The organism is Chryseobacterium ureilyticum, from assembly GCF_900156735.1.
GTDB lineage: Bacteria > Bacteroidota > Bacteroidia > Flavobacteriales > Weeksellaceae > Chryseobacterium > Chryseobacterium ureilyticum.
In genome coordinates, this window is record NZ_FTOL01000004.1 from 346029 (window position 1) to 403699 (window position 57671).

50 protein-coding genes (1 of these 50 only partly in view) are annotated in these 57671 nt (G+C 34.9%); 18 read left to right on the plus strand and 32 right to left on the minus strand.

The genetic code is table 11. The features are described 5' to 3' along the window. Positions 1 to 57: 57 nt before the first annotated feature. Entirely contained in the window at positions 58 to 1071 is a 1014-nt protein-coding gene (locus BW983_RS14190; RefSeq protein ID WP_076552552.1) for a WD40/YVTN/BNR-like repeat-containing protein, read from the minus strand. 50 nt (positions 1072 to 1121) lie between these two features. Next, on the minus strand, positions 1122 to 2639 hold the full coding sequence (locus BW983_RS14195; RefSeq protein ID WP_076552553.1) for an amino acid permease: 1518 nt from the start codon (positions 2637 to 2639) through the stop codon (positions 1122 to 1124). 165 nt (positions 2640 to 2804) lie between these two features. Here BW983_RS14195 and pnuC point away from each other — a divergent pair, with 165 nt between their 5' ends. From pnuC to BW983_RS14220, 5 genes are all read left to right on the plus strand, one after another. Then, positions 2805 to 3476: a nicotinamide riboside transporter PnuC gene (gene pnuC, locus BW983_RS14200; RefSeq protein WP_076552554.1), complete on the plus strand. Its 672-nt coding sequence runs from the start codon at positions 2805 to 2807 to the stop codon at positions 3474 to 3476. Between the two features lie 4 nt (positions 3477 to 3480). Further along, positions 3481 to 4197: a hypothetical protein gene (locus tag BW983_RS14205; RefSeq protein WP_076552555.1), complete on the plus strand. Its 717-nt coding sequence runs from the start codon at positions 3481 to 3483 to the stop codon at positions 4195 to 4197. A gap of 92 nt (positions 4198 to 4289) precedes the next feature. Continuing rightward, the gene (gene dapF, locus BW983_RS14210; RefSeq protein ID WP_076552556.1) at positions 4290 to 5057 is read left to right on the plus strand and encodes a diaminopimelate epimerase; all 768 of its coding nucleotides are present in this window, start codon (positions 4290 to 4292) and stop codon (positions 5055 to 5057) included. 35 nt (positions 5058 to 5092) lie between these two features. Then, positions 5093 to 6118, plus strand: coding sequence for an endolytic transglycosylase MltG (mltG, locus tag BW983_RS14215; RefSeq protein WP_076552557.1), 1026 nt, complete (start codon positions 5093 to 5095; stop codon positions 6116 to 6118). A gap of 134 nt (positions 6119 to 6252) precedes the next feature. After that, entirely contained in the window at positions 6253 to 8838 is a 2586-nt protein-coding gene (locus BW983_RS14220; RefSeq protein ID WP_076552558.1) for a TonB-dependent receptor, read from the plus strand. Between the two features lie 45 nt (positions 8839 to 8883). Here BW983_RS14220 and BW983_RS14225 read toward each other — a convergent pair whose 3' ends face one another. The 5 genes from BW983_RS14225 to BW983_RS14245 are packed head-to-tail and all read right to left on the minus strand — an operon-like array spanning position 8884 to position 12730. Further along, a complete protein-coding gene (locus BW983_RS14225) occupies positions 8884 to 9336 on the minus strand; it encodes an adenylyltransferase/cytidyltransferase family protein (protein ID WP_076552559.1) in 453 nt (150 codons plus the stop codon). A 12-nt stretch (positions 9337 to 9348) separates the two neighbouring features. Further along, positions 9349 to 10113: a methyltransferase domain-containing protein gene (locus tag BW983_RS14230; protein WP_076552560.1), complete on the minus strand. Its 765-nt coding sequence runs from the start codon at positions 10111 to 10113 to the stop codon at positions 9349 to 9351. A 12-nt stretch (positions 10114 to 10125) separates the two neighbouring features. Next, positions 10126 to 11148, minus strand: a complete 1023-nt coding sequence (galE, locus tag BW983_RS14235; protein ID WP_076552561.1) for a UDP-glucose 4-epimerase GalE — start codon at positions 11146 to 11148, stop codon at positions 10126 to 10128. 8 nt (positions 11149 to 11156) lie between these two features. After that, positions 11157 to 11606 (minus strand): hypothetical protein, encoded by a 450-nt coding sequence (locus tag BW983_RS14240; protein ID WP_076552562.1) that lies wholly within the window; start codon positions 11604 to 11606, stop codon positions 11157 to 11159. Further along, the gene (locus BW983_RS14245; RefSeq protein ID WP_076552563.1) at positions 11606 to 12730 is read right to left on the minus strand and encodes a DegT/DnrJ/EryC1/StrS family aminotransferase; all 1125 of its coding nucleotides are present in this window, start codon (positions 12728 to 12730) and stop codon (positions 11606 to 11608) included. The genes BW983_RS14240 and BW983_RS14245 overlap by 1 nt, the downstream gene beginning before the upstream one ends. Positions 12731 to 12826: 96 nt before the next feature. Here BW983_RS14245 and BW983_RS14250 point away from each other — a divergent pair, with 96 nt between their 5' ends. Further along, positions 12827 to 14434, plus strand: a complete 1608-nt coding sequence (locus BW983_RS14250) for a S8/S53 family peptidase (protein ID WP_076552564.1) — start codon at positions 12827 to 12829, stop codon at positions 14432 to 14434. A gap of 64 nt (positions 14435 to 14498) precedes the next feature. On the opposite strand, the gene BW983_RS14255 is transcribed toward BW983_RS14250, so the two are convergent. Continuing rightward, positions 14499 to 17033, minus strand: coding sequence for a phosphoenolpyruvate carboxylase (locus tag BW983_RS14255; RefSeq protein WP_076552565.1), 2535 nt, complete (start codon positions 17031 to 17033; stop codon positions 14499 to 14501). A 189-nt stretch (positions 17034 to 17222) separates the two neighbouring features. Between BW983_RS14255 and BW983_RS14260 the strand changes: the two genes are divergently transcribed. From BW983_RS14260 to BW983_RS14270, 3 genes are all read left to right on the plus strand, one after another. Beyond that, positions 17223 to 17789: a Crp/Fnr family transcriptional regulator gene (locus BW983_RS14260; protein WP_076552566.1), complete on the plus strand. Its 567-nt coding sequence runs from the start codon at positions 17223 to 17225 to the stop codon at positions 17787 to 17789. Between the two features lie 55 nt (positions 17790 to 17844). Beyond that, the gene (gene def / locus BW983_RS14265) at positions 17845 to 18426 is read left to right on the plus strand and encodes a peptide deformylase (RefSeq protein ID WP_076552567.1); all 582 of its coding nucleotides are present in this window, start codon (positions 17845 to 17847) and stop codon (positions 18424 to 18426) included. A 62-nt stretch (positions 18427 to 18488) separates the two neighbouring features. Next, positions 18489 to 19094, plus strand: coding sequence for a hypothetical protein (locus tag BW983_RS14270; protein ID WP_076552568.1), 606 nt, complete (start codon positions 18489 to 18491; stop codon positions 19092 to 19094). A 160-nt stretch (positions 19095 to 19254) separates the two neighbouring features. On the opposite strand, the gene lpdA is transcribed toward BW983_RS14270, so the two are convergent. Continuing rightward, positions 19255 to 20655 carry a dihydrolipoyl dehydrogenase gene (gene lpdA / locus BW983_RS14275; RefSeq protein WP_076552569.1) on the minus strand — a complete coding sequence of 467 codons (1401 nt, stop codon included), beginning with the start codon at positions 20653 to 20655 and terminating at the stop codon, positions 19255 to 19257. 99 nt (positions 20656 to 20754) lie between these two features. Between lpdA and BW983_RS14280 the strand changes: the two genes are divergently transcribed. The 4 genes from BW983_RS14280 to BW983_RS14295 all read left to right on the plus strand — a co-directional run bounded on the left by BW983_RS14280 (position 20755) and on the right by BW983_RS14295 (position 24035). After that, entirely contained in the window at positions 20755 to 21162 is a 408-nt protein-coding gene (locus BW983_RS14280) for a winged helix-turn-helix transcriptional regulator (protein ID WP_076552570.1), read from the plus strand. 165 nt (positions 21163 to 21327) lie between these two features. Then, positions 21328 to 22491 carry an iron-containing alcohol dehydrogenase gene (locus BW983_RS14285; RefSeq protein WP_076552571.1) on the plus strand — a complete coding sequence of 388 codons (1164 nt, stop codon included), beginning with the start codon at positions 21328 to 21330 and terminating at the stop codon, positions 22489 to 22491. Positions 22492 to 22852: 361 nt separating this feature from the next. Beyond that, a complete protein-coding gene (locus tag BW983_RS14290; protein ID WP_076552572.1) occupies positions 22853 to 23314 on the plus strand; it encodes a lipocalin-like domain-containing protein in 462 nt (153 codons plus the stop codon). Between the two features lie 64 nt (positions 23315 to 23378). Beyond that, the gene (locus tag BW983_RS14295) at positions 23379 to 24035 is read left to right on the plus strand and encodes a GDSL-type esterase/lipase family protein (protein ID WP_076552665.1); all 657 of its coding nucleotides are present in this window, start codon (positions 23379 to 23381) and stop codon (positions 24033 to 24035) included. A gap of 58 nt (positions 24036 to 24093) precedes the next feature. On the opposite strand, the gene BW983_RS14300 is transcribed toward BW983_RS14295, so the two are convergent. The 4 genes from BW983_RS14300 to BW983_RS23880 all read right to left on the minus strand — a co-directional run bounded on the left by BW983_RS14300 (position 24094) and on the right by BW983_RS23880 (position 28066). Beyond that, positions 24094 to 25446, minus strand: a complete 1353-nt coding sequence (locus tag BW983_RS14300) for a DEAD/DEAH box helicase (RefSeq protein WP_076552573.1) — start codon at positions 25444 to 25446, stop codon at positions 24094 to 24096. Positions 25447 to 25611: 165 nt separating this feature from the next. Beyond that, positions 25612 to 26121, minus strand: coding sequence for a hypothetical protein (locus BW983_RS14305; protein WP_076552574.1), 510 nt, complete (start codon positions 26119 to 26121; stop codon positions 25612 to 25614). Between the two features lie 73 nt (positions 26122 to 26194). Further along, on the minus strand, positions 26195 to 27844 hold the full coding sequence (locus BW983_RS14310; RefSeq protein ID WP_076552575.1) for an ABC1 kinase family protein: 1650 nt from the start codon (positions 27842 to 27844) through the stop codon (positions 26195 to 26197). A 6-nt stretch (positions 27845 to 27850) separates the two neighbouring features. Then, complete coding sequence (locus BW983_RS23880) at positions 27851 to 28066, minus strand: hypothetical protein (RefSeq protein ID WP_139329281.1); 216 nt, start codon at positions 28064 to 28066, stop codon at positions 27851 to 27853. Between the two features lie 226 nt (positions 28067 to 28292). On the opposite strand from BW983_RS23880, the gene BW983_RS24065 reads away from it, so the two are divergent. Further along, entirely contained in the window at positions 28293 to 28463 is a 171-nt protein-coding gene (locus BW983_RS24065) for a hypothetical protein (protein ID WP_167369991.1), read from the plus strand. Positions 28464 to 28519: 56 nt separating this feature from the next. Here the strand turns inward: BW983_RS24065 and BW983_RS14315 are convergent, their stop codons facing one another. Continuing rightward, on the minus strand, positions 28520 to 30028 hold the full coding sequence (locus BW983_RS14315; protein ID WP_076552576.1) for a bifunctional GNAT family N-acetyltransferase/carbon-nitrogen hydrolase family protein: 1509 nt from the start codon (positions 30026 to 30028) through the stop codon (positions 28520 to 28522). A gap of 75 nt (positions 30029 to 30103) precedes the next feature. Here BW983_RS14315 and BW983_RS14320 point away from each other — a divergent pair, with 75 nt between their 5' ends. Beyond that, a complete protein-coding gene (locus BW983_RS14320) occupies positions 30104 to 30409 on the plus strand; it encodes a hypothetical protein (RefSeq protein WP_065393932.1) in 306 nt (101 codons plus the stop codon). A gap of 51 nt (positions 30410 to 30460) precedes the next feature. Here the strand turns inward: BW983_RS14320 and guaA are convergent, their stop codons facing one another. The 11 genes from guaA to BW983_RS14375 all read right to left on the minus strand — a co-directional run bounded on the left by guaA (position 30461) and on the right by BW983_RS14375 (position 42971). Beyond that, the gene (gene guaA, locus BW983_RS14325; protein WP_076552577.1) at positions 30461 to 31990 is read right to left on the minus strand and encodes a glutamine-hydrolyzing GMP synthase; all 1530 of its coding nucleotides are present in this window, start codon (positions 31988 to 31990) and stop codon (positions 30461 to 30463) included. A gap of 159 nt (positions 31991 to 32149) precedes the next feature. After that, positions 32150 to 33388 carry a phosphoribosylamine--glycine ligase gene (gene purD / locus BW983_RS14330; protein ID WP_076552578.1) on the minus strand — a complete coding sequence of 413 codons (1239 nt, stop codon included), beginning with the start codon at positions 33386 to 33388 and terminating at the stop codon, positions 32150 to 32152. An 89-nt stretch (positions 33389 to 33477) separates the two neighbouring features. Continuing rightward, positions 33478 to 34995 (minus strand): bifunctional phosphoribosylaminoimidazolecarboxamide formyltransferase/IMP cyclohydrolase, encoded by a 1518-nt coding sequence (purH, locus tag BW983_RS14335; protein WP_076552579.1) that lies wholly within the window; start codon positions 34993 to 34995, stop codon positions 33478 to 33480. A gap of 166 nt (positions 34996 to 35161) precedes the next feature. After that, the gene (purN, locus tag BW983_RS14340; protein WP_076552580.1) at positions 35162 to 35728 is read right to left on the minus strand and encodes a phosphoribosylglycinamide formyltransferase; all 567 of its coding nucleotides are present in this window, start codon (positions 35726 to 35728) and stop codon (positions 35162 to 35164) included. 17 nt (positions 35729 to 35745) lie between these two features. Further along, entirely contained in the window at positions 35746 to 36189 is a 444-nt protein-coding gene (locus tag BW983_RS14345; RefSeq protein ID WP_076552581.1) for a hypothetical protein, read from the minus strand. Positions 36190 to 36248: 59 nt separating this feature from the next. Then, positions 36249 to 37241: a phosphoribosylformylglycinamidine cyclo-ligase gene (gene purM / locus BW983_RS14350; protein WP_076552582.1), complete on the minus strand. Its 993-nt coding sequence runs from the start codon at positions 37239 to 37241 to the stop codon at positions 36249 to 36251. 270 nt (positions 37242 to 37511) lie between these two features. Beyond that, positions 37512 to 38063 (minus strand): NADPH-dependent FMN reductase, encoded by a 552-nt coding sequence (locus BW983_RS14355; protein ID WP_076552583.1) that lies wholly within the window; start codon positions 38061 to 38063, stop codon positions 37512 to 37514. Positions 38064 to 38150: 87 nt separating this feature from the next. Beyond that, positions 38151 to 38879, minus strand: a complete 729-nt coding sequence (locus BW983_RS14360) for a pirin family protein (RefSeq protein ID WP_076552584.1) — start codon at positions 38877 to 38879, stop codon at positions 38151 to 38153. Between the two features lie 300 nt (positions 38880 to 39179). Next, entirely contained in the window at positions 39180 to 40562 is a 1383-nt protein-coding gene (locus tag BW983_RS14365) for an MFS transporter (RefSeq protein ID WP_076552585.1), read from the minus strand. A gap of 16 nt (positions 40563 to 40578) precedes the next feature. Next, the gene (locus tag BW983_RS14370; RefSeq protein ID WP_076552586.1) at positions 40579 to 41100 is read right to left on the minus strand and encodes a nuclear transport factor 2 family protein; all 522 of its coding nucleotides are present in this window, start codon (positions 41098 to 41100) and stop codon (positions 40579 to 40581) included. A gap of 8 nt (positions 41101 to 41108) precedes the next feature. Further along, complete coding sequence (locus BW983_RS14375; protein WP_076552587.1) at positions 41109 to 42971, minus strand: glycoside hydrolase family 13 protein; 1863 nt, start codon at positions 42969 to 42971, stop codon at positions 41109 to 41111. Between the two features lie 384 nt (positions 42972 to 43355). Here BW983_RS14375 and BW983_RS14380 point away from each other — a divergent pair, with 384 nt between their 5' ends. Next, entirely contained in the window at positions 43356 to 44330 is a 975-nt protein-coding gene (locus BW983_RS14380) for a sterol desaturase family protein (protein WP_076552588.1), read from the plus strand. A 61-nt stretch (positions 44331 to 44391) separates the two neighbouring features. On the opposite strand, the gene BW983_RS14385 is transcribed toward BW983_RS14380, so the two are convergent. The 5 genes from BW983_RS14385 to BW983_RS14405 form a co-directional block, all read right to left on the minus strand. Further along, a complete protein-coding gene (locus BW983_RS14385; RefSeq protein WP_076552589.1) occupies positions 44392 to 45378 on the minus strand; it encodes a bile acid:sodium symporter in 987 nt (328 codons plus the stop codon). Between the two features lie 81 nt (positions 45379 to 45459). Then, entirely contained in the window at positions 45460 to 47616 is a 2157-nt protein-coding gene (locus BW983_RS14390; protein ID WP_076552590.1) for a glycoside hydrolase family 97 protein, read from the minus strand. An 86-nt stretch (positions 47617 to 47702) separates the two neighbouring features. Further along, a complete protein-coding gene (locus tag BW983_RS14395) occupies positions 47703 to 48776 on the minus strand; it encodes a SusE domain-containing protein (protein WP_167369992.1) in 1074 nt (357 codons plus the stop codon). A 15-nt stretch (positions 48777 to 48791) separates the two neighbouring features. Continuing rightward, the gene (locus tag BW983_RS14400; RefSeq protein ID WP_076552592.1) at positions 48792 to 50384 is read right to left on the minus strand and encodes a RagB/SusD family nutrient uptake outer membrane protein; all 1593 of its coding nucleotides are present in this window, start codon (positions 50382 to 50384) and stop codon (positions 48792 to 48794) included. A gap of 10 nt (positions 50385 to 50394) precedes the next feature. Continuing rightward, positions 50395 to 53118: a SusC/RagA family TonB-linked outer membrane protein gene (locus BW983_RS14405; RefSeq protein ID WP_076552666.1), complete on the minus strand. Its 2724-nt coding sequence runs from the start codon at positions 53116 to 53118 to the stop codon at positions 50395 to 50397. A 331-nt stretch (positions 53119 to 53449) separates the two neighbouring features. Between BW983_RS14405 and metG the strand changes: the two genes are divergently transcribed. Together metG and BW983_RS14415 are read left to right on the plus strand one after the other, a co-directional pair. Beyond that, on the plus strand, positions 53450 to 55486 hold the full coding sequence (gene metG / locus BW983_RS14410) for a methionine--tRNA ligase (protein ID WP_076552593.1): 2037 nt from the start codon (positions 53450 to 53452) through the stop codon (positions 55484 to 55486). Positions 55487 to 55658: 172 nt separating this feature from the next. Beyond that, positions 55659 to 56324 carry a hypothetical protein gene (locus BW983_RS14415; RefSeq protein ID WP_076552594.1) on the plus strand — a complete coding sequence of 222 codons (666 nt, stop codon included), beginning with the start codon at positions 55659 to 55661 and terminating at the stop codon, positions 56322 to 56324. Here the strand turns inward: BW983_RS14415 and BW983_RS14420 are convergent. Together BW983_RS14420 and BW983_RS14425 are read right to left on the minus strand one after the other, a co-directional pair. Further along, positions 56297 to 57001, minus strand: coding sequence for a class I SAM-dependent methyltransferase (locus tag BW983_RS14420; RefSeq protein ID WP_076552595.1), 705 nt, complete (start codon positions 56999 to 57001; stop codon positions 56297 to 56299). The two genes, BW983_RS14415 and BW983_RS14420, sit on opposite strands and share 28 nt — an antisense overlap. A 168-nt stretch (positions 57002 to 57169) precedes the next feature. Next, positions 57170 to 57671 carry the final stretch of a TonB-dependent receptor gene (locus BW983_RS14425; protein WP_076552596.1) on the minus strand. 1709 nt of this gene lie beyond the right edge of the window, so the window shows 502 of its 2211 coding nt (coding positions 1710–2211); its start codon lies off the right edge, out of view; its stop codon occupies positions 57170 to 57172.

Below are 57671 nucleotides of genomic sequence, written 5' to 3' on the forward strand. Positions count from 1 at the left end.
TCTAAATACACTATTTAAACCTGTTACGATTATAATGATAAATTCTATTCCTTTTATTTAAAATTTTAATTTCATCACTGCAATTTTACTATTTCCAGCAAGAACAATGCGATTACCATCGATCCATTCACAAACGAAAAACCCTTTTTCATCGGAAATTTTCGTCCATGATTTCCCAAAATCTGAAGAATAGCTAATATGCTTATCCCCTACACTGATCATTTCTTTTCCTTTTGATCCTGGCTTAATTTTCACACAGGTAGTATATCCTGCATTCTGTCCTGAAGCCTGAATCTGCCAGGTTTCCCCACCATCAGTGGTTGTTGCAAGATTATTAATATTCGCATCCTGCTTGGTATAATCGCCACCTACAGCAACCCCGAATTGATCGTCATAGAAATCAATAGAATACATTCCTTGCGAAGACTCTCCCTGAATGAATGGTGTTTTAAAAACTTCCAGTTTCTCTGTTTTAAGATCCATCCTTATAATCCTTGAAGCCTTACCACCTGTTGCAATCCATAGATATTTTTTGGAAGAAGCGATATTTGTATTACTTGCTGCGAAAGCTGCCTCTCCTTCATTCAACTCCACATTATTTTTAAACATTCCCCAATGACCGTTTTTATAGACAGCCAATTTTAATAAATGATCTTTGTCTGCATCGCTGAATGTATAAGCCAACTTATCATTTACAAAATGTAAGGCATCATAAAACGCAGTCTTCGCAGTATCTGAAAAAACAGTCTGGAATTTCAGATCTTTTTTATTAATTTTAAAGAAGTAAGCCGGGCTTTCAATATTAATAGCATAAAAAGAATTTTTATCCTGAGCCAATGTTCTGAACTGCAACTTTTTTTCAGAAAGTAAAACCTGCTTTTGATTTTTATAATTCTTTAAATCTACAAAGCCAAACTTAGAGTCTGTTCCGCTATACCAGACTTTGTTATCATACAATTCAAGAGCTCTGATACTGATTTTATCATTAAGAATAGTTTCAAGGTTTTCCACTTGTTGGGAAAATGCGGTAAGTCCTACGGATAGGAATACAATGGAAAAAATCTTTTTCATAGTAATAGTATTGGGACAAAAAAAACCGCCGAAGCGGTTTAATATGATTATTAATCTTGATTCTGGTATTTTTCAGGATTGTTAAGTTTACTGTTTGATTTTCCGTACAGGAAGTATACCAAACCTCCTAAGAACAACCATACAGCTGAAAGTTCTAATGCATGAGCACTTAAGTTAAAAATCAAATAAATATTGATAAATACTCCCAACGCCACAACTATTTTGTAAGCCGGAACTTTGAAAGGTCTGATTAAATTTGGTTCTTTTTTTCTCATTACCCAAACAGCAATACAAACCAGTGTAAATGCAAACAGGGTTCCGAAACTTGTCATATCAGCCAATGTTGAAATTGGAGTAAACGCTGCGATTAATGCTACAACAATTCCTAACAAAATGATTCCTTTGTAAGGTGTTTTTGTTTTTGGATGAAGATCACCAAAGAATTTAGGAATCAATCCGTCTTTTGCCATTCCGATAAAGATTCTGGACTGTCCCATCATCATTACCATTACTACGGAAATTAATCCTACAGTAGCAGCAATGGTTACGATATTACTTGCCCAGTGTTTTCCGGCAATCTCAAATGCATACGCAACAGGAGCTTTAATAGCATCAGGATATTTTCCTTCAGGATTAAAGTCTGTATAATGCATCATACCTGTTAATACAAGAGATACACAAATATATAAAGCTGTACAAACCAATAATGAAGCAATAATTGCGAAAGGCACATCTTTCTTAGGATTAATAGCTTCCCCAGCCTGCGTAGAAACCGCATCAAAACCAATATAAGCAAAGAAGATTGCCGCGGCTCCTGAAATAATTCCCTTAATACCGTAGGCAGAAACCAGATCTCCTTCAGAATTTTTAATCTGAACCTGATCAGGAATAAAAGGCTTCCAGTTTTTAACACCGTCTACAGCGTTATAAAGATCAGTATTAGAGAAAATAATATATACACCAGCGATAATTACAAAGATAACCGCTGAAGTTTTCATTAAAACAATCAGGTTATTCGCTCCTGCAGCTTCTTTAGTTCCCTTTACCAATAATGCAGTAATCAAAAGAACAAGAATAAACGCAGGCAGGTTCATAGAAAAACCATCTCCTGTATAACTTGCCGGATCTGATGTCAGATAAGCAGGCAAATGAATATTAAAAATCTTCAAAAATTTGTTAAAATATCCCGACCAACTCACGGAGACCGCCATACTTGCCATGGCATACTCCAGGATGAGACACCACCCCATTGCCCATGCAAAAATTTCTCCTACTGTTCCGTATGCATAAGCATATGCTGAACCTTCAACAGGTATAATTGATGCGAACTCTGCATAACACAATGCAGCAAAAACGCAGGCAATTCCTGCTATAATAAAGGAAATTGCAAGTGCAGGACCTGCATGATAATAGGCTCCTGTTCCCGTAAGAACAAAGATTCCACCTCCAATGATAGCACCTACTCCTATTGCTGTTAAACTCCATTTTCCAAGGACTTTCTTCAGCTCACTTTTCTTCATATCTGCCTCATAGGCACTTAGTGGCTTTTTAACCCAAATTTTCGACATGTTTTTTTATTTATTTAAGGATTCACGAAAATATAAAAAATTTAGGAACTCTCACATTTATCGTCAAACTTTCATCATTTATTTTACATTAATGTCTTAAAAAATCAAACATGACATTATTTAATTCATTTTAAAAAGTCCATATTTTTGTTTATTTTTGATCGCATGAATTTATATGATCTTTTTGTAAAGCCCTATGAAAGCTACGATTCCTTACAAATCATACTGGAAACGTCAGGTGCTATTTTCGGAACTTTGAGCGTATATTTTTCCATTAAGAAAAATATCTGGGTATATCCCACCGGAATTATTTCAACCCTGATCTATGTATATATTCTTTTCAACTTCGGGTTACTGGGAGATTGTCTCATTAATGTATACTATACGATAATGAGTGTCTATGGCTGGGTTTTATGGGCTAAAAACTCTGAAGATCATATACACGTGGATGTTACCTGGGCAACAAGGAAAGAATGGTTTTATGCAAGTATTCTTTTTGTTCTTAGTCTGGCATTGGTTACAATTATTTACTATTATAAACCTTATATAGATAATAAATTTTCGATGGAAGGCACTAATCTTGGATTATATCATTTAGATTGGGCAAATTGGATGGATGTTTTTACAACTTCAATTTTTTTAGTGGGAATGTGGTTTATGGCGAAACAGCGCATAGAGAACTGGATTTTCTGGATTATCGGAGATTTTATTTGCATACCAATGATGATTTTTAAGGGTCTTGGAATCACTTCGGTTCAATATTTGGTATTTACTATAATGGCTATCTTAGGATACCTAAATTGGAAAAAAAGTTTTAAAGAAAAAAAAGTACAATAAAGTCATGAAAAATTTATTAAAAATAGCAGTTAGTATCTTTGCTATTAGCACATTAACCTCTTGTATGGCATATACGGACGGATATGGTAGTAATGGAGGTTATGGATATGGAGACCCATATTATAACAACGGATATTACTATGCTCCTTCCGGATATTACGGAAATGGCGGATATTGGGGTAATGACGGCTATTATTATAGAAACAATATTAATTACTACTATGATAATGGTATGCCTTACTATTATGACAGTTATAATAACTCCAGAAGAAAAGTATACGTAGAAAGAAGAAATACAACGACTACGCAAAGACCAAATAATGGTTTCAGAAACGGAGGTTCATACAATAATGGTAATGGTTATAATAACAGAAATACCAATAACGGAAATAACGGGTTCAGAAACTCTAATGGAAACCAAAATAATCAGGGTAACCAGAACAACAATGGATTCAGAAACTCAAACAGTAATGGATACCAGAATAACCAAGGTAATCAGAACAACAGCGGATTCAGAAACCAAAGTTCAGGAAACAGCTCCAATAACAACAGTTTTGAAAACAGAACATTGAATATGGGCGGAGGCTTCAGAAGCTCAGGAAGTACAAACAGCAGTACACCTGCAAGATCAGAATCTTCGAGTGGCGGCTTCAGGAACAGCTCAAGCAGCCAAAGCAGCTCTGACACCTCAAACAAGCAAGGCGGAAGAGGCTTTAGATAAAACGATTATAAATAAGGAAACGAACAGCTAACACTGTTCGTTTTTCATTTTAAATATATTAATTTTGCTTCTTCATTTTAGACAAAAAATATATGGAATTTTATAAATATCAGGGAACCGGAAATGATTTTGTAATGGTAGACAACCGTGATCTTCAGTTTCCAAAAGACAAAAGTATCATTGAAAAACTATGCGACAGACGTTTCGGAATAGGTGCAGACGGACTTATTCTTCTGGAGAACGATCCTGATTATGATTTTAAAATGGTGTATTATAATTCTGATGGCGGTGAAAGTACTATGTGCGGAAACGGAGGAAGATGTCTTGTTGCTTTTGCTTTTTTTCTTGATGTTTTTGAAGATAAGTGTAAGTTCATAGCAACAGATGGAGAACATGAGGCAGAAATCCATAATGGTATCATTAAATTAAAAATGATAGATGTAGACACTATTTCCCAAGACGGAAATGATACAGTTATGAATACCGGCTCTCCTCACTATGTAAAATATGTGGAAAATATTGCTGATTACGACGTTTATACTCAAGGATACGGAATCAGAAATTCTGAAAATTATAAAGAAAAAGGAATCAATGTAAACTTTGTAGAAAAAATTTCTGACAATGAGATATTTGTAAGAACCTATGAACGAGGCGTTGAGGACGAAACTTACAGTTGTGGAACCGGAGTTACAGCTTCTGCTTTAACTTTTCTTCAAAAACACAATCTAACTTCTGTAAAAGTTAAAACCTTGGGAGGTAATCTTAAGGTGTATGCTAAAAAAAACGGTGAATCTTTCTGCAACATATGGTTGGAAGGTCCTGCAAAGCAAGTTTTTAAAGGTAAAGTAGATATTCTTTAAGATCAAAAAAAACTTTTAATCAACATTATTTAAGAATGAAAAAAGCTATTCTCATTATCATTCTGCTGGTTTTTGTAGTCGCAGGATTTTTTGGTTTGAGATTTTATAATAAATATTTTGGAAACAACGTAGAAAAGGACGGTTACATTCTGATCCCTCATAAGGCAAATTTTAATCAAATCCTTGACTCTATTACTCCTTATATTAAAGACCGTGAATCTTTTGAAGCTGTTGCTAAAGATAAAGGTCTGAATGCAAATTTTAAAGCGGGGCGTTATCATATTCAAAGTGGTAAAGGAAATACTGATCTTGTTAATATGATTAAAGCTGGTAATCAAACGGCAAATTCTTTCAGAATTGGAGATTTTGGTGATATGTACCAGATGATTGGTAAAGTTACCAAGAAAACAGAACTGGATTCTCTGCATTTTGTGAATGATCTGGATATTGTAGCCCAAGAGAAAGGATATCGAAATATTGAGGATTTAAAGAAATATTTTTTCATTGATACTTATAATTTTTTCTGGACCGTAAGTCCTAGAGAATTTTTTGCAAAGTTTGAAGATCAGTATAATGATTTCTGGACTAGTGAAAGGAAAAATAAAGAACAACAGTCTGGGCTTACAAGAGAACAGATTTACGCTCTTGCATCTATTGTTTATAAAGAGTCAGGAGGCAAAAAAGATGAAATGAAAACAATTGCCGGATTATATCTGAACCGTTACAGAAAAGGTATGAAACTTCAGTCTGATCCTACGGTAATTTATGCTATCAATAAAGAGACAAATTTTAAAGAACCCATCAAAAGAGTATTATATAAACACCTGTCTACTCCATCTCCATACAATACGTATGCAAATGCAGGTATTCCTCCGGGACCCATCTGTGTGGTAGATAAAAATTCTGTGGATGCTGTTTTGAATGCGGAAAACAACAATTATATATTTATGTGTGCTGATCCTGCAAGATTCGGATATCATAAGTTTACAGCAAGTGCTGAGGAACATGCTGTAAATGCAAAAGCTTATCAGGATTGGCTTAATTCAAAAAATATAAAATAAGCGTAGCAGACACCTAAAATTTTATACAGTTAGAAAAACAATAAATTGATCATAATATTTTGATAATCAAATTGATATGGATATTCAAAATATTACGGGTTATACTTTCACGATTTTATACAAAAAAATAACCTATGAAGAATAAGACAGAAATTGTCAATATTTTCACACGAAAAGCACTAGGACTTACTTTTGTACTCTCTGCAGCAGCATTAGCTTTTGCACAGGATAAGACAGGGGTTTCAGGGATTATTGTCAATAAGAAAAATCAGCCTGTTCCGTATGCCTCAGTAACCTTTAGTAATAAAGCCAACAAATCATTAAGTGATGCTGTATTGACCGATGAAAAAGGATTATATCAATTACAGCTTGCTCCCGGTGAATATGATGTGACGGTAGAAGCTATTGATTACAAAAAAAGTGTAATCAGTAAAAATATTACAGGTCCTGGAAATATCGGAGCCTTATCTATAGAAGCTGAAGGCACTACAACATTAAACGGAAAGACAACGGAACTACAAGGCGTTGTAATTACCGCATCTGCTGCCAAACCTTATAAAGTAGAACTGGATAAGAAAACTTATGATCCATCACAGGATATTGTAAGTAAAGGAGGAAGTTTACAGGATGTTTTGACCAATGTACCATCGGTTTCTGTGGATACAGATGGAACAGTTTCTATGAGAGGAAGTACTAATGTAAAATTCCTTATCAATGGTAAACCATCTTCCCTACTAGGAATAGATGATGGAGCTAATGCTTTGCAAAGTATTCCGGCTGATCAAATCGAAAGAATTGAAGTGATTACCAACCCTTCTTCAAAATTTGAAGCAAGCGGAACTTCCGGGATCTTAAATATTATTCTGAAAAAGAGTAAAAAAGTTGGTTTTAATGGTAGTGTTGTAGGTACTTTAGGATATTTCCCGAGAACATCATTGAATGCGAATCTGAGCTGGAGAAAAAATAACTGGACCTGGTTTGTAAACGGTGGTGGTGGTTACACTGAAAATAAAACGAAAAATAATGCTGAAACGACTTATCACACTTTAGATTTCCCCAAGATTGATTCAATTAAAGGAACTCCAAACGTCCCTGTTCATCAGTATCAAAATTCTATTAATAAAACTTATAACAAAAACTATAATCTAAGTGCAGGTTTTGTATATGATCTTTCTGAAAAGACTTCCATCAATTTAACAGGATTGGTGAGAACATTTGAAGGGGACGGAAATGAACTTGTGAATACTTACGACAGTTTTTATAAATATACAGGCAATTCTTCTAATCCATGGAGTCTTTTGAATCCATATACATTAAGAGATTCTAAAACAACTTTCAATAATCTTGCATTTCAGGGAGATGTAGGTTTGGATCATAAATTTGATGATAACGGACAAAACCTTTCCTTATCATTAAGCTTACAAAGAAACAGAAGCAACAATAATGCGGATATTCTTGAAAGTGTAGATGGCATTGCTTCTGTACAGGATATTACGAGAAGACATTCGGTAAGTAAAACCATAATCGGAAAAGCTGACTATGAATTACCATTAGGAGAAAAATCTAAGTTAGAAGCAGGTTATCGATTAGATGTTAATGATAATACTTATGATAATTTAGTAAACAGTACATCTAATAATCCTTTGATTTCGAATTATAACAACAACACTGATTATAGAGAAATGTTTAACGCTTTCTATGTTCAGTTCAGAAGTAAAATCGGAAATTTTGGGTACCAATTAGGATTGAGAGATGAGGTTTCAAATGTTAAAATCAATTACATCAATCAAAATCCGGATACTCCTCCGATTAATAAAACAAAGAATTACAACAATTTATTCCCAAGTGTATTCTTAAGTTATGATGTTTCGAAAAACAATCAGATTTTGGTTAACTACTCTCGTAGAATAGACAGACCGAGATCATTCTTTATGGTTCCGTTCCCGAACTACACCAATAACCAGAATATTTTTGAGGGGAATATCGATTTGAATCCATCCTATGTAGATTCTTATGAAGTAGGTTATAACATCACAAGAAAGAAGTTTACCATTAACCCTACTTTATATTACAGACGCGCAACGGATGACACTAAAATGCTTGTCTACAGACCTGACGAACGTGAGAGAGTATTTTATACAAAGCCTGAAAATTTGGGTAATGACGACCGTTATGGTTTAGATTTAAACTTCACTTATGATCCTTTCGCATGGTTCAAAATTATGGGAAGTGTAGACCTTTTCGGATATAAAACTACTGGTATTGCAAGTTATGCAACAAAAGATGTTGATGGAATTAACCAAACCCGTTCTCTGGATTTTACAGGAAGTGGTTTCTCTACGAGATTACGTCTTAATACAACTTTCAGACTTGATAAAACATTAAGTGTACAGCTTCAAGGTTTCTACAGAGGAGGACAGAAGACAGCAAGCCAGGACAGAAAAGACATGTATGCTTTAAACTTTGGAGCATCAAAGACAATCTGGAAAGGAGACGGAACAATTTCATTCAATATCCAGGATATCTTTAATACAAGAGGTATGGAAGTATACAACTACAGTAATGATTATACACGTAGCAGCTTCATGCAGTGGCAGCCAAGACAGTTTTCTATTTCTTTAACCTACAGATTTAAACAGGGTGAGAAAATAGAACAACCTAAGAGAAAAAAGGATATCAATTCCAATGAAAATAAAGACGACCAACAAGGTCCGATGTAATACAAACAAAAACCCGAAATTAAAATTCCGGGTTTTTTATTTTTTTTATTTTACAGTTTCAACTCTTTCTACTTTTTCTTTTTCAGCCTCATAGATTCGTTTTCTCAAATCGCTGGTAGAAAATCTATGATCTCTTTTGTTGTAAAAGATTTCAATTCCTTTTTCTTCACAGTATTGCTTACCCGTAAAGTCTCTATCCAGATAGTCATCTCCAATGATTCTTACATCAATTACAAAAGATTTTAAGATATCTAATAAATCTTCTTCCGTGTAATAAGGAACGATTTCGTCTACAGCATTTACTGCCTTCAACTGAATATATCGTTCAACGATAGTCTGACTTGGTTTGTTTTTGCCTGGACGATCGTGAGAGGGATCGATCTGAAGTCCTACGATTAAATAATCACATACAGTTTTAGCTTCTTCAAGCATTTTAATATGCCCTGCGTGTAATAAATCAAATGAGGAAAATGTAATACCTATTCTCTGTGTCTTCATATTAATTTTAAATTAAAACTTCGCTGAAATAAATGTTCTTTTAAACGGATAAAAGACAGGTGATTCAAGGAAGATATTTTGTAATTCGTGTTTATAATCGTTTTTAAATTGTTCTTTTAAATCCTCAGGAAGCTTCTCTATGTAAGGAAGCATTGCTGTTCCGGACGCCCAAGTAAATACAGCTTCTGCATCTTCAAGAACATGAGGAAATACTTTCTCATAAACGGTAATTTCCCTTCCTTTATTGTCAAATAATATTCTGGCGTACTCTTCTATCGTTAAAACAGTATATTCTCTTTCCCAAGAATTATAAGCTGTCTTATAAGGTTCAGTTCCTGCAATCTTTCTAAGAAGCTGATGCACTACATACTCATGATTAGATGGAATTTGCACTGCAAGCTGTCCATCTTCTTTGATCTTACTGATGATTCTTGGAAAAAGTTCTTTATGATTACGGCACCATTGAATTGCCGCATTAGAAATAATCAGATCATAAGTATCACCAAGATGAAGTTGTTCTTCAATACTTCTTTTTTCAAAGGTAAGTCTGCTTGTCCCAAACTGAGCTGCTTTTTCAAGCATTTCTTCCGAAGAATCTATTCCCAGCACCTTGGAATCTTCCAGATAGTCTAAAAGTTTAGAGGTTAGTTCTCCTGTTCCGCACCCAAGATCTATAACGGATATTCCCGTTCTTGATTCAACAAGTTTTAATAAATCAAAGAAAGGAGCAGAACGTTCTTCTTTAAACTGATCATATACTTCCGGATTCCAAGCCATACTATGTTATTTTTATGAGTTTCTGGATTCTAAATATTTTTGCCATTCCCAAACAGTTCTCAAGGATTCTTCAAGAGAAGTTTCAGATTTCCAATTGAGTTCTTTTTCTGCTTTAGAAGGATCTGCATAAGCAATTGTAATATCCCCCTCTCTTCTGTCACAAATCTGATAAGAAACTTCTACTCCATTTGCTTTTTCAAATGCTTTCACAACTTCCAAAACAGAAGATCCTCTGCCTGTTCCCAAATTATAGGTATCAATCAAAGCTTCGTTAGATTCGTTATTTATCAATTTTTTCAAAGCTGCAACGTGAGCTTTTGCAAGATCAACAACATAAATATAATCACGAACCGCTGTTCCATCTTCTGTCGGATAATCATTCCCCCAAATACTTAGTTTTTCACGAATTCCGGCAGCTGTCTGCATAACATAAGGAACTAAGTTATTAGGAATACCAATTGGTAACTCTCCAAGCTTAGCAGATGGATGAGCTCCGATCGGGTTGAAATATCTTAACAGGGAAATTTTTCTGTTATAAGCCTTCGCAAAATCAATAAGAATTTCTTCACCCATTTGTTTTGTCTTACCATAAACACTTTCAGGCATTTTCAGTGGTGTATTTTCATCAATAGGCATTACATCCGCCTGACCATATACTGTACATGATGAGCTGAAAATAAAATTAGAAATTCCTCTTTCTTTAAACTCCTGAAGGATGTTGATCAAAGAAAACAAATTATTTTCATAATATTCTATAGGTTTCACCTGGCTTTCCCCCACTGCTTTGAATGCTGCAAAATTAATACAGCCATCAATCTGATGAGCATCAAAAACCTGATTAAGTAATTCCTTACGCTTTAAATCAAAAGGATAAAAAACAGGCTTTTTGCCTGTAATTTCCTCAATATTTTTTAAAATAAACCTCTCCGAATTGGATAAATCATCTACAATAACAACTTCAAAGTCATTATTAAGAAGTTCTACAACAGTGTGAGAACCAATATATCCAAGTCCTCCGGTAACAAGTATTGCCATTTTATTTTTTAATCTTCGTGTTTTCCAATATTTTCTATTTCAAGGTCAGCTATTCCTCTTTTATATCTATATCTCCTAATAATGATAAACCATAGTCCAAAAATAAACAAGTATATCCCTAATGATAAAAGATAATCTGAATGAGGTGTACCATTTTTAGTTTTTTCGTTATAAACAGCAGCCTCAAATATACATACTAAAATATTTATATTAATTAAAACTAATAGTATTGAATAGGTTAAAATCGCAAGTCTGTGTTTAGTTAATAAAAAGTATAACGAAACAACAGAAAATATTCCTACCAAAACAATAAATGTTAAAAAAAATATATCTTTAGAATCAATATAAGGGCTTATCAATATGGAATAGGAATAAGCAATATGATAGTATGATATTATGATATTGATCAGAACAGCTAGCCAATACACTAATCCATATTGAAAAACTTTCCTTTTCATTATTTCATAAACTCAAGCACAGCATCTGTAATATACTTCAGCTGCTCTTCGTCTAATTCTGTATGCATCGGTAAAGAGATTACCTGATCCAAAAGCTTATCTGTATTCACAAAATCTGCATCATTGCTTTCCTGAAAGTAAGCTTTTTGTTTTCTTAATGCTACCGGATAGTAGATCATAGCAGGAATTTCTTTTTCAGTAAGGAATTTCTGAAGTTCATTACGTTTTCCGTTCAGAATTCTTAAAGTATACTGGTGGAATACGTGAGTAGAGCTCTCTGATCTTTTTGGTGTTAAGATATTTTCATTTCCTGCAAAAGCCTCATCATAATAATCTGCGGCTTTTCTTCTCGCTTCGTTATAAGTATCAAGGTGAGGTAGTTTTTTTCTTAGTACCGCTGCCTGAATACTATCCAAACGTGAATTTACTCCTACTTCATCATGATAATATCTTTCATACATCCCGTGATTTACAATTCCTCTTAAACGGTGAGCTAGTTCATCATTGTTAGTAAAAATAGCACCACCATCTCCGTAGCAACCAAGGTTTTTTGATGGGAAGAAAGATGTCGTCCCTACAGTTGCCATTGTTCCGGCATATTTTGTAGTTCCGTCAGAGAATGTATATTCTGCACCTATTGCCTGTGCATTATCTTCAATCACATATAAATTATGCTCTTCAGCAATTTTCAGAATCTCTTCCATATTCGCACATTGTCCGAATAAGTGTACAGGAATGATCGCTTTTGTTCTTGGTGTAATTGCTTTTCTCAAATCTTCCGTTGAAATAGTAAATGTGTCATAATCCACATCTACCAATACAGATTTTAATTTAAGTAAATGAATCACTTCTACCGTTGCAGCAAAAGTAAAATCTGCAGTAATTACCTCATCACCTTCTTTCAGATCCAACGCCATAAGGGCAATCTGTAATGCATCGGTTCCATTAGCACATGGAATCACGTGTTTTACATCTAAATAAGACTCCAATTCATTCTGGAAAGACTTCACTTCAGGACCGTTGATGAAAGCCGCGGAATCCATTACATTTAAAACTGCATTGTCTACATCATTCTTTATTTTGTAATACTGACTTTGCAAGTCAACCATCTGAATTTTTTTCATAAATAAATATTTTAAATATTTCTGTAAAAATAAGGATTTTAAAATCCTATCAAAAATTTTATTGATTTAGTTTTTATCTTTATACAAAATAATTTTATGAAAAAAACTTTATTCTTTTGTTTCCTAGCAGGTTATTTTTATTGTTCTGCACAGAATCAGCTTTTTTTTGTTCATTTTAAAGACAAACCCAATAAGGCTGCCTTTTTTGCTAATCCACTCTCAGAGCTTTCTCAAAAGTCACTCAACAGACGTACGGCATTAGGAATATCCCTTAATGATCAGGATGCTCCCATAGAACAATCTTACATTCAGAATCTTCAGAATCTTGGCTTTACTGTCACTGATTATTCCAAATGGCTGAATGGAGCTGCAGTAAATGCTACCCCTTCTCAAATAGCTGTTTTACAAGCACAGCCGTTTGTACTCTCTGTAGAGAATTTTGCCAAAAACAATTCACCCGGAACAAAAATAAAACCTGTTGATAAATGGAAGACAAATACAGGCTCCAACAATAAAATTCTTACGAATTTTGACTATGGTGTAGGCACACCACAAATTGATCAGGTTAATATAAAGCCTCTTCACCTCGCAGGATATACAGGAACCGGAATTTCAATCGCTGTTATTGATAATGGATTTCCAACAGTAGATACAGGGAATGCTTTTTTAAGATTAAGAACGAACAATAAAATAAAAGCCGGTTATGATTTTGTCACCAAAACTACAGATATTTACAACCCTTCTCTACATGCTCATGGTACCGTAGTTTTAGGAGCAATCGGCGGTTATCTTGAAAATACTTTTGTAGGATCTGCACCGGATGCTGATTTTTATTTGTACCGCAGTGAAAACTTTGACTCAGAAATTCCTGAGGAGGAAATATACTGGATTGAAGCCGCTGAAGAAGCAGACAGAAAAGGTGTAGACATCATCACAACTTCCCTCGGATACAATGTTTTCGATAATCCACAGTATAATTATACCTATGCTGATATGAACGGAAGCACCTCCTTCATTACCAGAGGAGCAGGAATAGCTGCTGAAAAAGGAATTTTCGTTCTTGCCGCTGCCGGAAATTCCGGTGATAAAACATGGCATTACCTTTTGACACCCGCGGACAATGATAAAGTTTTTTCTATCGGAGGTGTGGATTCTGCAGGAAACTCTTCTGTATTTTCTTCTTTCGGACCTAATTCTCTGGGTGTAATAAAGCCTGATGGAAGTGCGCAAGGAACTGCTACAGTAACCGTTTTGGGTGACAACACATTTGTTACCAACGGGACTTCTCTTGCCACACCTATTGCTGCCGGAGGTGTCGCATGTCTTATTCAGGCATTTCCGACTATGAATCGTGACCAAATGAGAACAAGATTGAGACAGACAGCATCACTTTACCCCAATCATACAGATCAGATGGGATTTGGTATTCTTAATTTCGGAAGTCTTTACAACAATGTTCTGAACACTTCTGAAACAGTAAAAAAACAAAAGTTCGTTCTGTTTCCGAATCCTGTTAAAAATATCCTGAATATAGCATCGGAACAAGAGATTGAAACTACAGAGATCTATGATAGTCTGGGAAGGTTGATAAGAAAAGAGAATCACCAAAAATCAATAAAGGTGAATGATTTTGCAAAAGGTGTTTATTATCTTAAAATTAAGTCTAGAGATCAGGTTTATTATGAAAAGTTTATAAAGGAGTAATTAATTTGTATTTCAAATAAAAAACGGGCTTGAAAGCCCGTTTTTATATTATATTTATTCAGCATTAAGCAGAGTTCCTGCTTGCATTAATATTTCCGAACAGCGATCTCGTCACCAGCTTTTCATAAGCTTCTTTGTTTCCTTCTCCTTTCTGGATTTTCATTAAAGCATATTGCTGAATGCTCAATAAAGGAAGTACAATTTTCTCTCGGATCTTTACCGATTTTCTTGATAGCGGATCTTCTTCCTGAAGCATTTTGAAGCTGGTAAGCTCCAGCATAATATCTTTCGAAAGTTCATATTCCTCAAAAAGAACATTCCAGAATGCTCCGAATTTTGGGTTGTTTTTAATATAATACGTTAAAGGGAAATATGATTTATTCATACTCATCATAGAATTCAATACCAATGTTTTAAAGAAATCCGAACCTTTATAAAGCTCTCTCACTTCTTCAAATCTTCCCTGTTCTTTCATTTTTTGCATAGCATATCCAAAGCCAAAGAATCCAGGTACATTTTGCTTTAGCTGTGACCATGAACCTACAAATGGAATTGCTCTTAAGTCTTCAAACTTCAGCTCACTTCCGTTTCCTCTTTTGGATGGACGGCTACCAATATTGGTTTTTCCGTAATATTCCAGCGTACTCATTTCCTGAAGATAAGGTACAAACATTGGGTGTGCTTTCAGGTCTGAATATTTCTTATAACTGATATTCGCCAACTCAATGATCAATGCTCTTTCTTTTTCGGTAAGCTCTTTTTTAGCATTCTTGAATACATCGTTTTCTACTCCGGCAGTTAAAAGCTGTTCAAAATTATATTTTGCCTGCTCTTTATTCCCGAAAATACTTGTTATCGTCTGTCCTTGAATAGTCAGTTCAATTTTATTATTGGCAATCGTTTTTCCTTGAGATGCATAGAAATCGTGGGTTTTCCCACCTCCTCTTGCCGGTGGTCCTCCTCTACCGTCAAAGAATACTACTTTTATGTTATTCTGCTCAGACAGTTTTGTTAAAACTTCTTTGGCTTTATAAATTTCCCAATTCGCTTTCAGGTATCCTCCATCTTTAGTTCCATCAGAGAATCCAAGCATGATTGTTTGCTGGTTTCCTCTTCTTTCAAGATGCTTTTTGTATACAGGATTCTGGTAAAGCTCATTCATCACATTTTCTGCATTATCAAGACCTTCCATTGTTTCAAAAAGCGGAACGATATCCATATTGATCTCTTCATCCTGATATCCGCAGATTTTAAAGAAAGCATAGACGTTCATAACATCTTTTACAGCATCGGAATTGGAAATAATATAACGGTTCATTCCTCTTAAACCATTCACATTTTGAATTTCGGTAATCTGGGAAACCGTCAGTAAGGTATCTTTTACAATATCTTCGAAGTCATTCGCCTGTACAGTTTCTGAAATTTGAATAAGCTTATTGAATTTCTTTTCATAATCTGCTTCTTCATTTCCATACACTTTTGCAAAAACCTCATCGATAACCTTTTGGTGAATTCTGCTGTCCTGACGAACATCTAATGTCGCAAAGTGAGTTCCAAAGATTTTTACACGATCTCTGAAGTTCACTAACAGATCCAGGAATAAAGAATTGTGTTCATTGATCAGTATTTTCTCTGCTTCATCAGTCTTTTTCAGAATATCTTCTGCCGTAATGCTTTTTCCATCAAAAATAGCAGCGTACAATTCCTCACTCAGCTGTGTTAATACTTCAGAAACACCTCTGAAGCTTAATCTTCTTCTGATAAATTTCAAATGGCTGTAATATGATTTCAGAATAGCAGAACGTAGTTCTTCAGCGACTCTTTTTGTGACATCAGCCGTTACAAAAGGATTTCCGTCTCTATCTCCTCCGGGCCAGAAACCAAGTTGAATAATATCTTCATGCAGATGGAAATGTTCGTTTCCAAATGTCTTTTTAATTTTTGTAAACAGCTCTCCGATAGTATCGTAATACACGTATCTCAGATAAGAAATAATACTCAGTGCTTCATCAATCGGGGTTGGTTTTTCTTTATTTACAAAAGGTGTTTTCCCCAGCTGCTGTAAAAGTGTATCGATCTGCGTCACGGAATCACTGGTAATTGCCCCTCTCAAATCCTGAATAATTCTCTGTACCGAACTTGGATAAAACTGTGTCGGGTGTGCGGTAAACACTACTTTCACACTGAAATCTTTTAGTTTTTCACGAACTTTCTCAATTTTATGATCCTGGTATGAGCGTTCAAAGAGATTGGTAACTGTTCCACTGTCACTTTCAGAATGCAGGTTAGGAAATGCTGCATCCTCAATACTATCAAACAATACCACTTGTCTTTCTATATACTGAATGATCTTAAAAAGCAACTCAAGTTTTTGCTCTTCATTTTGAAGATCTGTATGATTTTTAAAAAATTCTTCAATAATTTCCTCAGGTGTTTTTCCTGCTTCATAGCCGATTCTGCTTTCTTCGTAAAGAAAAGGGAGTAACATCCCGATATTAGTCATTTTATCATAAGGCAGGCTCATAAATAATGAATTGTAGATCTGGAATTTATTCTCCACGATCTGCCTGAATTTTTCTGTGCGTTGGTCGTGTCTCATAATAACAAATGTAAGTGATTTTGGAATTAGTTTGATTGACAAATGACAAAAAAATGAAAGATAATTTCATCCTTTTTGACTTGGTTTATCTTCAATAAAACATTTCGTAACTTTGATCTTTCAATGGATTCTTAAATATAAGCATATCACAGTCTGAAGTTATATTAAGAATTATTCAAATCTCTTTCTATGGGCTATATCAGAGAATATTACGAGCAAATTATCAAACTCCAGGAATCGGAATGGGAATTTATTGCAGGATATTTCCGTCGAAAAACGTATTCGAAAAACGAGATCATTACTCAACAGGGCAATACGGAAAACTATCTTTCGTTCATAGAATCCGGGCTGGTAAGATTTTATATTCCTGATGATGAGCATGGGTATACTTTCAGCTTTAGTTTTGAAAAGGAATTTACCTGCGCTTATGATTCTTTTTTAACCCAAACACCGTCTGAATACGAAATGCAGGCGCTCACAGAAACTGTTGTATGGCAGATTTCTTATGATGATCTGCAAAAAATTTACAGTCAGACAAATGTGGGAAATCATTTGGGACGTTTTGCATCAGAAAAACTGTTTTTAGCGAAAAGCAAAAGAGAACTTTCATTACTTAAGCTTACTGCGAAAGAGAGATATCTTAGATTATTCACCGAGCAGCCCGAGCTTTTACAGCGTGTTCCACTAAAATATATTGCATCCTATATTGGAATTACTCCGCAGGCATTAAGCAGAATCCGCAGGCAGATTAATTAACATAGGTTCATTGTATATCTTTCCTGTTCTACTGAACTTTGCCGAAAATATTTCAATGAACTTACCAATTGTAGCATACGGAAATCGTATTTTGAAACAGAAATGCATCGAAGTACATCAAAACAGCCCTGAAATCCAAAAACTCATAGAAGATATGTGGGAAACGATGGAAAATTCTAATGGCTGTGGACTTTCTTCTTCTCAAATTGGGAAACCTTTACAGCTTTTTGTGGTTGATAGTGAAATCATCTACGAAAACTTTACTATTGAAGATCAGATTCTCAACTTTGAAAAAAATGACAAAGGAATTAAGGAAACCTTTATCAATGCAAAAATCATTAATACTTCCGGGGAAACATGGGAAGATTATGAAGGCTGTTTAAGCATTCCTGGTTTGTCACAGAAAGTAAAAAGACCTTGGGAAATAACGATTGAATACTTCGATACAGATTTTATAAAACAAACAAAAACATTTACAGGTTTAACAGCGAGAATTATTCAACATGAATACGATCACACATTGGGAATTTTATATATTGATCATTTAAAATCTTTGACAAGAAAATTAATAGAATCAAGACTGAAGAAGATTATTAATGGAAATATTTCCACTGGTTATCCTATGAAGTTTTTATAGGACATTTCCCTCATAAAAAATCATCGTAAATTTTCGTAAATTTGGCGGAAAGCACTTTCTTTATGAAAATAATCACCGCATTTTCTCTGATCATTTCCAGTCTGTTTTTTTCGCAGATCAAAGTGCCGGATGATTACAAAAAAATCCCGGATATTCTGGATGCTACGGAATATCTGTATCCATTCGTTATTCCAGGTAAAGAATATGAATATTGGAGAGTACTCACTAACGATCCTGATCCCGACAAAGCAATTATCTACGAAAGCCAGGCTCCTCTGTTTATGACTATCAATGAACCGTTTCCTGAAAAGGGATTCTTTCAAAAATGCGTTGGTGACAGCTGTTTTTCTTATATTCTTGCTTGTAAAGGCGGAAGAAGCGTTTATTTTTCCAATGAGCAGCAACTGAGGGATTTTATCGGAACGGTTGATAACATCCCTGAAGCTATTTTACTGGCTAAGACTTATGGATACTCCATAGATACTCAAAATCGTTTTACAGGTTCTTATAAAATTGAAGACCATTCTATCTCCATGTATGTTTTGCTATCTAAAGGTTGTCCTGTAACTAAGGAATCATTTTTAATTAAAATCAATAGGAAAACGGGAAAACTCACCGCTACAAGCAATGGAATTTATTCAAAAAGTGAGGATTGTACTACTTTATAATATTTGAAATATACACGACGATAAAATTTTATTAGAATATATATTATTTTTTGCCACGAATACACGAATAAAATAATCTTATTCGTGCATTCGTGACATTTAAAAGTGCTTTTTGTAGAAATCAGATATGTCTTACATTCTACTTTCTATAGTCTCTCTATCAAATGTTAATTGCTCCTTGTCCTGATGCTATAAGATAAGCTTCTTTCAAAGTTTCTGAATATGTTGGATGTGCATAAGAAATCCTAAACATATCTTCTGCAGTCACTTCATACTCCTGCGCAATTACTCCTTGTGAAATCAGATCGGCAGCCCTTGCACCAATAATATGTACTCCCAGCACTTCTCCATATTTGGGATCCACTAAAACTTTTGCAAATCCATCCGTATCCATAGAAGCTCTCGCCCTTGCACTGGCTGAAAAGGGGAATTTACCAACATTATAAGCAATAGCATTCTTTTTAAGATATTCTTCAGTATATCCCACAGATGCTACTTCCGGCCAGGTATATACAACAGACGGAATACGATCATAATGAATATGATGTCTCTGCCCATTGATAGTTTCGGCAACCAAAACACCTTCTTCTTCCGCCTTATGAGCAAGCATTGCCCCGCCTATTACATCACCAATAGCATAAATAGTAGGAATTGCGGTCCGGTTACTTTCATCTACTTTAATAAACCCACGATTATCAAGCTGTACATCTGTATTTTCTAATCCCAATCCTTTTATATAGGGACTTCTCCCGACGGCTACCAAAATATAATCGGATTCTAATTCATTTTCTGCTCCGTTTTTATCTTTAAAAAATACTTTAGCTGCAGAATCTGAACTTTCTGTTTTATAAACTGATTGTCCTAAACGGATATCAACTCCTTCTTTTCTAAGAATTTTCTGAAGATTTTTTCCTAATTCGTGATCCATCGCTGCAATCAGATGATCGGCATATTCAAGAATGATAACCTGAGTTCCGATTCTATTAAAAATAGCAGCCATTTCTACTCCAATTACTCCGCCACCGATGATAATCATAGATTTTGGTTTTTCTTCCAGAGATAAAGCTTCTGTAGAGGTAATGATTCTTTTTTTGTCAATTTCCACTCCAGGAATGGTAGATGGCTTTGAACCCGTTGCAATGATATAATTTTTAGCAGAAATTTCTTTGGATTCTGTTTCATGAACTACTTTAATAGTTGTATTATTAATAAAACTTCCCGTACCTCTCAAACGGGTAATTTTATTTTTATTCATTAAAAAATCAAGCCCGCTGGTATTCTTATCAACGACTTCGGATTTTCTTTTGTACATCTGAGAAAAATTGAGCTCGATCTTATCTAGCTGTATTCCATGTTCATTAAATTTATGATGAGCTTCAGCATAATGATGTGTGCTGTCCAGTAAAGCTTTTGTTGGGATACAACCCACGTTGGTACAGGTTCCTCCCAATGTTTCATACTTTTCAATGATTACTGTTTTGTAACCTAACTGTGCGCTTCTTATAGCGGCAACGTATCCTCCGGGTCCTGAGCCAATCACGGCAATGTCATAGTTTTCCATTTGATTTATTAATTATTTATGATTAAATTTACTTGCAAAATAAAAGCAAAATTAAAACAAACACTTTTATTTTGCAAGTAATATTTTTAAATTAAAACTATGAGTAAAAAAAGATCAGACTGTCCCATCAGTTGTTCATTGGAAATATGGGGTGATAAATGGTCGTTGCTTATCATCCGTGATCTGATGCTAAAAAAAGAGTGTACTTATGGAGATTTTCTGAAAGGAGGAGAAAAAATAGCAACTAACATCCTTGCTACAAGGCTTCAGAATTTAGTGGATAATGAAATCATCGGTAAGAAGGATCATCCGGATAATAAGTTGAAAATATTGTATTTCCTGACTCAGAAAGGTATTGATTTGATTCCTGTGATTGTTGAAATTAATCTATGGGGAGATAAATATCTTACGATTCCTGACGAAAGGAAAAAACTATTGGAAGAAATTAAAAAGGATAAAGAAGACTTCATCAAAAGAGCTAAAACTTACCTGTCCCAAAATATTTAGTTTAAATCCGAGATAACAAACTTGTGGAAGTTTAAAAGCTCTTTAATTTTTATGGTAACTATTACATGATAGCTTTCATTAAATTTAATAATAGCAATTTTAAAATTTCATTAACTCAATATTCCCTTTTCATTCCGTAAATTTGATTCAAATAAATTTAGAACAATGCTTAATTTCGAGTTTAAAAATCCGACTAAAATACTTTTTGGAAAAGGCGAAATCGCTAAAATCTCCAAAGAAATACCTAAGGATGCTAAAATATTAATGATCTATGGTGGTGGAAGTATCAGAAATAATGGTGTTTACGATCAGGTAAAGGAAGCTTTGAAGGATCATGAGCTGTATGAGTTTGGTGGAGTTCCTGCCAATCCTGAATACGAAGTACTGATCAAAGCGGTAAGTTTTATTAAAGAAAATGATATTAATTATCTTCTTGCCGTAGGTGGTGGTTCTGTAATTGATGGAACTAAATTCATTTCTGCAGCAGCAAATTTTGATGGTGAACCTTGGGATATCTTAAGAAATCAGGTAAGAACTTTTGAAGATGAAGGAATGCCTTTCGGAAGTATTTTAACGCTTCCTGCGACGGGTTCTGAAATGAACTCAGGATATGTAATTTCAAGAAGAGAAACCAATGAAAAGCTATCTTCAGGAGGTCCGGGGCTTTTTCCGCAGTTTTCTGTGTTAGACCCTGAAGTGATCAGATCTATTCCTAAAAACCAGATTGTGAACGGGCTTACCGATGCTTACACTCACGTTTTGGAACAATATATGACGGCTCCTTCTTCTGCTGATCTTCAGGAGAGAATTGCTGAAAGTATCTTAATCAGTCTTCAGGAAACGGCTCCAAAAGTATTGGCTGATGATTTCAACTATGATGCTGCAGGAAACTTTATGTGGTGCTGCACAATGGCGTTAAACGGGCTGATCCAGAAAGGTGTAATTACAGACTGGGCTGTACATGCAATGGGTCATGAACTGACTGCTTATTTCGGTATTGATCACGCAAGAACATTAGCTATTATTGCTCCGTCTCATTATCGTTATAACTTTGAAGATAAAAAAGGAAAATTAGCTCAATACGCTGAAAGAGTTTGGGGAATCAAAGATGGTACGTTGGAAGAAAAAGCAGAACTTGGAATCAAAAAACTGGAAGAATTTTTCCACAGTTTACATATTAAAACCAAACTTTCGGAATACACAGAAGACTATAAAGGAACAGCTGAAAGAGTAGAAAAAGCCTTTACAGACAGAAACTGGATGGGACTTGGCGAATACAGAAAACTGACTCCTCAGGATGCATCGAAGATTGTGGAGATGAGCTACTAAGGTTCAATATTTTGAGTTCAGAGTTTAAAGTTCAAAGCTTATAAAAGCGACTACTTTAGCTTTAAATCATTTCTATAAAAACATATATAAAGCGGGCTGAGGTCCGCTTTTTTGATATGAAATAGAAGTAAAAACATGTATTATTTCAATTTTTGTCATCATTTTAAAATGAGGAATATTGATAATCATCATTTGAATCAATTTAATTATTCTTCTAATAATCTTTAATTTGTTTAATCTCTTTTTTTTAACTCTCAGCCCATATTTGTTCTTATCACAAACATTTGTTTAAAATTTCACGATTTCATTACATATATTTCAAATTTATTTATATTTTAGCATATTCTTAAAATTTGTGAAAATGAAAAAACAGCTACTTTTATTTGCCTTTTCTGCCCTGGCACTTACTTCTTGTAAAGATGATGACCTTCAAGCTTATGAAATGGATATGATGAAGGGAGATTGGAAGGAAGTAAAAAGGGAAGTAATCTCAGGAAAAGACAATAAAACAGTGCTTGATACTGAAATTATCACGGGATGTGCAGCCAAAAACACACTTTTCTTCAAAACAGACTTTACAATGAGCTATACAGCTTATATAGGAACTGGTACAGATTGTCAGGTTTCTCAAAAGACTACAGGATCATATACTTACGATCAGGAAACCAAAATCTTAGGATTTAAAGTTGCAGATGAAGATCCTCAAAACTACAGAATTGATATTTTAACAAGTAAAGATCTTAGAGTAGCCGAATTATTTGGCAGCTATGATCAGGACGGAGATAAGATTCCGGATGTTACTTATGTTACTTATAAAAGATAAACCTAAAACTCCCGCTGATCGGGAGTTTTTTATTACTTTTATCTCAAATTTAAATCTGAAAATAATGAAGAAGATTCTATCAGCATTTCTATTGCTGTGTTTTATCATTGCCTTTTCGCAGGAAAAAAAGCCGATGTTCTGGCTAGACATTCAAAATTTCAAAAAGGAAGATCAACAGAACCCGCCGCCTAAAGATGCTATTCTGTTCTTAGGAAGTTCATCATTTACCAAATGGACGGATGTAGCAGACTATTTCCCAACTAAAACCATCATCAACAGAGGTTTTGGAGGATCAAGACTTACAGACCTTAACGATTTTGCGGACGATCTATTATCACCTTATCAGCCCAAGCAAATCATTATCTACTGTGGCGAAAATGACTTTGCCGATAATCACAAACTGAAAGCAAAAGTAGTGGTTAACAGATTCAAAAGCTTTTATAAAAAGATCCGTGAAAGATTTCCAAATATAGAAGTAGATTATATTTCTATCAAATATTCTCCAAGCAGAGAGGTGATCTGGCCTCAAATGAAAGAAGCCAACAAAAAGATCGCTGCTTTCATGGAAAAAGAACCAAATGCTGAATTCATTGATGTTACAAAAGCAATGCAGGACGCTAACGGAAATGTAAGAAAGGATATTTTTGTGGAAGATATGCTTCACTTTAAACCGGAAGGTTATCAGATATGGACGAAGGTGATGACTCCTTATATGAAGTAAGAAATACATTCATCAATTGATAAAGAAAAACGATTCCAAATATTGGAATCGTTTTTCTTTATTTCTTTCTCTTCGATTTAGAGATTGCTTTTTGTTGTGCTCTGTTGGCTCCGAATTTCTTAGGTGCCTTTCTTTTCGATGGACCACCCCAGTTTTCTTTTGTATTTTTAGCCTTTTTCTCATGGAAAGCTCCTCCACCCTCGTTCAGTTTTACCTGTGCCGGGTTTTTCATCACTATCTCATCTTTTTCGGAAGCAATTTTATTAGGGTTTATTTTTACTCCTTCAGGGAAGTCAATAAACTTCAATTCCTTATCCATCAATAGCTCAATATCAAGAACTAGAGGCTCTTCCTTCTTGGTTACAAAAGTTATTGCCTTACCTTCTTTATCTGCTCTACCTGTTCTACCAATTCTGTGGATATATTGTTCGGGAATATCCGGTGTTTCAAAGTTGATGACGTGGGTAATATTAGAAATATCCAGACCTCTTGCCATTACATCTGTTGTGATCAAACCTCTGATTTCTTCATTTTCAAAGCTTTTCATTGCCTTAAGTCTGTAGTTTTGAGACTTATTTGAGTGAATCACATCAAACTGTTCTGGGAAAAGCTCATCAATTTTGGTAAATAAAAGATCGGCGTGCTTCTTATTATTATTAAAAATCAACACTTTAGACATATCCTCGTTATTTTTCAACAAGTGTTCAAGTAAGTTGATCTTTGTATTAAAGTTCTCTACTTTATAAGCTGTCTGTTCAATTTTTTCAAGTGGTGTTCCTGATTTTGCTAATGAAATCTCTACCGGGCTTGCAAAATATTCATCTAACATATCGTCCACAGCTTCTGTCATTGTTGCAGAGAAAAGAATATTTTGTCTCTTCTCCCTCATCATTTCAAAAATATGGGTCAATTGTGGTCTGAAACCAAGGTTAAGCATCTCATCAAACTCATCAATGATCAATTTTTGTACTTCCTTAAGGGAAATAGCATTATCTATGGAAAGGTCCATCACTCTACCTGGAGTTCCTACTAAAATATCACATCCATCATTAAATAGAAGTTTCTGGGTATTGATGTTTTTTCCACCATATATTCCGATTACTCTTGCTGTAATATTTTCTGTCAGTTTTTCAAGGATTTCCGTTACCTGTACCACCAATTCTCTTGTAGGAACAAGTACCACAACAGTTGGATTTCCAGTTTTACTGTATTTCCATGTTTTCAGAACGGGTAAAAGATAAGCCAGCGTTTTTCCTGTTCCAGTCTGTGCAATTCCCATTACGTCTCTTCCGGAAAGGATAGGCTTTAAACTCTTCTCCTGAATAGGTGTAGGTTCAAATAATTCTAAATCCGCTAAAACATCAAGAATTTTAACCGGCAGGTCAAAATCTGCAAAAGTGAGTTTTTCCATTTTGCAAAGATAAGTATTAATATGTAGAAACTGAAATCAGGTTTTTAAGGGATAAATAACAGGAAACTTTTCAATAGAAAATCTTTAATTGTTCTGGCACAAAATTTCAACCTAAATACCTGACAATAATCAATCTTAAACTCTTAATTTTAAATAAGAAGCGGATTAATTAACCCTTACACTTTTACTTGTTATTCTAATATCATCGTCTTTCCATTCACTGGTTGTAATAATGACATTTCCTCTCTTTTTAGGATCTTTTTTGATCGGAAACTTACCTTCTTCCCACTGGCTACAATGCGTTGAAATAGGCGTAACCATAGGTCTCCACCCTGTTTTGCTTAAAGTATAAACATAGAATGGATGCCAGCAACTTGTACACCAATTAGGATAAAAACCTATATCATCCTTGCCATCATTATTAAGATCTCCAAGATTATACAAAGCTCCTCCTTTAGCGGGTGAAATAACGAACGGTTTTATGTTTTTATCACTGAAATAGATAGTTGTTTCACATGTTCCGTCACATTCATCGGTGCAATCGGCTACTTTAGCATAAATATATTCTTTGGTTCCATTTCCATCAAAGTCTCCCTCAAGTTTTTCTTCGATTTTCTCCTGTGCCATACAGAAAGAGTTACAAAGAGTTACTGTGGTTATAATTAGTTTTTTCATTGTTTTATTTTTTAATGGTACGAGATGCGAGGTTAGAGGGATAAAAATCAGAATCTCACAACCTGCAATTCTATTATTTCCTCGCTACTCTCAACAGAAGTATTACGATTAAAATCATTGAAAATACAAATCCCAAAACAGCTACAAGAGATAACTCTCCTATTCTTGGTCCTGATTCCGAAACAAAAACAATAGCGGTCGCGATAATATTCGCTCCCAGAATCATTGCAAGAATCAGATTAATAATACTGGATTTTATTAGCTGATTGGTCTTTTCTATATTTTTAATTTCACTGGAAACGGTGAACTTATTTTCATCAAGTTTTTGAAGAACAGATCGAAGTTCTTTAGGAATTTCATCCACATTATCCGTGAAATTCATCATACGGTCCATTCCCGTTTTTAAAAGATTTTTCGGGCTGATTTTTTTGGTGAAAATTTTCTTCGTGTAAGGATGGAGACTTTTTACAATATCAAGATCAGGATTGATGTTTCTTCCCACTCCTTCTATCAGGCTGATTCCTTTAAATAAAAGATAAAAATAGTCTGGCATATAAAGTCTGTTATCCTTTAAAATATCTTTCATTTTATTGATAATAACCTGAACATTAATATCCTGTAATGAAGAACTATGTACAAAATTCAGAATATCTTCCACATCACTTTCAAATCTCCTTTCGTCAGGAATCTCATAGCTTATTGCCATTTTTTTAAGATAACGGACAATTTTATGAGGATTTTTCGCAACAAAACTTACAATAAGATTTTCAAGGATTTCTTTATCATTCGGTTGAATTTTTCCTACGGCACCAAAATCAATGAAAACAATTCTTCCATCTTTTTTCACTAAAATATTTCCTGCATGCGGGTCGGCATGGAAAAAACCGTAATCTAAAATTTGAGAAACAAAAAGTCTTAACCCAGTTTCAGAAACCTTTACAGGATCAATATCATTTGCCAGAAGAACAGATTTATCCGTTACTTTGATCCCATCGATAAACTCCATACAAAGAATATTATTATTGGAAAATTCTTCATATATTTTAGGAACGTAGGTTTCTTTATTATTTTTAAAATTAAGACGAAACTGCTGAATATTATTTCTCTCATTGGTAAGGGAAACTTCCTCCAACAATGATCTTTCGAAAGTAGAAATCGCCTGCTTCAGATTCAGCTTTTCTCCTATTTCTGAGTAAGCGGATATTAATTTTTCAATGTCTTTGATTAACAATAGATCATCTTCAATGACAGATTGTACATCAGGTTTTCTGAGTTTTAAAATAACCGGACTTCCATCCAGCAGAACTCCTTTATATACCTGAGCAATAGAAGCCGTAGCTAAAGGCTCTTTCTGAATTTCCAGAAAATGATCTTTCACAGAAATATTGAATTCGCTTTCCAGCGCCTCATGTACATCCATGTCTACAGTTTCTACTTTATCCTGCAATTTTTGCAACTCCTGAATAAGTTCTGGTGGCAAAAGATCTTCTCTATTGCTGAATGTCTGTCCTAATTTCACAAAAGTAGGTCCCAGCTCTTCCAATGCAAGTCTTATTCTTTCGTAAACTGTTCCTTTTGAAATAATTTCATCTGAATTGACAGAGGTTTCTTCTTGCTTATTTCCGCCATTCATCCTTGCTAAAAGGTCTTTAAAGCCATATTTGCTTAATACGGAAATCAGTCTTGCGGATCTTTTCAGTTTTCTTTGTTGCTTATCAAACATAGTGTATTAATAGTAGGTGCAATTTACTCCAAAAACTGTTCCTAATGCTATTTTTACCTGAGTTTGGAGTAAGAAAGGTAGGGTTAAGTAGCTAGAAGTTGGAAGCCAGCGACTGGAACTTACTTTAGCCATATTATTATTGCTTATCTCATCATGGGCTTTTCTAGAAAAGAAACCAGAGATAGAATTATTTTTAAAGTTTTTATTTATTTTCTCTTTCAATCACTAAATCTATACTCATTTTAAGTAAAAATTTACACCTTGAATTTAGCTTATTTTATAAAAATTCAAATAGAAAATCACTACAAAGAGATTAAAAACATCATCACATAATCAATGTTTTAACCTATTATTTTCAAGCATAATGAAAAAACAATGTTATGTATAATAATATTTTCTATATTTACAAAGTACAAATATTAAAACAAACCAATAAAAGTATTACAACATGAAAAATTTACGTAACAGCAAACTTTCAAGAGAGCAATTAAAAAACGTTTCAGGAAGCGGAATTATCATCGGCGATGGTAAATGCTCACGTCAATGCTGTCCTACTGACGGACTTCCAAAGTGCCCAGGAATGATTTGCCCTGCGGTAGTTTGCCCACAGTATAAATAATATACTCAATAAATTTTAGGTAAAACAAAACAGAATGCTTTCGCATTCTGTTTTTGTTATTTTAAATAGGTTTCATAAAGGTCTTTACGACGGTCTTTCATTACCTGAACAGAACCGTTATGATGGAGGTCTTTCAGTAAATTCAAGTCTACATCTACAATTAAGGTCATTTCGGTATTAGGAGTTGCTTCTCCTTTCACTGCATTGGATGGAAAAGCAAAATCTGAAGGGGTGAATACGGCAGCCTGTCCAAACTGAATATCCATATTATTTACCTTTGGAAGATTACCCACACAGCCTGCAATTGCCACATAACATTCATTTTCTATGGCTCTTGCTGCAGCACAGTGGCGGACTCTCATATAAGCATTCTGGGTATCTGTCAAATAAGGAACGAATAATATTTTCATCCCTTGATCCGCCAGAATCCTTGGTAATTCCGGGAACTCAACGTCGTAACATATCACAAGTCCAATTTTACCACAGTCTGTATCAAAAACTTTGATCTCATTTCCTCCTTTCATTCCGTAATAACGTTTTTCGTTTGGAGTAATATGAATTTTTCTGTATTCATCCATACGACCATCACGGTGAAGAAGGTAGCTGACATTATACAAATCATTCGTATCATGATCAAAGACAGGCATACTTCCGGAAATAATATTAACGTTATAACTGATAGCAAGCTCAGAAATTTTCTTCTTAATATCTTCAGTAAGTTTAGCAAGTTCTATCATACTGTCTCTCTCCGAAAGACTATTGAAAGGAGCCAACAAAGGTGTGTTGAAAAGCTCAGGGAACAGCACAAAATCTGATTTGTAATCTCCCATCACATTGACAAAAAATTCTACCTGCTCATAAAAGGCGTCTATATCTCTAAAATGCCTCATTTGCCATTGCACCAATCCCAGACGGATGATACTGTCCTGCATGGTATTAGGACGTTTACTATAATAGATGTTGTTCCATTGTAAAAGGACTGCATTTTCTTTTGAAGCTTCATCTTCAGGCAAGTATTTTCTAAGAACTCTTATCGGGAGAAAGTTATTGGAAAGCTGAAATGATAAAACAGGGTCATAAATCTCCTTATCTCTCACTCTTCGTATATATTCTCTTGGGGAAAGCTCATGACTATGCTTATGATAATTCGGGATTCTTCCTCCAAGGATAATAGATTTTAAGTTTAACTGTTCACAAAGTTCTTTCCTTGCATCATAAAGTCTTCTTCCAAGGCGTAATTCACGAAATTCCGGGTCTACAAAGACTTCTATTCCGTATAAAACATTACCTGTAGATGAATGGGTATTGAAGGTATAATTTCCTGTAATATCACTATAGGTATGATCATCTCCAAATTCTTCATAATTAACAATAATGGAAAGTGCTACCGCCGCCAGTTTTCCGTCTACCGTAATGCAGATCTGTCCGTTAGGAAATATTCTTGTTAATTTTTCAATACTTTTTTTTGACCATATTGATTCTGACATTTGAGGATAAGCTCTCTTCATTGTTTGCGCCAACTCATCATAATCCTGAACAGTCAGTGGTCTTGTTTCTATTTGCATCTGATGTAATTTTACTTAAATTTAGTGAAAATTTTGTAACTGATAAATAACCATACTTAAAACAGAATATTAAATATGGAGAACTTAATTTATCAGAAAATTAAAGAGTACGATATTAAAATGAACAGTTTTACAATTTCGTTTACTGGTCGTCCATTGTTAATTGATGATTTAATTAGCCTGTATAGATTCCGAAATGCAATAGCTAAAAAGGAGGATATTAAAAAATTAACCCAACAAATTCACGATGATTTTTGTAAAATAAAAGAACAATCTCATGAAAATATTAAATTTGTCACTACAAGATACGACGGTATAAGCAGGATATTCTTTTTCAGTGAAGATTATTCTAAAATTTTCTCAGACTTTATATTTCCATAAAAAATCCCACCCAAAACGGGCAGGATTTATATTTAAAATTCAAGTCAAAAATTATTCCCACTCGATGGTTGCAGGTGGTTTGCTTGAAATATCGTAAGCTACTCTGTTGATTCCTCTTACTTCGTTGATGATTCTGCTTGAAACAGTATCTAAGAATTCGTAAGGAAGTCTGCTCCATGTTGCCGTCATGAAATCGATTGTATTAGCTGAACGAACTACAGCTGTGTATTCGTAAGTTCTTTCGTCTCCCATTACTCCTACAGATTTTACCGGAAGTAATACTACAAATGCCTGAGATACTTTTTCGTAAAGATCGTTTTTGTATAATTCTTCGATGAAAATATCATCAGCTTCCTGAAGGATTCTTACTTTATCAGCATCTACAGCTCCCAATACTCTGATTCCTAATCCAGGTCCTGGGAAAGGGTGTCTGTATACCAAGTGGTGAGGAATTCCTAATTCTTCTCCTACTCTTCTTACTTCGTCTTTGAATAGTTCTCTTAATGGCTCTAATAATTCGAATTCCATATCTTCAGGAAGACCTCCAACGTTGTGGTGAGACTTGATTACTGCAGATGGTCCGTTCACAGACTGGCTTTCGATAACGTCAGGATAAATCGTACCCTGAGCTAAGAATTTAGCCCCTTCAATTTTGTGAGATTCTTCATCAAATACGTGGATAAACTCGTTTCCAATGATTTTTCTCTTCGCTTCCGGATCGTCTACTCCTGCTAATTTTGAAAGGAATCTTTCTTGAGCATCTACCATTTTAATGTTCATATGGAAGTGTTCTCCATACTGATCCATTACTTTCTTGCCCTCATCCTTTCTCAATAATCCAGTATCTACGAAGATACAAGTTAACTGATCACCAATTGCTTTATGGATCAAAACAGCTGCTACAGAAGAGTCAACACCTCCTGAAAGACCAAGGATTACTTTATTATCTCCTACTTTTTCGCGGATTTCTTCAACTGTTTTCTCAATATAGTTGGTCAGCTTCCAGTTTTTCTCCGAGTTACAGATTCCGAATACGAAGTTTTCAAGCATTTTAGCTCCTTCTTCAGTATGAGAAACTTCCGGGTGGAACTGTACACAGAAGATTTTTTTGTCTTCGTTTGAAATAGAAGCAATTACTCCTGATTTTGCGTTTAATTCAAAACCTTCAGGCAGTTCTCCTACTTCATCAAAGTGGCTCATCCAAACTACAGAGTTTTGAGTCACCCCTTTTAATAAAGAGCTTTCTTTAACGATCTCAAGATTAGCTTTTCCGTACTCTCCTTTTTCTCCTTTGTTTACTTTTCCTCCTAAAAGGTGAGCGGTCATCTGCATTCCGTAGCAAATTCCCAACACAGGAACTCCTTGTTCGTATAATGCTTTTTCTACCAGGTGAGCATTTTCTGCGTTTACAGAACTTGGTCCTCCTGAAAGAATGATCCCTTTTGGCTGCTTTGCTATAATATCTTGTAAAGGTGTATTGAAAGGTAAGATTTCAGAGTACACACCCATCTCACGGATTCTTCTTCCGATAAGCTGGTTGTACTGAGATCCGAAATCTAAAATAATAATACCGTTGTTCATTTTTGATAATTGATTTGTTTGAAAGATATCAGATTTAATACATCAGATTTCAGATTATTGGTCTGAAGTCTGAAATATAGCTCCTGAACTCTTATTTCTAATATTAACTGTTTTACAAAAAAAGACTTGGAATGGCTCCAAATCTTTTTTCGTGATTTATTAAAACTTTCCGATGTCTTCTCTAAAGAAGCCGTAATCGAAATGTACATGACTTGCGTCTTCGTAAACTTTCTTGCGGGCATCTTCGAAAGTAGCTCCTGTAGCTACGATGTTCAATACTCTACCACCATTGGAAACCACTTTGTCTCCTTTTCTGATAGCTCCGGCATATAATAGTTTACTGTGTTTTACTTTGTCTTCTCCTGTGATTTCGAAACCTGTTTCAATGTTTCTTGGATAACCTCCTGAACACATTACAAGACAAACAGCTTTTTCGTCTTTGAATTTCAGTTCGATATCTTTTCCTTCCATACAGTCCTGGATCACATCAAGAAGATTGTTTTCCATAAGAGCCATCAATACCTGAGTTTCAGGATCTCCGAATCTCATGTTATACTCAAGAAGGTAAGCTCCGTTCTTAGTGACCATTAATCCGAAGAAAATGATTCCTTTGAAACTGAAACCTTCTGCTTTAAGACCTTTAATAGTAGGTTCTAAGATATTTTGTTCAAAATCAGCATAGTGTTCCTGAGTGAATTCCGGGCTTGGAGCCACTGAACCCATACCTCCTGTGTTTGGTCCTGAATCACCGTTTCCTGCTTTCTTATAATCTTTTGCAGCGATACAAGGGAACAGTTTTTCACCGTTTGAAAAAGCGATGATAGATGCTTCAAATCCTTGTAAATATTCCTCGATCACTAAACGGATTCCTGCATCTCCATAAATTCTTCTGATCATGAAGTCGTGGATTGTAGCTTCAGCTTCTTCAAGGTTATCACAGATAACAACACCTTTTCCACCTGCTAAACCGCTTGCTTTGATTACAAGAGGATATTGCTGTGTCTGGATATATTCTTTAGCGTCGTTATATGAATCAAACACTACAGCTTTAGCTGTTTTGATATCATAGGTCTGCATAAATTTCTTAGAGAAAGCTTTACTTCCTTCAAGGCTCGCTACTTTCTGAGTAGGTCCGAAAACCTTCAGATCATGCTTCTTGAACTCATCTTTGATCCCAGCTACCAATGGAGCTTCAGGTCCAACGATCGTCAAATCAACCTTTTCTTTAATAGCGAAATCTCTAAGTTCTTTGATTTCTGATAAATGAACATTCTTCCCTATTACATCGGTAGTAGCATTCCCGTTGGCAAAAAACATTTTAGACACTCTCGGGTCATTCTGAAGCTTTGCTGCTAGAGCAGATTCTCTACCGCCTTCACCTATGATTAATATTCTCATACTTTATTTATTATCTAGTCTTATTCTACAAATATATAATTTTGGATGTTAAAAATACAATCCCAAATTATTTTTTAATTCTATTTTAATTAGTGGAAAAAGTGTCTAACCCCAGTAAACATCATTGGGATATTGTGCTCATTAGCAGCTTCAATACTGTCCTGATCTTTTACACTTCCACCTGGCTGAATGATTGCTTTGATACCTTCCTGAGCGCAGAAATCTACTACATCACGGAAAGGGAAAAATGCATCTGATGCCAATACTAAATCTCCTGTGAATTTTTCTTTTGCTCTTTCAATAGCCTGTTGAGTTGCCCAGATTCTGTTTACCTGTCCGCCTCCGATTCCGAAAGCCTGAATTCCGTTGGAAACAACAATAGCATTTGATTTCACATATTTCACGACTCTCTGAGAGAAAAGTAATGCTTTTTTCTGCTCTTCTGTAGGCTGAACTTCAGTTACTACTTTAATATCATCAGAGAAATGTAAGTCATTATCCTGAACCAAAATACCTCCATCTACTTTTACCCAAGTCTTCTTATCAGAAACAGGGTTTACAATTTTGATAATTCTAAGGTTTTTCTTTTTTCTTAAAACTTCAAGAGCTTCTTCGTCAAAATCAGGAGCCATTACAATTTCAAGGAATGTTTTGTTTAATTCTTCTGCTGTAGCGGCATCGATCTTATAATTCATAGCAACAATTCCGCCAAAGATAGAAACCGGATCACATTCGAAAGTTTTCTGGTATGTTTCTAATCCTGAAGTACCGATTGCAACTCCACAAGGTGTAGAGTGTTTTACTGCACAACAAGCCATTTCATCTTTGAACTCAGTAACTACTTTCCAGCAAAGATCCATATCACGAAGATTGTTGAAAGAAAGTTCTTTACCTCCAAGCTGTTCGAAATCTTTCATTGCTCCGTTCTCGAAAGTAGAAACGTAGTAAGCTGCTGTCTGGTGAGGGTTTTCACCGTATCTCAGATCTGAAACTTTTTTGTAGGATGCATTTAAATAAGTAGGATATTCCTCATCTAAAAGCATTCTTGAAATAGCTGCATCATAAGCTGATGTAAGGTTGAATACTTTTCCTGCAAGCTTCTTACGAGTCTCGATGTAAGTATCACCATTTTGTTCCATTTCCAGTTTTACAGCTGTATAATCTTCTACGTCTGTAATTACAGTAACGGAATCAAAGTTTTTCGCTGCAGAACGAAGCATAGACGGACCACCGATATCGATAAATTCTACTTTCTCATGTAAAGAAATGTCTTTATTTACATTTTCAAAGAAAGGATAAAGGTTTACGATTACCATGTCAATCAGACCAATTCCGTATTCCTGAACGGTTTTCATATGCTCTTCGTTGCTACGAACAGCTAACAATCCACCGTGAACTTTCGGGTGTAATGTTTTCACTCTTCCGTCCAACATTTCAGGGAAATTGGTTACCTCATCAATCTGAATAGGATTTAAACCAGCGTCTTTCAAATGTTTGAACGTTCCTCCTGTGGAGATTAACTCATAATTCTGAGCTTCCAAAAACTGCGCGAATTCAATTAATCCACTTTTGTCAGAAACACTGATTAAAACTCTCTTTTTACTCATTACTTTCAATTTTTACTTTTCACAGTTATTTCAAACTGTATCCGGTTCTTTCACCTCCGGATTACTTTTTATTTTACTTAGATTTTTTTTATTAATTTAACAATGAGATTCTTCGCTACGCTCAGAATGACAATTACCATTATTGATAAATTGGTACATTGTTATATTATTTATTTCCCAGGACCTTATTGATCGCTAAAGGAAATATTTCATATTCAATATGATGAACTTTCTGAGCTAATGTTTCAGGAGTATCATCTGCTGTTACTTCAAAAGATTTCTGAAGAATAGCTTCTCCTTCATCAATCCCTGGTGTTACAAAATGTACTGTTGCGCCACTCTCGGTTTCTTTAGCTTCAATAACTGCGTTATGAACGTTCATTCCCCACATTCCTTTTCCTCCGAATTTTGGAAGCAATGCGGGATGAATATTGATTATTTTACCATTCCAGTTTTCACAGAATTCAGGTTTTAAAATGGATAAAAATCCTGCCAATACGATCAAATCTGTATCTTGTGGAATTACTTTAGCCAATTCGCTGCTGAAATTCTTTCCTCTTGGAATCAGTATGTTTTCTATATTATGATTTGCGGCTCTTTCCAATCCGAAACATTCTCTGTCAGCAACCACTAAAGATACTTCTGCATTCTGAATTTCTCCAGCTTCAATGGTATCAATGATTCTCTGCAGATTGGTTCCTGAACCGGATACAAGCACTACTAATTTCTTCATATACTTTTTAAATACATCTACAGTTTCCTGTCTGATCTATTCGATTTATTTATTATTATCTGATGTGTTCCATCCAATCTTTCTATCTCTTCTACATAAAATCTGGGAGTAAAATCATCACATCCTGATTTTGAGTTTATTTCCAAACGACCTTTCAACCTATAGGTCATATGGTGCTGATCGGTACGGTTATCATAAAAATAATCTTTAAAATCAAAGAAATCAAGACTATTTTCTGATTCAGGATTGATATCTTTTCCTAATAAAAGGTTATATCGTGGATCACTTACTTTTTTAACTTTTGCATCGTCATTTTCATCTCCGCAGGCATATTGCATGAATGTGGCTTCAATGGTAATGAGTTCTCCTAAAGATGTTTTATGCCTCCAGCTATAAAATCCCCAATATGCTACTCCGAGAAGTACTATTGCAAAGATCAGGTAGCGGATGGATTTTTTCATTTTTTAATGTAACAATGATTTTAATTGGTACACTGATACATTATTATATTGATAAATTATTACAGTGATAAATTGATTTTCTCTGCTCCTTCAGTGATCTCTCCAACTTCGTAAGCATCATCTAACAGGTGTAATACTTTTTCAGCATGTTCAGCATCTACAACGATTACCATACCTACTCCCATATTGAAAGTTCCGTACATTTCTTCACGGGTAACTCCACCTCTTTTTTCTAATTCAAGCATTACGCTTGGAATTCTAACTTTAGAACCGTCAATAGAAGCACAAAGTCCTTCAGGGATGATTCTTGGAACGTTTTCATAAAGACCACCTCCAGTGATGTGAGCAATTCCTCCTACTTTTACTTCTTCCAATACTTTATGAATATCTTTATAGTATAATCTTGTAGGTACTAAAAGGGTTTCGTATAATGGTTTTCCTTCAAACTCTTCTTCGAAGTTTGGGAATACTTTTCTTACTAAAGAGAATCCGTTTGAGTGGAATCCTGAGCTTGGTAAAGCAATAATTTTATTACCAGCTTTGATATTGGAACCGTCAATGATCTGATCTTTTTCTACGATCCCTACACAGAATCCTGCAACATCATAGTCACCAGGCTTGTACATTCCCGGCATTTCAGCAGTTTCTCCGCCTATCAATGCGCAATTATTATCCTTACAAGCTTCTACCATTCCTAAAACGATCTCAGCTGCGATCTCAGAATCAAGCTTTCCACAAGCTAAATAATCAAGGAAAAATAAAGGTTTAGCACCATGACAAAGAATATCGTTGGCACACATTGCAAAACAATCTACACCGATAGAGCCATATTTTTTGGTATCTAAAGCTACTTTCAACTTTGTTCCTACTCCATCTGTTCCTGAAACAAGAACCGGATTTTTGTATCCTCCGATCTCATAGAACGCACCAAAACTTCCCAAATGGTTCAATACATTTGAATTGTGGGTTTCACCGACTGCTTTTTTGATCTTGTCAACCGTTTTGTATCCTTCTTCTTTGTCTACTCCTGCTGATTTGTAAGTGTTGCTCATGTCTGCTTAGATTTTTAGATATTAGATTTCAGATTTCAGATGACTGACTGTCTTAGATCTTCTTATCTTTTAATATTTCAATTTACTTTTTATATTCGATTTAGAAAACAAAAAAGCCGACAATCTTTTCAGATTATCGGCCGTTATTTTATTTCAGAATTTCAGAGCCCACAATTTTCCCTTTATGAGAAAAATATTGTTTATAGGAGGTCTGAATTTTCATCTCTTTTCTTTTTGCAAAAATAGTAATTTTAAATGAATATTCAAATTCTATTTTTCAAGTATTGTTTCGATAGCTGAAATCTTCTTAATTTTTTCCTTTAATTCACTGTCTTTCTCTTCGTTAGAAATTTTTTGAGCAGCTTTATCAAAGTTGTCATTAAAGAAAGGAAGAGAGTAAGTCTCTACCACATTTCCACCGTGGAAAGGGAAACGCTTGGAAGCAGCTTCTAAAACTCCTGCTCCACCTCTACCTCCTGGAGATGTAGACATCAATAGCATTGGTACTTCATTCCAAACAGTTCTGTCTTTAATTCTTGATACCCAGTCGAACACATTTTTGAATGCTGTAGAGTATGTTCCATTGTGCTCTCCTAAAGAAATCAATAATACATCTGCACCATCAATTTTTGCTGCAAAATCATGTGCTTCCTGAGGAACTCCACCAGCCAATTCTCTTTCGTGCTTATAGATTGGCATTTCGAAAGGGTTCAAATCGATAACTTCTGCTTCTGCATTATCAAATAATGTTGATGCATAAGCAACCAACTGTTTGTTCATTGAAACTTCGGAATTACTTCCTGCTATTGCTAAAATTTTCATATGTTGTTTTTTTAGTTATAAGTAATTGTCATTAGCTTTGATGACGATATTTTTTATTTAAAAATTTTTAAGGCTACAAATTTAATTTTATTTAAGATAAGATGGTAATTCCATTGGTACTTCCATCAATAATATTTCTGTGTCTTCCACAGCTTCGATATTAAAGCTTTGAGTATCCCAGATTCCCAATCCGTCTCTTTCGTTAAGGACTCGGTCTCCTACTTTTGCACTTCCTTTTAATACAAATGCGTAAACTCCATTTGCTTTTTTGTTCAACATGTAATTTTTACCATTTCCTTTTTTAAAGTTGGCTAGATTAAACCATACATCCTGTTGAATCCAAACTCCGTCATCATTTTTATTAGGGGATAAAATCTGCTGAAATCCATTTATTTTTTCACCATCTTTGATATTTTTCTGATCGTATCTGGGTTCAAGATTCAATTCTCTAGGAAAAATCCATATCTGTAAGAACTTAGCTTCTTCATCTTTATTTTTATTGTATTCACTGTGCATGATTCCGGTTCCTGCACTCATCACCTGGATCTCACCTTTTCTGATCACCGCAGTAGTCCCCATTGAGTCCTTATGTTCCAAATCTCCTTCTAAAGGAATAGAAATAATTTCCATATCCCTATGCGGATGGTTCCCGAATCCCATTCCCTGAGAAACGGTATCGTCGTTCAGTACTCTCAATACACCAAAATTCATTCTATCTCTATTCTGATAGTTTGCAAAACTGAACGTATGGTAAGAGTTTAACCAACCGTGATTGGCATGTCCTCTTGAATCTGCTTTATGATATACCGTTTTCATTTCTACAATTATTTACATTACAAATGTACGCGATGTAAAACTGAAAAAAGATTGATGTAGGTTAAGAAAAAAATAACGATTGAGAAAACTATTATATATTCTAAGTTTCCAGCTTCATTGATTCTCCCTAAGCGGATTGTATATTTGAAGCCACGAATGCGCGAATTTTTCCTTTATTATTCGTGGTGAGTAATATATACAAGTTTTGGCTAAAGTCAATTATTTGATAAACAAAAAAAGTGAAAGCGGACTAAAGCCCGCTTCTATTGAATTGTAGTACTATATTTATAAAGTTTCTCACTAGAAATGTACTTGTTTGATCTCTTCTTCTATTTCCTTAGGAGTTTCGTCTTCTGATTTAACAAAAATCATGGTTACCAGAGCTCCGATAAGCATACAAACACCTCCTACAACTACATAATCCATTGCTTGTTTTCCGAAGACTCCACTTACGATAGGACCTCCGAACAATCCATTAATGATCTGCGGAATTACAATAAAGAAATTGAATATCCCCATGTAAACGCCCATTTTCTTTTGAGGAATAACCTCAATCAGCATTGCGTAAGGCATTGCCAGAATACTTGCCCAGGCAAACCCTAATCCTACCATTGAGATCCATAAATGATTAATATCCTTAATGAAATACATCGAAATTAATCCTAATCCTCCACATAACAATGCTAAAGCATGGGTTTGTTTTTTACCGATCCATTTTGCAATAGGTGTCAGTAGAAAAGCAAATGGAATAGCCCATAAATTATACATTCCAAAAAGTTTACCCGTTAAATCTCCAGCGTCATTGAATGCTTTTGAATGAGTATCTTCCGGAGACAGCCCCATATGATGTGTTGCCAAAGCACTGGTAGTGAACACCCACATCGTAAATAAGGCAAACCATGAAAAGAACTGCACAATTCCCAGCTTCTTCATCTGAGCCGGAATGCTTGCAAAGTCTTTAAATATATCTGAAAACCTTGAAGGTTCTTCTGTTTCTTTATGATCTTCTTCAAATTCTGAAAACTCCTGTGGAGAATACTCTCTGGTTGTAATGATTGTATACAGAATGGATATAAGAAGTAAGATAGCTCCTATATAAAAAGAATAGATCACATTATCTGCAACAAAACCCTTTGGGGCAACGTTTAAAATTCCAAGCTGAGTAAGCCAATCTGGTAATTTTGACCCTAATACTGCGCCAATCCCAATCAGAATAGTCTGTACTGAGAAACCTACTGTTCCCTGATGTTTTGGTAACATATCTCCTACCAAAGCTCTGAAAGGTTCCATTGCAACATTCACAGAAGCATCCATCATTGCCAGAAAAATAACCGCTAATAATAGTGCTGATGCTGCAAACATATGAGTAACGGACGCAGCATTAGGAAGTAAAACCAATCCTATTGCACAGAGAATGGCACCAATTAAGAAATAAGGTTTTCTTCTTCCTAGCGGGCTCCATGTATTATCTCCCATATGTCCGATGATAGGCTGAACAATAAGTCCTGTTATAGGTGCCACCAGCCAAAACCATGACAGTTCATGAACCTCTGCTCCAAGGTTAGCGAGAATACGGCTTGCGTTTCCGTTCTGTAATCCAAATGCCATCTGAATTCCTAAGAAACCCATACTCATATTGATAATCTGAGTAAGTGAAAGTTCCGGTTTTATTTTTTTAGCCATTGCTGTCTTTAGGATATTATTTTGTTTTTAACTGTTGGATCAAAACATCTTCCAGCGCGGTTTTTTCACCTACTACTTTATCTACCACATCATTAGGAACAGTCATTGAAAGAACATATTGTTTTACTTTCCAGCTGCCATTAATCTTCTCTACAACACCTGAACCTCTGCATATTTTCATCTGGGTATCTAATAACTCATCAAACCACGCCAGTTTTCCGTCTTTACTGAAATGGATATTTCTTTTAAGCGCAGTAAAATTCCAGGTTTTCTTTTTATCAAAGTGTGGTTTTGCCCAGACCATGAATTCTTTTTTATTCCAGACTTCTGTGGCATCTGTTCCGATAAAGGTAGATTCGTCTGCAAAATAGTTGAAGTAAGTATTATAATCAGCTTTTGCCGCAGCTACATTGAAGCCGTCAAGCATAGTGCTGATTTCTGATTTCTCTTTTTCAAATGTTTTGTTTGATTGTGCTGAAATCATTGAAAATCCTAATAGAAACAGGATGAATGTATAAGCAGTTATTGTTTTTTTCATAGGTAATATTATTTTTCAAGTTCTATGATAAACGAAGTTTTTGCCGGAATTGTTATATTTTTATGTAATGATAATTCTTTTCCTGAAATAAGTTCCTTCCCTTTGGTAAATCCTTTCAAAGATTCTTCAAAATATTTTAAATCCAGTGTCTGATCTTTCACATTATTGTTGATGATCACCATCACACTTTCTTTGTCATTATATCTGAAATAGGTAAAAACATCGTCTTTAGGAACAAAGTTTTTAGTTTTTCCGGTATGAATTACGTCTTTTCCTTTTCTCCAGTTCAGTAATTTCTGAGTAAACTGGAAAAATTCTTTTTGTTTCGGAGTTTGTTCGGATGGGTTGAAAGCATTTTGTTTATCAGACTTCCAGCCTCCGGGAAAGTCTCTGCGGATATCGGCATCACCTCCTTTTTGTTTATCTCCACGCATTCCTATTTCTGAGCCGTAGTAAATTTGAGGAATTCCTCGAACTGTTGAAATTAAGGTCAGTCCCATTTTATAAGCATTGGGATCTGCATTGAAGATTTCATTCCATCTTTCAGTATCATGATTTTCAAAGAAAACCATCACATTATTGATATCAGGGTAAAGGAAATCGCTGCTAAAAGAGTCATAAAGCTTTATTATTCCTTTATTCCAGTCCTGTTTTTCTTTAAAAGCATTAGGCATATCTCCAAACAGCATGAAATCCATCACAGACGGCAGGTTCGAATTGTATCCTGCTGCTTCTCCTGTTTTGGAATTTTTCTGCCAGGCGGAAATCTGTCCTGCGGTGTACAGCCATGTTTCTCCTACGATATTAAATTTAGGATATTCATCGGTAATTGCCTTTGCCCATTTTGCCATTGCCTCTTTATCGTTATAAGGATACGTATCTACACGAAAACCTCCCAATTCGGCATATTCTATCCACCAGATAGCATTTTGGGTTAAATATTTTAACACTAACGGATTCTTCTGATTGATATCCGGCATAGTTTTATCAAACCATCCGTCAAGCGCTAATTTTTTATCAATATCTGAAGCATTGGGATCAAATTGCGTTGAAGTTTTATAATTCGATCTTGTGAAACCATTTTCTCCTTCTTTGAACCAGTGAATCCAGTCTTTTGTAGGTAAATCTTTGATCATCCAGTGAGAAACACCCCAATGATTGGTAACATAGTCCATCACCAGTTTCATATTTCTTTTATTTAATTCCTGAGAAAGGGTTTTGTAATCTTCGTTGGTGCCGTATCGGGAATCAATTTTATACAGGTCTGTCTGGGCATAGCCATGGTAAGAATATACCTTTTCATTATCCTCATTTACAGGAGTTAACCATACAGAAGTTGCTCCAAGGTTTTGAATATAGTCAAGATTATTGATGATTCCTTTTAAATCTCCGCCATGTCTTCCGTTGGGTAAATTACGATCTGCTTTTTCGGTAAGATCCGGTGTAGAATCATTCTTTTCATCACCATTAGCGAAACGGTCTGGCATGATTAAATACATCACGTCTTTTGAGGTAAATGATTCACGATCTGCTGAGCCGGAATTTCTCTGTTTCAGCTCATAAGTGTAAGAACCAAGAGCTTTATTATCTTTTTTGATATTGATTTGAAATTTCGGAACGCTGATTTCGTTGGTATTGACCGTAATAAAAACATAGTTTGGATTTTCTACCTTTTGAATGTTTTTTATCTGTATACCATCTGAAAGGGCAATTTCATTATTAGCGATTCCTTTTCCGTAAACAAGAATCTGAAGTTCAGGGTTTTTCATTCCTTTCCACCAGAAAGCGGGCTCCACTTTTTCTACTATTTTTGCTTGTGAAAAAGCTATCGAAGCAGCTGAAAGTGCAAAAATCATGTATATTTTTCTCATAACTTAGTCTTGATCTTCAATTTAATAATAAGCCGCGCATCATGAAATGTCATTAAGAACACTGCCCATTATTCTAAAAACCAGCAAGTTACATTAAAACACACAACAATTTAACTATGAACAACTTAGCAGCAAATTACGATTTTTTTTTTAGACTTATTACAAAATAATTACAGGAAATTTCTTTTATTAATCCATATTACAGGATTATTTAGAGTATATCGAAAACAAACTAAAAATCTGCTTATCAATATTACTTTATATGAAATTTTCCGACCTGAGCTTAAATTTTTATTAAATTTTCATTAAATTAACTATTTAAAACAATTTTCAAACAAAAAAATTACCGTTTCAATCTATTAAATATTTAGTTTTACAGAAAAAATGTTTGATTTTAGTAAAATCTTTGAAAGTGACGGACCGGACATTGTATATACCTGGACCATTCCTTTATTTGCAGCTATCATTTTCATCGAGATGGCTTACAGCCACTTCAATAAAGAAAAGTTGTATGAAACCAAAGATGTGGCAACCAATGTACTTTTCGCTCTTTTAAATTATAGTCTGGATATTATCATGAAGGGATTTTCTATGTTCGTCATGATGTTCTTTTACTATCATCGTATTTTTGACTGGGAAGTCGGAATATGGTATTGGATTGCAGTATTTCTTGCCCAGGACTTAGCCTATTATGTACATCACTATGTTGATCATCATTCCCGTGTTTTCTGGGCGGTACATATTACCCATCATAATTCTGACTATTTTAATATAAGTACCGGATTCAGAAGTCCTGTTTTCCAGCCTTTATACCGATATCTGTTCTTTTCACCTCTTGCATTTATGGGTTTTCATCCACTGCACATCATGGTAGCTTATTCATCGATTCAGATTTATGGAACTTTTGTTCATACCCAGTCCATTAAGAGTATGGGGGTTCTTGAATACATTCTTGTTACCCCATCTCATCACCGGGTACATCATGCATGCAATATCAAATATCTGGATCGCAATATGGGAATGGGGCTGATTATCTGGGACAAAATTTTTGGAACTTTTGAAAAAGAAGATCCGGAAGTTCCTGTTAAATACGGAATATACCCTAAAATGAAATCTAAAGATCCTGCAACAACTCTTTTTTACGAATGGAGAAGGATTGGAAAAGATCTCAGACAGCCGGGGCTTTATTTAAAAGACCGATTAAAATACCTTTTCTATTCTCCCGGATGGAGACATGATGGCACTGGTAAAACGGTAAAGCAATTCCAAAAGGAGTACAATGAAAAAATAAAAAACAAACCACAGCCTGTACAGCCTAAACAAACGGAAGTTACGGAACCGGAATACACTCCCAATTAAAGAATAAAGATAACCCAAGCTATAGAAATCAATGGCTTGGGTTATTTTTTATTTTGAGAATTTACGCTTCAATTTTTGATGCTCTTTGTGCTATTTTACTTGCCAGCCAGCTTACATAAAACAATTGAAAACTATGATACACCATTACCGGAAGTAAGAATAAAACTTTCTGATCTTCGGGAATATTCAGCACCAGCAGAAAAAGACTTCCATGAACCAATGATTTTTTTGAGCCACAGAAAGTCACTGTAATAATATCCTGAGCACTGAATCCCATTTTGCAGGAAATCCATTTAAGAATATTGTACACCACAAAAAACAGGAATACCACACTGAAAGCCAGAATTAAAAATATTGTCGGAGGTACTGAACTAAAAACATTCTCGATAAACGCTGTTGAAAAGCTCTCATACACGATCAGTAAAATGATGAGACGATCAAATTCTGCAATGATATTTGAATATTTTGTCACCCATTTTTTGAAAACCGGATTCAATATAATTCCTAAAATTATGGGTAATAAAACTTTCATTAAAAGCTGCTGTAATACTTCGCCATGATCTCCGGAGCCAGATTCTGAAGTTAAGAAGAAGCTCATAAGAAGTGGTGTCATGACAATTCCTATCAATCCGGAAATGGAAGCATTAAAAATAGCTGAAGTCACATTTCCTTTGGCAATAGACACCATCACTACAGATGATGAAACTGTAGAAGGCAAAGCAGCCAGGAAAAATATCGAGAGCCATATATCATAATATCCGGTTCCTTTTACCAAAGGATAAAAGATCAGCACAAAGAAAGGAAAAAGAATAAATGTGCCAGACTGAATCAGTACATGAAGTTTCCAATTGGAAATATCTTTTACTACTTCTTTAAGGTTCAGCTTAAGCCCATACAATAAAAAAATAGCAGCAATTCCCCAATCTATAAAGGCTGAAAGATTAAAATAATGGTTATAGGATTTTTCAAAGGGAATGAGTTTACCCATGAGCACCATTACAATCAGAAGGAGAAGAAAAACGTTTTGTTTATTAAAAATTTTAGCCATTAACACGAACAATAGTATATTTATAAATAAAAAAAAATCCTTAAAGGAAAAACCTTTAAGGATTATAAATTTAAGAAATATTTATTTTACCGGTTTGATAGAGATGGCAAAACCACCGCTTCGTACCATTTTAAAATTAATTTTCGATTTGCTCGTAATCTCTTTCTTGTAGATATTATAGCTTTGAGGATTGTCGATATAATCTGCATCTTTTCCATCTTCATAGATCGTTGCTTCATATTTCTTTCCTTTATCCAGGAATGAGAAGTCTACAGTGTATTCACGTTTGTTTTCATCGGTAATACCTCCTACAAACCAATTTTCTGTACCTTTTGCTTTTCTGGCTGTGATCACATAATCTCCCGGCTCTGCAGATAAGATTTTTGTATCATCCCAATCAGCTGCTACATCTTTGATAAACTGGAAGGCATCCATGTGCTTCTTATAGTTTTCAGGAAGGTCTGCTGCCATCTGAAGTGGCATGTACATCGTTACATATAACGCTAACTGTTTTGCTAATGTCGTTTTTACGAAACGTTGATCTCCAGGGAAATAATAGTCTAGCTTTGTCTGGAAAATTCCTGGTGTATAATCCATAGAACCTCCCATCCATCTTGTAAACGGAAGTACAGTCTGGTGATCAGGCTTGTTCCCGCCGAATGCTTCATATTCTGTTCCACGAGCTGCTTCTGCAGAAATATAATTCGGGTAAGTACGGCTTTCTCCTGTAGGACGTACAGATTCGTGAGAATTGATCATAATCTTATAGTCGTTTGCTTTTTCAGCAATTCTATAGTAATGGTTGATTGTCCATTGAGAATAATGATGCTCTCCTCTTGGGATGATGTCTCCTACATAACCTGTTTTCACAGCATCATAACCATATTTGTTCATTGTTTGGAAAGCTTTATCTGCCCATCTTTCATAGTTCGTTGCTGAACCTGAAGTTTCATGATGCATGATCAGCTTAATTCCTTTTGAATGAGCATAATCGTTCAACATTTTGATATCAAAATCCGGGTAAGGTGTGATGAAGTCAAAAACATATTCTTTGGAATGACCAAACCAGTCTTCCCAACCTTCGTTCCAACCTTCGATCAATAGTCCCTGGAATCCGTTTTCTGCCGCGAAATCGATATATTCTTTTACTTTAGTGTTGTTCGCCGCATGTTTTCCGTTTGGAGTAAGCTTTGTAAAGTCTGTCTTACCTAAATGAACATTTTCAGCTGTAGAATATGCCCATTGAGATTTACCAATGATCATTTCCCACCAAACTCCCATGTATTTTGTAGGGTGAATGTAAGATGTATCCTTGTATTTTGTAGGCTCGTTAAGGTTGAAGATCATTTTAGAATCCATCACATCTTCTGCTTTTGGTGCTACAATAATTGTTCTCCAAGGCGTCACGGATGGAGTCTGGATATATCCTTTTGCTCCTTGTCTGTCAGCTGTTAAGTGCGTTTTGAATTTGAAATTCTGAGCATCAACTTCTAAGTGTGAAGCTGGATAATCTAATACTGCAGCTTCTGCTACGTTGATGTATAAAGGAGTTTTTCCTTCTTTTTTAAGCATTAATGGAGACTGAACTGCATTTTTCACCAATGTCTGAGAAGCATTAGCGTCATATGCTTTATCCCATTTTGCCGGAATTTCAGAAACTTTTGTTTCCTGATATTGATATTCCTGAGAGTCATAATCTGCAACCATCCACCAAGCTTTCATATCAGTTGGGAAATCGATTTCAGAATCTTCTTCTCTGATTACGAAATAATTAAGATTTTTTTGCTGTGGAAATTCATATCTGAATCCAAGACCATCATTGAACAGTCTGAATTTCACTACAATACTTCTGTCTGTAGAAGCCTGATTCAGCGTTACTGCTAATTCATTGTAGTGATTGATATAATTTTTCTTTTCTCCAAGAACCGGCTGCCAGGTTTCGTTTTTGGAGTCTCTTTTTTCATCTACCTTTGCAAAACCGTTGTTCAGGTCGTATTTTGCATCTTCTGGTTTGGCAATTTCAGAAGCAAATTTAATGGCTGTGTCTTTAAATAATCTCAATCCTAATTTTGAATCTTCTACAACCACCGCACCGTTGTATTTAAGGTTATAGAAAGGAACTCCGTCTTTCAACTGGAAATTCATCTCAAATTTACCGTCCGGCGATTTTAAAGATTGCGCTTTCACACCTGTAAACATCATTGAGAGCAAAAGGGCTCCAACTGTAATTTTCTTCATAATGACTATTTATTAACTTTTTTAAAATAACAAAGTACTGCGGTAAAGCAGCACTTTGCTTTATTTTAATTTGATATTTTTTATTTTTAATATACTGGAATTACAGAGAATTCCCCCGTGATATCATTAAAATACACATCATATTTAAACGATGTAGATAATGGAATATTAGCTCCTCCTACGGCAGCTATACCAAAAAACTCCTGAGCAGTCCCCCAACTAGTTCCCCAATCATGATCAGCTCTGAATTTAAATTCACCTGCATTCATCGTAACATTTTTCTTTATCCAAAAATGAGAGTTGAATGCCGATTTCTGAAGATCTGTATCTGTATTCCAGTCTCCAGAAGCTGTTCCAACCATAGAGATTGTGGTATAAGAATTTACTGGAGGAGTAATTGCTGTTAGTGTATATGTTAGAGAATTTGCATTAATGGTCAATTTATAAAACCCTGCAGCTCCTACAGAGATATTACCCGAAGAACCGCTTGCACTTAACATACCTTCTGATCCTCCCATTCCATATTGAGTATCCCAAGATCCTGGATTTTGAATCAACTTAAAACCACCTGCTGCAAAGTATCCTGTATAAGAATATACACCTGTAGTAGTTGTCTTTTGTAAAGGATGAAACTTAGTATTAGTTATGACATTCTCCCACCCTGCTGCTGTGGCATCACCAATCAAGTAAAGATCTGTATAATTATAATTAGGTCCTAACATATAAGGAGTCACAGTTAAAGTCAACATATTAGAATAATAATAAGCTGACCCTACTTTCGTTTTTAATCTCACGTCAATTTGATTAGGTACATTTACCGCTCCACCTAACGCCAGAATTAATGCATTAAAATCTTTATTGGTTAAAGAAACTGTAGGATCAACAACATCTATAAACTTACTTTGCTTAAAGTCATTTCCTTGAATATCCAACTCTATTTGCTGCGTCGAGACCACAGCAATATTAAAAGTAGGTTTAACTAAAGTAAAATTTACAGCAACGTCATTAAGTTGATTTTTATCTAATACTAAAGTTGTTTTATCTACCGAAATTTTACTTTGTGCAGTTTCATTTAAAATAACCTGATCTTCATCTTTTGAACAAGCAATACATAAAATGCTTATTGCGGTTATTGTAAGTATTTTAAGAAAATTTTTCATGATTGTCATTTAAAATTAATATCCAGGATTTTGAATCAAATTAGGATTAGCGATCAAATCTGTACTAGGAATTGGATAAAGCGTTCTAAAGTCCTGTACGCCTCTACCATCTTTTACTCCCCCTTTAAAAGGCCATAAATAAGATGATGATGTAAATTTCCCAAATCTGATAAGATCAGTTCTTCTTGTAGCTTCCCAAGCTAATTCTCTTGCTCTTTCATCTAAAACGAAATCCAGATTTATTGAAGTAACATTTCCTGAAGTATTCCCGTAAGCTCTTTCTCTTAATGAGTTAATATATTGAATGGCTGTTGCATTTGAGCCACCTCCACCTCTTAGTACAGCTTCAGCGTATATCAAATAAGCTTCTCCTAATCTGAAAAGAGGAAAATCTGTATCTGTAAATAGACCTGTATCATCAGAACCTTTTGAACCATCTTTTCTTACGTTTTTAAATTTAATTAAAGGATAACCGTCAGCAAATACAACCTGATTATTAATTTCTAAGTTCTGTCCATCTGTATGAAACTTTCCTCTCTTATCTGAAGATCCATTTGCATCTGGAAATAGATTAACTAAGTTCTTAGTTGCTCTCAAACCTCCCCAACCACTATTGATACCATAATCATCTGGAGTCATTGTTCCACCAACCCCGGCATGAATAATATAAGTAGTTCCACCATACGTTCTGGTATTTAATCCATCATAGTTTATAGAAAAAATAACTTCATTATTATTAATATTGTTATCTGCCAAGAATAATTCATTATAATTCTGTTTTAATGAGTATCCTGCATTGATAACCTTTTCAGCATAAACTCTGGCATCAGAATATCTCTGTTGTCCTGTATATACTTCAGCATTTAAATAGAGTTTTGATAAAAGCATCCAAACAGCAGCTTTATCAGCACGTCCATATTCATTTGTTCTTGGGTCTTTCAAAACAGACTCCAAATCCTTTAATTCTTTTTCAATGTATGAGAACAGTTCTTTTCTTTCAATTCTTGGAGGTGGTTTTATTCCAACTTCAGAATTTTCAGTTACAAAAGGTCCATTTCCAAATAAGTCAATTGCATGAAAGTAACTTAATGCTCTCATAAATCTTGCTTCATTTCTATACAGTTTTGATGTTTCTGCATTTTGTCCTGTAATGTTTCTTGAAGCGAGTTTTTCATCAGTTGTTTCTCTGATAAATTCATTAGCAATTGCAATCTGATAATAGACTCTATAATACATTGCACGAATGAATTCATTATTGGCAGACCAATTCATATTGTGAAGATCCGGAAGGGATGGGTCATTCCAAGCAATTACAGCTTCATCTGTTGGCAACTCCTGAACTTGAAAATATTGTCTCAAATAATTTGATGTCCCTCCATCAATACCACCAATATCAGGCTTTCCATCACCTCCTTCCTGACCACTTACAGCCAATCCAGCATAGATTTTGGTTAATACAGACTTGTAGTTATTAAAATCAGCATATACAGACGCAGAAGTCACTTCTGATTCCGGCATTCTATCCAGATCTTTTTCACATGAGGAAAGAAACAATACAGCAGTAAGCCCCGCTGTAAATATTGTTTTATTTATATATTTAAATGTCATTGTAGTCTAATTAAAATTGAAAATTAAGTCCTAAAGAATATATTCGTGGTCTTTGATATAAATTATTATCTATCCCGTCAAATACTTCCGGATCCAATCCGCTGTATTTAGTAATCACAAATGCATTCTGAACGGATCCAAAAACTCTTATTTTTGAATTTTTGTTGATGAAATTTGGGAAATTATACCCAACATTAATATTATCCATTCTTAAGAAAGAAGCATTTTCAACATAATAATCAGATTGATACTGAGCTCTAACAAACCCTGTATCAAAATAACTGGTATGAATATTCTGTAAAAAATTATTATTAGAAATCCCTTGTAAATTACCAAATTGAGATGCTACGTTATTGTACACATAATTTCCAATACTAGCTCTCATAGTAAAGCCTAAATCAAGATTTTTATATGTAAATTTTGTAGAGAAGCCAAGCAAAACATCAGGAGCTGGGGACTTATATTTATATAAATCTGAATTGTTGATTATCCCATCCCCGTTTCTATCAACATATGCTCCTTCTACAGGTCTTCCTGCATTATCATAAACCTGTTGATATACATAGAATGAATTAGGTTGATACCCTTGTGAATGTACTTTGATAGTAGTTCCGGTTCCACCTCCTATTCCACCTGTTAAGACCTCAGTAGATGCTAAGTTTGTAACTTCAGATCTATAATGTGTAGCGTTTACGTTAAATTCCCAAGTGAAATTTTCCTTTTCTATTGCCTTCACATTTACATTTACTTCAATACCTCTGTTTCTCATATCACCAATATTCGTAAGTAGAAGATTAGTAAGATTGGCACCTGCAGGAACTGGGACGATACTTAATAAGTCCTTAGATTCTTTTTCATAAACTTCAATAGACCCATTAATTCTCTCCTTCATAAAACCAAAATCCAATCCTACGTTTTTGGTTGTAGTCGTCTCCCATTTGATATTTTTGTCATATCCTTGGGCTCTCAATGTATTGTAGAAGCTATCTCCAATTTGATACATTGCTCCACTATCAGACATCACGTATCTTGCTAAATAAGGATAATCATTATCCTGAATATCTTGCTGTCCAGTCTGTCCCCAACCTGCTCGTAGTTTTAAAGTAGAGATTGTTCTTGAATCCTTTAAGAAGTTTTCCTGATCCATTCTCCATGCTAATGCCACTGATGGGAAATATCCTACGCGGTTATCTTTGCTAAATCTTGAAGAAGCATCTCTTCTTAACGTTGCCGTAAGTAAATATTTCTTATTAAATGTGTAATTAAATCTTCCAAAATATGATATGATTGTATTTTGAGTGAAAAAATCTACACCACTTTTAGGATTAAGAACTCCATCCCCTTGAATAGTAGGTGCAAATGGCTCCGATCTTTGCCAGTCCTGATAAGAATATCCAACAGTAAGATCAAATGTTGACTTCAGTGATTCTACAGTTTTAAGATAATTAAAATAGAAATCTAAGAGCTTATTCTTTTTTTCCTGAGTATATCTTCTATAGGTTCCTTTTTCATAATATCGCATTGCTGCCGTAGGTAATACAGTGGTATTTCCATTTGAATCACTATAATCGTAACCTAAATTTAAATTAGCTCTTAATTCCGGTAAAAAGTGAAACTTGTAATCAAACTGAATATTTCCTAATACTCTTTTCACATAAGAAAGATCCCATCTTTGATTTAACATTGATACAGGGTTCTTTGTACCGTTTGTGTTAGGGTTACCATTAGGCTGTAACCACTCCCAATAACCTCCATATTTAGAAAAGCTTTGATCGTATACTGGCTTTGTTGGATCAAATACTACCGCTGCTCCTATTGCCCCGTCTTCCTTAAATCTGTTTTCTACATAGGTTCCTTTTACATTAAAACTGATATCAAGGTGCTTATCAAAAAACTTAGGATTAAGGTTTAAAGCAACTGTTGTTCTCTCAACATTATTAGTCTTAATAATACCATCTTGGTTCATATATCCTAAAGATAATCTGTATGGTAGTCCTTTAACTCCTCCTGAAATAGATACTGAGTTATCAAAGCCTAATGCAGTCTGATAAATCTCATTCTGCCAATTTGTGTCTGCATTCCCCAATAGTGCCTGGAATGAAGGTAAAGCTTTATTCATTACGACATCTCTGAATTGACCAGTAGATAACATTTTAATATTACCCATCTTTTCATATATAGAAGTGGTAGTTGTATAATTAACCTTTAGTCTTCCTGAAGTTCCTTTTTTTGTTGTAATAATAATTACACCATTAGAAGCCCTACTTCCATAAATAGCAGTTGCAGATGCATCCTTTAAGATATTAAAGCTCTCAATATCATTAGGGTTAATTAATGCTAGTGGATTTGCTGCGCCACTAATACCATTACTATCAACAGGCACTCCATCAATCACAATAAGAGGATCGTTACTTGCATTTAGTGAAGCTCCTCCTCTAATCCTAATAGTAGCACCAGCACCTGGAGCTCCGCTATTATTAGTAATTTGAATACCTGAAGCCTTTCCTTGGATTAATTGTTCTGGAGAAGTAATACTTCCCTCGTTAAAATCCTTAGCTGAAATTGCAGTCATAGATCCTGTCAAATCAGACTTCTTTTTAGCACCGTACCCGATCAGAACCACCTCCTCAATCTTCTTCTCCTTAATGATAGAGTCTTTAGTCTGCGCGTGCATTACTGTACTTGCCAGTAAAAAAGCAGGCGCTATTTTTAATACCGTTGTAAAATTCTTCACAATCTTATTTTTATAGTTTCGTTTCAGTCTTGTTCTGGTGTTGTACCAGATTCGCAATTTAAAAAAAAAATAGAATTATTATAATTTTAATATAATTTATAATAATTTTATGTATATTACGAAACCTTTTTTAGTTAAAATTTTACACATCAACATCTTACACGATAGTATGCTATGCATAATATTTATTTTACGTTAACAAAAAGTTAAACAATTGTTTAACTTAAATTCATATTCGCCATCAAAAAACAGGAAGATTTGCCATAATAACACCTCAAAGAGCGGTATTCAAGAGATATTCCTTATCTTTGCAGTCAAAACTTTACTATAAATGTCAAACAGAAAGATGATTACGGCAGCTTTGCCTTATGCAAACGGTCCGGTTCATATAGGACATTTGGCAGGTGTTTATATTCCTGCGGATGTTTACGCAAGATTTCAGAGAAGATTAGGAAAAGATGTAGCGTTTATCTGTGGTTCAGATGAGCATGGTATCCCTATCACCATAAGAGCTAAAAAAGAAGGAGTTACCCCTCAGGATATCGTGGACAAGTATCACGGAATTATCAAGAAATCTTTTTCAGATCTTGGAATTTCATTTGATGAATATTCAAGAACTACTTCTCCAAAGCATTATCAGACAAGCCAGGAATTTTTCAAAGTTCTTTATGATAAAGAAAAATTCACTGAAGAAGTTTCAGAACAGTATTTTGATGAGCAGGCAGGAGAATTCCTTGCTGACCGTTATATTGTAGGAACTTGCCCGAACTGTGGTAATGAAAACGCTTACGGTGACCAGTGTGAGAAATGTGGTTCTACCCTATCTCCATCAGAGCTGATCAATCCGAAATCAATGCTTAGTGGAAATGTTCCTATTCTTAAAGATACAAAGAACTGGTATCTACCTCTAAATGAATACGAAGACTTCTTAAACGAGTGGATCATTGAAGGTCATAAAGACGATTGGAAACCGAATGTATATGGACAGGTTAAATCATGGTTAAATGATGGTTTGAAACCACGTGCTATGACCAGAGACCTGAACTGGGGTGTTCCGGTTCCGCTTCCTAATGCGGAAGGAAAAGTTCTTTATGTTTGGTTTGATGCTCCTATCGGATATATTTCTTTTACCAAAGAATGGGCAGAGAAAAACGGAAAAGACTGGAAAGATTACTGGCAGAGTGAAGAGAGTGATCTGGTACACTTTATCGGAAAGGATAATATTGTATTCCACTGCATTATCTTCCCAGCAATGATGAAGGCGCACGGTGGTTTTATTATGCCTAAAAACGTTCCTGCATTTGAATTCCTGAATCTTGAGAATGATAAAATTTCAACTTCAAGAAACTGGGCGGTTTGGGCGCACGAATATGTAGAAGAATTTCCTGGACAACAGGATGTTTTAAGATATGCATTGCTTTCGTCAGCTCCTGAAACTAAGGACAATAACTTCACTTGGAAGGATTTCCAGACGAAGAATAATTCTGAGTTGGTAGGTATCTTCGGAAACTTCATCAATAGAGTTGCGGTTCTTATTCATAAATATTACGATGGTGTTGTACCTCAGGGAGATGTAAATAGTCCTGAATTAAAAGAGATTAATAAAGCAGCTAAAGAAATCGCTGGATTCCTTGATAATTATGAATTCAGAAATGCTTTATCAGCCTTGATGAACCTTGCAAGATTCGGGAACCAATATCTTCAGACTGAAGAACCTTGGAAAACAATTAAAGACAATCCGGAAAAAGCTGCTCAATCATTATTTGTGGGAGCTCAGATTGCTGTTGCATTAGCCCAGTTATGTGAACCATTCATGCCTTTCAGCTCTGAAAAGTTATTGAATATGTTTAATGTTGAAGCGAAAAGCTGGAACGATGTTGAAAATCAGTCTGTTTTAATTGAAACTGGTCACAAAATCAATGAAGCATCTCTTCTTTTCTCGAAAATTGAAGACAGTGTAATTGAAGCTCAGATTCAAAAGCTTGAAGACACTAAACAAAACAATAAAAAAACAAACCCTAACGCCAATCCAATGAAAGAAGAGATCACATTTGATGATTTTACGAAAATAGATCTTAGAACAGCAACCATTTTAGAAGCTGAAAAAGTAGAAAAAGCTGATAAATTACTGAAACTTACTGTAGATACGGGAGTAGATGTAAGAACGGTTGTTTCAGGTATTGCGGAAAGCTTTACTCCTGAAGAAGTTGTAGGTAAGCAGGTAATGATCTTATTAAACCTTGCTCCAAGAAAAATCAGAGGAATTGAATCTCAGGGAATGTTATTATTAACAACTAAACCTGATGGAAAATTATCTTTCGTAACACCGGACGACAGCAATGTTGAAAACGGTATTGAGATCGGATAATTACACCTTACTATAAAGAAGACTAAAGGCTGTTTCAGAAGAAGCAGCCTTTTCTATTGCAGGACAACTGTATTTCCTTTTATTGCTGTTTGACGCAAAATTAGATACTGCATATTTCCAGATGTAAAAATAAAAGAACAACAATATTATTTATATTTGCAGCCGTTATATTATGGTTAATAAGAGTGTTTTAAGGAAGCTTTCTGATACGGAATTAGAGAAATATTTAAAAGAAGGCAATCGCTTTGTTCCTGAGGCGGTTCAGATCGCACTGGAGGTTTTAAAAGAAAGAGGAAGAATTTTCACCGTGGAAGAAGAAACGGCTGTTCAACAACTGATTCAAAGGAAAAAAGAGGCAGAAGAATTAAAACGTACAGAAGAAAAGGAATTATGGCAGGATCATATTACAGAAGATCCAAGTGCAATCAAACTTTTTCCAAGAGAATTGATATTCATTATCAGTATCCTTTTAGGAACGATTCCAGGAGCGATATTATTAAGTCTGAATTTCGTTAAGCTAAAAAAATATTTAGCCGCAGGTATCACTCTTATTTTTGGATTCGCTTTCCTGTTTATTCAGCTTTTTTTGATTTCTTTAATCTATATACTCAACTCAAAAGACTCTTTTACCATCAGAAAAAGTCCAGAATTTCTTGTAGCAGGAACTGGTGCATTAATTCTCTTTGGATTCTGGGTACTTTTTACACCCAAAAAGCTGCCCTACAGAGCAGCTTCGTATATTTTTCCGATCATAATTTGTACAATAATGGCATTTCTGATCACCATTAATTACCAGGGATTATTTGACGGCTATATTTTAGTCAGTTTCGCTAAATAGGAATCCTCGTCCTGCATTACTTTTTCAACCTTAAAACCATTATTTACAGCAGCGTTCTTCAAGGTATTAAAGTCAAGGTACAGCCATGTGATGGGCTCTTCCGATTCGCCTTTATAATGAACGACATATTCCAGTTCTCCATAATATCCACCGGCAGGAATATAAACTCCGCCATCTTTATCACGGTCAAACATATAAAGAATATCTGTACTGTCAATCAGAATCTGCCCTCCTTCATTCAATAAAGTTCCCAGTTTTTGAAGATAAGTATCAATTTTAGATAACCCTTCAAAGATTCCGGTACCATTCATCAATAATAAAATGGTATCGAATGTTTCTCCTGAAAAATCAAGAATATTTGTACAAACTGCATTTTTGATACCTCTTAATTGGCAAACCTCAACAGACTTCGGAGAAATATCCAAAGCTAGCACGTCAAGATTCATTTCATTCTGAAGATACAAAGCATGAGAACCCGCTCCAGCTCCTATATCCAGGACTTTTCCTGTAGATAGTTTTAAAGCTTTCTGTTCAATATCAATCATATCTTCAAAATCTCTGAATAAATAGTCTACCGGAAGTTCATCCAACTCAGAAATTGATGTTTCAGTCTGCAGGTCTTCAGGATCGTTATCATGATAATAATCCCAGATCGCTCTGCCCATTAAATCTTTCATAGTGCAAAGATACAGCTTCAAGGGATAAAGTTCAAAGTTTTAGCTTCATGATGCATATGATACATTCTTTTTCTTCTAAAATTAAAATCCGGTTCCTGAACAGTATCAGAAACCGGATTTGTAGAAAGTATTTGATTTGGATTAAGGTATTAAGCCCTAATTTTATTTTTAAAATTCAAAAGTGTAAGACAGATTAAATGTTCTGCCTCTCCCTTTATAATTAAATAATGCAGGCATTCCATAGCTTGAATATAAAACCTGAGAACGTTTGCTCCAGATCGTCTGATAATCTGTGTTAAATACATTCTGAATACCAAGGTTGAATTTACCCCAATTGAATCTGTATCCTACCATAAGATCGGATGTATTATAACCTTCAACTACATTGTTAAGCTCATCCTTCTGCTTGAAATTCTGTAATGACTGGAATCTGAATGACCAGTTTTTCACATTATATCCGATATATGTCACCAATTTTGAAGGTGAAGCATTGGAAATATCCTGTTTCTGCCATTCTCCTTTATTGTCTACTTCAGATTTTATCAAAAGACCGCTTGCTCCGAAGTAAACTCCATTATTCATTGAATAAGAAACCTCCGCTTCAATTCCCATGTTTCTCATTTTTAAATCATTAACAAGAATCTGGAATGTTTTTCTGTCTACGGTAACG

What these genes read in the sequence shown, in the direction of transcription:
- BW983_RS14250 (WP_076552564.1), top strand. Translation starts at nt 12,827, where the DNA reads ATGAAAAAAACTTTATTCTTTTGTTTCCTAGCAGGTTATTTTTATTGT.
- BW983_RS24065 (WP_167369991.1), top strand. Translation starts at nt 28,293, where the DNA reads ATGAAAAATTTACGTAACAGCAAACTTTCAAGAGAGCAATTAAAAAAC.
- BW983_RS14220 (WP_076552558.1), top strand. Translation starts at nt 6,253, where the DNA reads ATGAAGAATAAGACAGAAATTGTCAATATTTTCACACGAAAAGCACTA.
- BW983_RS14190 (WP_076552552.1), bottom strand. Translation starts at nt 1,071, where the DNA reads ATGAAAAAGATTTTTTCCATTGTATTCCTATCCGTAGGACTTACCGCA.
- pnuC (WP_076552554.1), top strand. Translation starts at nt 2,805, where the DNA reads ATGAATTTATATGATCTTTTTGTAAAGCCCTATGAAAGCTACGATTCC.
- BW983_RS14420 (WP_076552595.1), bottom strand. Translation starts at nt 57,001, where the DNA reads ATGAAAGATTTAATGGGCAGAGCGATCTGGGATTATTATCATGATAAC.
- guaA (WP_076552577.1), bottom strand. Translation starts at nt 31,990, where the DNA reads ATGAACAACGGTATTATTATTTTAGATTTCGGATCTCAGTACAACCAG.
- BW983_RS14415 (WP_076552594.1), top strand. Translation starts at nt 55,659, where the DNA reads ATGGTTAATAAGAGTGTTTTAAGGAAGCTTTCTGATACGGAATTAGAG.
- BW983_RS14245 (WP_076552563.1), bottom strand. Translation starts at nt 12,730, where the DNA reads ATGAAAAAAATTCAGATGGTTGACTTGCAAAGTCAGTATTACAAAATA.
- purN (WP_076552580.1), bottom strand. Translation starts at nt 35,728, where the DNA reads ATGAAGAAATTAGTAGTGCTTGTATCCGGTTCAGGAACCAATCTGCAG.
- BW983_RS14315 (WP_076552576.1), bottom strand. Translation starts at nt 30,028, where the DNA reads ATGCAAATAGAAACAAGACCACTGACTGTTCAGGATTATGATGAGTTG.
- dapF (WP_076552556.1), top strand. Translation starts at nt 4,290, where the DNA reads ATGGAATTTTATAAATATCAGGGAACCGGAAATGATTTTGTAATGGTA.
- BW983_RS14295 (WP_076552665.1), top strand. Translation starts at nt 23,379, where the DNA reads ATGAAGAAGATTCTATCAGCATTTCTATTGCTGTGTTTTATCATTGCC.
- BW983_RS14355 (WP_076552583.1), bottom strand. Translation starts at nt 38,063, where the DNA reads ATGAAAATTTTAGCAATAGCAGGAAGTAATTCCGAAGTTTCAATGAAC.
- BW983_RS14300 (WP_076552573.1), bottom strand. Translation starts at nt 25,446, where the DNA reads ATGGAAAAACTCACTTTTGCAGATTTTGACCTGCCGGTTAAAATTCTT.
- BW983_RS14270 (WP_076552568.1), top strand. Translation starts at nt 18,489, where the DNA reads ATGAAAATAATCACCGCATTTTCTCTGATCATTTCCAGTCTGTTTTTT.
- BW983_RS14285 (WP_076552571.1), top strand. Translation starts at nt 21,328, where the DNA reads ATGCTTAATTTCGAGTTTAAAAATCCGACTAAAATACTTTTTGGAAAA.
- BW983_RS14375 (WP_076552587.1), bottom strand. Translation starts at nt 42,971, where the DNA reads ATGAGAAAAATATACATGATTTTTGCACTTTCAGCTGCTTCGATAGCT.
- BW983_RS14260 (WP_076552566.1), top strand. Translation starts at nt 17,223, where the DNA reads ATGGGCTATATCAGAGAATATTACGAGCAAATTATCAAACTCCAGGAA.
- BW983_RS14385 (WP_076552589.1), bottom strand. Translation starts at nt 45,378, where the DNA reads ATGGCTAAAATTTTTAATAAACAAAACGTTTTTCTTCTCCTTCTGATT.
- purH (WP_076552579.1), bottom strand. Translation starts at nt 34,995, where the DNA reads ATGAGTAAAAAGAGAGTTTTAATCAGTGTTTCTGACAAAAGTGGATTA.
- galE (WP_076552561.1), bottom strand. Translation starts at nt 11,148, where the DNA reads ATGGCAATACTTGTTACCGGAGGACTTGGATATATTGGTTCTCACACT.
- BW983_RS14205 (WP_076552555.1), top strand. Translation starts at nt 3,481, where the DNA reads ATGAAAAATTTATTAAAAATAGCAGTTAGTATCTTTGCTATTAGCACA.
- BW983_RS14290 (WP_076552572.1), top strand. Translation starts at nt 22,853, where the DNA reads ATGAAAAAACAGCTACTTTTATTTGCCTTTTCTGCCCTGGCACTTACT.
- BW983_RS14395 (WP_167369992.1), bottom strand. Translation starts at nt 48,776, where the DNA reads ATGAAAAATTTTCTTAAAATACTTACAATAACCGCAATAAGCATTTTA.
- BW983_RS14230 (WP_076552560.1), bottom strand. Translation starts at nt 10,113, where the DNA reads ATGGCTTGGAATCCGGAAGTATATGATCAGTTTAAAGAAGAACGTTCT.
- BW983_RS14195 (WP_076552553.1), bottom strand. Translation starts at nt 2,639, where the DNA reads ATGTCGAAAATTTGGGTTAAAAAGCCACTAAGTGCCTATGAGGCAGAT.
- metG (WP_076552593.1), top strand. Translation starts at nt 53,450, where the DNA reads ATGTCAAACAGAAAGATGATTACGGCAGCTTTGCCTTATGCAAACGGT.
- lpdA (WP_076552569.1), bottom strand. Translation starts at nt 20,655, where the DNA reads ATGGAAAACTATGACATTGCCGTGATTGGCTCAGGACCCGGAGGATAC.
- BW983_RS14240 (WP_076552562.1), bottom strand. Translation starts at nt 11,606, where the DNA reads ATGAAAAGGAAAGTTTTTCAATATGGATTAGTGTATTGGCTAGCTGTT.
- BW983_RS14280 (WP_076552570.1), top strand. Translation starts at nt 20,755, where the DNA reads ATGAGTAAAAAAAGATCAGACTGTCCCATCAGTTGTTCATTGGAAATA.
- BW983_RS14345 (WP_076552581.1), bottom strand. Translation starts at nt 36,189, where the DNA reads ATGAAAAAATCCATCCGCTACCTGATCTTTGCAATAGTACTTCTCGGA.
- BW983_RS14310 (WP_076552575.1), bottom strand. Translation starts at nt 27,844, where the DNA reads ATGTTTGATAAGCAACAAAGAAAACTGAAAAGATCCGCAAGACTGATT.
- purM (WP_076552582.1), bottom strand. Translation starts at nt 37,241, where the DNA reads ATGAGCAACACTTACAAATCAGCAGGAGTAGACAAAGAAGAAGGATAC.
- BW983_RS14225 (WP_076552559.1), bottom strand. Translation starts at nt 9,336, where the DNA reads ATGAAGACACAGAGAATAGGTATTACATTTTCCTCATTTGATTTATTA.
- mltG (WP_076552557.1), top strand. Translation starts at nt 5,093, where the DNA reads ATGAAAAAAGCTATTCTCATTATCATTCTGCTGGTTTTTGTAGTCGCA.
- BW983_RS14400 (WP_076552592.1), bottom strand. Translation starts at nt 50,384, where the DNA reads ATGACATTTAAATATATAAATAAAACAATATTTACAGCGGGGCTTACT.
- BW983_RS14320 (WP_065393932.1), top strand. Translation starts at nt 30,104, where the DNA reads ATGGAGAACTTAATTTATCAGAAAATTAAAGAGTACGATATTAAAATG.
- BW983_RS14360 (WP_076552584.1), bottom strand. Translation starts at nt 38,879, where the DNA reads ATGAAAACGGTATATCATAAAGCAGATTCAAGAGGACATGCCAATCAC.
- BW983_RS14370 (WP_076552586.1), bottom strand. Translation starts at nt 41,100, where the DNA reads ATGAAAAAAACAATAACTGCTTATACATTCATCCTGTTTCTATTAGGA.
- BW983_RS14390 (WP_076552590.1), bottom strand. Translation starts at nt 47,616, where the DNA reads ATGAAGAAAATTACAGTTGGAGCCCTTTTGCTCTCAATGATGTTTACA.
- BW983_RS14365 (WP_076552585.1), bottom strand. Translation starts at nt 40,562, where the DNA reads ATGGCTAAAAAAATAAAACCGGAACTTTCACTTACTCAGATTATCAAT.
- def (WP_076552567.1), top strand. Translation starts at nt 17,845, where the DNA reads ATGAACTTACCAATTGTAGCATACGGAAATCGTATTTTGAAACAGAAA.
- purD (WP_076552578.1), bottom strand. Translation starts at nt 33,388, where the DNA reads ATGAGAATATTAATCATAGGTGAAGGCGGTAGAGAATCTGCTCTAGCA.
- BW983_RS14380 (WP_076552588.1), top strand. Translation starts at nt 43,356, where the DNA reads ATGTTTGATTTTAGTAAAATCTTTGAAAGTGACGGACCGGACATTGTA.
- BW983_RS14255 (WP_076552565.1), bottom strand. Translation starts at nt 17,033, where the DNA reads ATGAGACACGACCAACGCACAGAAAAATTCAGGCAGATCGTGGAGAAT.
- BW983_RS14305 (WP_076552574.1), bottom strand. Translation starts at nt 26,121, where the DNA reads ATGAAAAAACTAATTATAACCACAGTAACTCTTTGTAACTCTTTCTGT.